Source organism: Clostridioides sp. GD02404 (assembly GCF_045898275.1).
Classification (GTDB): domain Bacteria; phylum Bacillota; class Clostridia; order Peptostreptococcales; family Peptostreptococcaceae; genus Clostridioides; species Clostridioides difficile_A.
In genome coordinates, this window is record NZ_JBJOCA010000001.1 from 173,015 (window position 1) to 230,685 (window position 57,671).

The 57,671-nt window shown below is 27.7% G+C and carries 63 protein-coding genes (1 of these 63 cut by a window edge); 43 read left to right on the forward strand and 20 right to left on the reverse strand.

Features of this window, described 5'->3' with window-relative positions:
* Positions 1 to 445, forward strand: the 3' portion of a protein-coding gene (locus Q3287_RS00740; protein ID WP_407963342.1) for an exodeoxyribonuclease III. It extends 308 nt beyond the left edge of the window; the window shows 445 of its 753 coding nt (coding positions 309-753); its start codon lies beyond the left edge, outside the window; the stop codon is at positions 443 to 445.
* Between the two features lie 90 nt (positions 446 to 535).
* Here the strand turns inward: Q3287_RS00740 and Q3287_RS00745 are convergent, their stop codons facing one another.
* Complete coding sequence (locus Q3287_RS00745; protein ID WP_054269825.1) at positions 536 to 1,312, reverse strand: 3'-5' exonuclease; 777 nt, start codon at positions 1,310 to 1,312, stop codon at positions 536 to 538.
* Between the two features lie 312 nt (positions 1,313 to 1,624).
* Between Q3287_RS00745 and Q3287_RS00750 the strand changes: the two genes are divergently transcribed.
* Complete coding sequence (locus Q3287_RS00750; protein WP_054269826.1) at positions 1,625 to 3,523, forward strand: glutamine synthetase; 1,899 nt, start codon at positions 1,625 to 1,627, stop codon at positions 3,521 to 3,523.
* A 132-nt stretch (positions 3,524 to 3,655) separates the two neighbouring features.
* Here Q3287_RS00750 and Q3287_RS00755 read toward each other — a convergent pair whose 3' ends face one another.
* Complete coding sequence (locus Q3287_RS00755; protein ID WP_054276327.1) at positions 3,656 to 4,786, reverse strand: MGDG synthase family glycosyltransferase; 1,131 nt, start codon at positions 4,784 to 4,786, stop codon at positions 3,656 to 3,658.
* A 189-nt stretch (positions 4,787 to 4,975) separates the two neighbouring features.
* On the opposite strand from Q3287_RS00755, the gene Q3287_RS00760 reads away from it, so the two are divergent.
* From Q3287_RS00760 to Q3287_RS00795, 8 genes are all read left to right on the forward strand, one after another.
* Complete coding sequence (locus Q3287_RS00760) at positions 4,976 to 5,308, forward strand: PadR family transcriptional regulator (protein ID WP_009889116.1); 333 nt, start codon at positions 4,976 to 4,978, stop codon at positions 5,306 to 5,308.
* Positions 5,295 to 6,221 (forward strand): DUF1700 domain-containing protein, encoded by a 927-nt coding sequence (locus tag Q3287_RS00765; RefSeq protein WP_054269828.1) that lies wholly within the window; start codon positions 5,295 to 5,297, stop codon positions 6,219 to 6,221. Before Q3287_RS00760 ends, Q3287_RS00765 begins: the two co-directional genes overlap by 14 nt.
* On the forward strand, positions 6,214 to 7,290 hold the full coding sequence (locus tag Q3287_RS00770; protein ID WP_054276328.1) for a DUF4097 family beta strand repeat-containing protein: 1,077 nt from the start codon (positions 6,214 to 6,216) through the stop codon (positions 7,288 to 7,290). Before Q3287_RS00765 ends, Q3287_RS00770 begins: the two co-directional genes overlap by 8 nt.
* A 101-nt stretch (positions 7,291 to 7,391) precedes the next feature.
* Complete coding sequence (locus tag Q3287_RS00775; protein WP_054269830.1) at positions 7,392 to 7,928, forward strand: hypothetical protein; 537 nt, start codon at positions 7,392 to 7,394, stop codon at positions 7,926 to 7,928.
* 123 nt (positions 7,929 to 8,051) lie between these two features.
* The gene (locus Q3287_RS00780) at positions 8,052 to 8,759 is read left to right on the forward strand and encodes a lantibiotic protection ABC transporter ATP-binding protein (RefSeq protein WP_054269831.1); all 708 of its coding nucleotides are present in this window, start codon (positions 8,052 to 8,054) and stop codon (positions 8,757 to 8,759) included.
* Between the two features lies 1 nt (position 8,760).
* The gene (locus Q3287_RS00785; RefSeq protein WP_054276330.1) at positions 8,761 to 9,477 is read left to right on the forward strand and encodes a lantibiotic immunity ABC transporter MutE/EpiE family permease subunit; all 717 of its coding nucleotides are present in this window, start codon (positions 8,761 to 8,763) and stop codon (positions 9,475 to 9,477) included.
* 1 nt (position 9,478) lies between these two features.
* Complete coding sequence (locus Q3287_RS00790; RefSeq protein ID WP_054276331.1) at positions 9,479 to 10,237, forward strand: lantibiotic immunity ABC transporter MutG family permease subunit; 759 nt, start codon at positions 9,479 to 9,481, stop codon at positions 10,235 to 10,237.
* Between the two features lie 140 nt (positions 10,238 to 10,377).
* A complete protein-coding gene (locus Q3287_RS00795) occupies positions 10,378 to 11,766 on the forward strand; it encodes a sensor histidine kinase (protein ID WP_407963407.1) in 1,389 nt (462 codons plus the stop codon).
* Positions 11,767 to 11,842: 76 nt separating this feature from the next.
* Here the strand turns inward: Q3287_RS00795 and Q3287_RS00800 are convergent, their stop codons facing one another.
* A complete protein-coding gene (locus Q3287_RS00800; RefSeq protein WP_054276333.1) occupies positions 11,843 to 12,664 on the reverse strand; it encodes a pyridoxamine kinase in 822 nt (273 codons plus the stop codon).
* A 250-nt stretch (positions 12,665 to 12,914) separates the two neighbouring features.
* On the opposite strand from Q3287_RS00800, the gene Q3287_RS00805 reads away from it, so the two are divergent.
* From Q3287_RS00805 to Q3287_RS00815, 3 genes are all read left to right on the forward strand, one after another.
* Positions 12,915 to 14,069, forward strand: coding sequence for an amidase domain-containing protein (locus Q3287_RS00805; RefSeq protein WP_407963343.1), 1,155 nt, complete (start codon positions 12,915 to 12,917; stop codon positions 14,067 to 14,069).
* A 182-nt stretch (positions 14,070 to 14,251) separates the two neighbouring features.
* A complete protein-coding gene (locus Q3287_RS00810; RefSeq protein WP_003419624.1) occupies positions 14,252 to 14,452 on the forward strand; it encodes a cold-shock protein in 201 nt (66 codons plus the stop codon).
* A 423-nt stretch (positions 14,453 to 14,875) separates the two neighbouring features.
* Positions 14,876 to 15,304 (forward strand): CBS domain-containing protein, encoded by a 429-nt coding sequence (locus Q3287_RS00815; protein ID WP_021384091.1) that lies wholly within the window; start codon positions 14,876 to 14,878, stop codon positions 15,302 to 15,304.
* Positions 15,305 to 15,448: 144 nt separating this feature from the next.
* Here the strand turns inward: Q3287_RS00815 and Q3287_RS00820 are convergent, their stop codons facing one another.
* The gene (locus Q3287_RS00820; RefSeq protein ID WP_054269837.1) at positions 15,449 to 16,204 is read right to left on the reverse strand and encodes a peptidylprolyl isomerase; all 756 of its coding nucleotides are present in this window, start codon (positions 16,202 to 16,204) and stop codon (positions 15,449 to 15,451) included.
* A 350-nt stretch (positions 16,205 to 16,554) separates the two neighbouring features.
* Here Q3287_RS00820 and Q3287_RS00825 point away from each other — a divergent pair, with 350 nt between their 5' ends.
* Positions 16,555 to 16,716: a hypothetical protein gene (locus Q3287_RS00825; RefSeq protein ID WP_407963344.1), complete on the forward strand. Its 162-nt coding sequence runs from the start codon at positions 16,555 to 16,557 to the stop codon at positions 16,714 to 16,716.
* A gap of 189 nt (positions 16,717 to 16,905) precedes the next feature.
* Here Q3287_RS00825 and Q3287_RS00830 read toward each other — a convergent pair whose 3' ends face one another.
* Positions 16,906 to 17,412 carry an ImmA/IrrE family metallo-endopeptidase gene (locus Q3287_RS00830; RefSeq protein WP_407963345.1) on the reverse strand — a complete coding sequence of 169 codons (507 nt, stop codon included), beginning with the start codon at positions 17,410 to 17,412 and terminating at the stop codon, positions 16,906 to 16,908.
* A gap of 81 nt (positions 17,413 to 17,493) precedes the next feature.
* On the reverse strand, positions 17,494 to 17,814 hold the full coding sequence (locus tag Q3287_RS00835) for an XRE family transcriptional regulator (RefSeq protein ID WP_054269840.1): 321 nt from the start codon (positions 17,812 to 17,814) through the stop codon (positions 17,494 to 17,496).
* A 170-nt stretch (positions 17,815 to 17,984) separates the two neighbouring features.
* On the opposite strand from Q3287_RS00835, the gene Q3287_RS00840 reads away from it, so the two are divergent.
* The 15 genes from Q3287_RS00840 (at position 17,985) to Q3287_RS00910 (ending at position 29,463) form a co-directional block, all read left to right on the forward strand.
* A complete protein-coding gene (locus tag Q3287_RS00840) occupies positions 17,985 to 18,176 on the forward strand; it encodes a helix-turn-helix transcriptional regulator (RefSeq protein ID WP_054269841.1) in 192 nt (63 codons plus the stop codon).
* 110 nt (positions 18,177 to 18,286) lie between these two features.
* Positions 18,287 to 18,727: a hypothetical protein gene (locus Q3287_RS00845; protein ID WP_054276336.1), complete on the forward strand. Its 441-nt coding sequence runs from the start codon at positions 18,287 to 18,289 to the stop codon at positions 18,725 to 18,727.
* A 249-nt stretch (positions 18,728 to 18,976) separates the two neighbouring features.
* Complete coding sequence (locus tag Q3287_RS00850; RefSeq protein WP_407963346.1) at positions 18,977 to 19,420, forward strand: DUF6838 family protein; 444 nt, start codon at positions 18,977 to 18,979, stop codon at positions 19,418 to 19,420.
* A gap of 4 nt (positions 19,421 to 19,424) precedes the next feature.
* Positions 19,425 to 20,489: a phage tail sheath subtilisin-like domain-containing protein gene (locus Q3287_RS00855; protein WP_407963347.1), complete on the forward strand. Its 1,065-nt coding sequence runs from the start codon at positions 19,425 to 19,427 to the stop codon at positions 20,487 to 20,489.
* Positions 20,490 to 20,502: 13 nt separating this feature from the next.
* Positions 20,503 to 20,931, forward strand: coding sequence for a phage tail tube protein (locus tag Q3287_RS00860; RefSeq protein WP_407963348.1), 429 nt, complete (start codon positions 20,503 to 20,505; stop codon positions 20,929 to 20,931).
* A 102-nt stretch (positions 20,932 to 21,033) separates the two neighbouring features.
* Positions 21,034 to 21,480: a phage tail assembly chaperone gene (locus Q3287_RS00865; RefSeq protein ID WP_407963349.1), complete on the forward strand. Its 447-nt coding sequence runs from the start codon at positions 21,034 to 21,036 to the stop codon at positions 21,478 to 21,480.
* 26 nt (positions 21,481 to 21,506) lie between these two features.
* Positions 21,507 to 21,674, forward strand: a complete 168-nt coding sequence (locus Q3287_RS00870) for a hypothetical protein (protein WP_054276339.1) — start codon at positions 21,507 to 21,509, stop codon at positions 21,672 to 21,674.
* Complete coding sequence (locus tag Q3287_RS00875; RefSeq protein WP_407963350.1) at positions 21,674 to 24,037, forward strand: hypothetical protein; 2,364 nt, start codon at positions 21,674 to 21,676, stop codon at positions 24,035 to 24,037. The genes Q3287_RS00870 and Q3287_RS00875 overlap by 1 nt, the downstream gene beginning before the upstream one ends.
* Positions 24,037 to 24,459, forward strand: coding sequence for a hypothetical protein (locus Q3287_RS00880; protein ID WP_223152542.1), 423 nt, complete (start codon positions 24,037 to 24,039; stop codon positions 24,457 to 24,459). The genes Q3287_RS00875 and Q3287_RS00880 overlap by 1 nt, the downstream gene beginning before the upstream one ends.
* 244 nt (positions 24,460 to 24,703) lie before the next feature.
* Positions 24,704 to 26,218, forward strand: coding sequence for an NlpC/P60 family protein (locus Q3287_RS00885; protein WP_223152541.1), 1,515 nt, complete (start codon positions 24,704 to 24,706; stop codon positions 26,216 to 26,218).
* Positions 26,219 to 26,232: 14 nt separating this feature from the next.
* Positions 26,233 to 26,559 (forward strand): DUF2577 domain-containing protein, encoded by a 327-nt coding sequence (locus Q3287_RS00890; protein ID WP_407963351.1) that lies wholly within the window; start codon positions 26,233 to 26,235, stop codon positions 26,557 to 26,559.
* Positions 26,559 to 26,990, forward strand: coding sequence for a DUF2634 domain-containing protein (locus Q3287_RS00895; RefSeq protein ID WP_223152539.1), 432 nt, complete (start codon positions 26,559 to 26,561; stop codon positions 26,988 to 26,990). Before Q3287_RS00890 ends, Q3287_RS00895 begins: the two co-directional genes overlap by 1 nt.
* Positions 26,983 to 28,032, forward strand: a complete 1,050-nt coding sequence (locus Q3287_RS00900; protein ID WP_223152538.1) for a baseplate J/gp47 family protein — start codon at positions 26,983 to 26,985, stop codon at positions 28,030 to 28,032. Before Q3287_RS00895 ends, Q3287_RS00900 begins: the two co-directional genes overlap by 8 nt.
* Complete coding sequence (locus Q3287_RS00905) at positions 28,032 to 28,649, forward strand: putative phage tail protein (RefSeq protein WP_223152537.1); 618 nt, start codon at positions 28,032 to 28,034, stop codon at positions 28,647 to 28,649. Before Q3287_RS00900 ends, Q3287_RS00905 begins: the two co-directional genes overlap by 1 nt.
* A 1-nt stretch (position 28,650) precedes the next feature.
* Positions 28,651 to 29,463, forward strand: a complete 813-nt coding sequence (locus Q3287_RS00910; protein ID WP_407963352.1) for a phage tail protein — start codon at positions 28,651 to 28,653, stop codon at positions 29,461 to 29,463.
* Positions 29,464 to 29,674: 211 nt separating this feature from the next.
* Here the strand turns inward: Q3287_RS00910 and Q3287_RS00915 are convergent, their stop codons facing one another.
* Positions 29,675 to 30,130, reverse strand: coding sequence for a hypothetical protein (locus tag Q3287_RS00915; RefSeq protein ID WP_021384080.1), 456 nt, complete (start codon positions 30,128 to 30,130; stop codon positions 29,675 to 29,677).
* A gap of 227 nt (positions 30,131 to 30,357) precedes the next feature.
* Positions 30,358 to 30,774, reverse strand: coding sequence for a helix-turn-helix domain-containing protein (locus Q3287_RS00920; protein WP_054269859.1), 417 nt, complete (start codon positions 30,772 to 30,774; stop codon positions 30,358 to 30,360).
* Positions 30,775 to 31,070: 296 nt separating this feature from the next.
* Between Q3287_RS00920 and Q3287_RS00925 the strand changes: the two genes are divergently transcribed.
* Positions 31,071 to 31,280 (forward strand): helix-turn-helix transcriptional regulator, encoded by a 210-nt coding sequence (locus tag Q3287_RS00925; RefSeq protein WP_003428146.1) that lies wholly within the window; start codon positions 31,071 to 31,073, stop codon positions 31,278 to 31,280.
* A gap of 31 nt (positions 31,281 to 31,311) precedes the next feature.
* The gene (locus Q3287_RS00930) at positions 31,312 to 31,521 is read left to right on the forward strand and encodes a hypothetical protein (RefSeq protein ID WP_054276352.1); all 210 of its coding nucleotides are present in this window, start codon (positions 31,312 to 31,314) and stop codon (positions 31,519 to 31,521) included.
* A 206-nt stretch (positions 31,522 to 31,727) separates the two neighbouring features.
* Here Q3287_RS00930 and Q3287_RS00935 read toward each other — a convergent pair whose 3' ends face one another.
* From Q3287_RS00935 to Q3287_RS00945, 3 genes are all read right to left on the reverse strand, one after another.
* On the reverse strand, positions 31,728 to 32,126 hold the full coding sequence (locus tag Q3287_RS00935) for a helix-turn-helix domain-containing protein (RefSeq protein ID WP_407963353.1): 399 nt from the start codon (positions 32,124 to 32,126) through the stop codon (positions 31,728 to 31,730).
* Positions 32,127 to 32,561: 435 nt separating this feature from the next.
* Positions 32,562 to 35,069, reverse strand: coding sequence for an MFS transporter (locus Q3287_RS00940; RefSeq protein ID WP_407963354.1), 2,508 nt, complete (start codon positions 35,067 to 35,069; stop codon positions 32,562 to 32,564).
* 4 nt (positions 35,070 to 35,073) lie between these two features.
* Positions 35,074 to 35,616 carry a TetR/AcrR family transcriptional regulator gene (locus Q3287_RS00945; protein WP_407963355.1) on the reverse strand — a complete coding sequence of 181 codons (543 nt, stop codon included), beginning with the start codon at positions 35,614 to 35,616 and terminating at the stop codon, positions 35,074 to 35,076.
* Positions 35,617 to 35,861: 245 nt separating this feature from the next.
* Here Q3287_RS00945 and glpK point away from each other — a divergent pair, with 245 nt between their 5' ends.
* A complete protein-coding gene (gene glpK / locus Q3287_RS00950) occupies positions 35,862 to 37,376 on the forward strand; it encodes a glycerol kinase GlpK (RefSeq protein ID WP_167640048.1) in 1,515 nt (504 codons plus the stop codon).
* Positions 37,377 to 37,490: 114 nt separating this feature from the next.
* Here glpK and Q3287_RS00955 read toward each other — a convergent pair whose 3' ends face one another.
* The gene (locus Q3287_RS00955; protein ID WP_021384134.1) at positions 37,491 to 38,120 is read right to left on the reverse strand and encodes a TrkA C-terminal domain-containing protein; all 630 of its coding nucleotides are present in this window, start codon (positions 38,118 to 38,120) and stop codon (positions 37,491 to 37,493) included.
* A gap of 584 nt (positions 38,121 to 38,704) precedes the next feature.
* Between Q3287_RS00955 and Q3287_RS00960 the strand changes: the two genes are divergently transcribed.
* Genes Q3287_RS00960 through Q3287_RS00975 form a run of 4 tightly spaced genes read left to right on the forward strand, consistent with a single transcriptional unit; the run spans position 38,705 to position 42,476 of the window.
* A complete protein-coding gene (locus Q3287_RS00960; RefSeq protein ID WP_054276356.1) occupies positions 38,705 to 39,496 on the forward strand; it encodes a LamB/YcsF family protein in 792 nt (263 codons plus the stop codon).
* Positions 39,497 to 39,524: 28 nt separating this feature from the next.
* A complete protein-coding gene (locus tag Q3287_RS00965; RefSeq protein ID WP_054276357.1) occupies positions 39,525 to 40,745 on the forward strand; it encodes an NRAMP family divalent metal transporter in 1,221 nt (406 codons plus the stop codon).
* A 19-nt stretch (positions 40,746 to 40,764) separates the two neighbouring features.
* Complete coding sequence (gene pxpB / locus Q3287_RS00970) at positions 40,765 to 41,460, forward strand: 5-oxoprolinase subunit PxpB (RefSeq protein ID WP_407963356.1); 696 nt, start codon at positions 40,765 to 40,767, stop codon at positions 41,458 to 41,460.
* 29 nt (positions 41,461 to 41,489) lie between these two features.
* Positions 41,490 to 42,476, forward strand: a complete 987-nt coding sequence (locus Q3287_RS00975) for a biotin-dependent carboxyltransferase family protein (RefSeq protein ID WP_054269868.1) — start codon at positions 41,490 to 41,492, stop codon at positions 42,474 to 42,476.
* Positions 42,477 to 42,692: 216 nt separating this feature from the next.
* Here the strand turns inward: Q3287_RS00975 and Q3287_RS00980 are convergent, their stop codons facing one another.
* The gene (locus Q3287_RS00980) at positions 42,693 to 43,259 is read right to left on the reverse strand and encodes a helix-turn-helix transcriptional regulator (protein WP_054269869.1); all 567 of its coding nucleotides are present in this window, start codon (positions 43,257 to 43,259) and stop codon (positions 42,693 to 42,695) included.
* A 336-nt stretch (positions 43,260 to 43,595) separates the two neighbouring features.
* Here Q3287_RS00980 and Q3287_RS00985 point away from each other — a divergent pair, with 336 nt between their 5' ends.
* The 3 genes from Q3287_RS00985 to Q3287_RS00995 are packed head-to-tail and all read left to right on the forward strand — an operon-like array spanning position 43,596 to position 47,951.
* Entirely contained in the window at positions 43,596 to 44,663 is a 1,068-nt protein-coding gene (locus Q3287_RS00985) for a mandelate racemase/muconate lactonizing enzyme family protein (protein ID WP_054276358.1), read from the forward strand.
* Positions 44,664 to 44,681: 18 nt separating this feature from the next.
* Entirely contained in the window at positions 44,682 to 45,842 is a 1,161-nt protein-coding gene (locus Q3287_RS00990) for a DUF819 domain-containing protein (RefSeq protein WP_407963357.1), read from the forward strand.
* A gap of 12 nt (positions 45,843 to 45,854) precedes the next feature.
* Complete coding sequence (locus tag Q3287_RS00995; protein WP_407963358.1) at positions 45,855 to 47,951, forward strand: CocE/NonD family hydrolase; 2,097 nt, start codon at positions 45,855 to 45,857, stop codon at positions 47,949 to 47,951.
* A 66-nt stretch (positions 47,952 to 48,017) separates the two neighbouring features.
* Here Q3287_RS00995 and Q3287_RS01000 read toward each other — a convergent pair whose 3' ends face one another.
* Positions 48,018 to 48,362, reverse strand: coding sequence for a RidA family protein (locus tag Q3287_RS01000; protein WP_054269873.1), 345 nt, complete (start codon positions 48,360 to 48,362; stop codon positions 48,018 to 48,020).
* A 292-nt stretch (positions 48,363 to 48,654) separates the two neighbouring features.
* Here Q3287_RS01000 and Q3287_RS01005 point away from each other — a divergent pair, with 292 nt between their 5' ends.
* Positions 48,655 to 49,545 carry a DMT family transporter gene (locus tag Q3287_RS01005; protein WP_054269874.1) on the forward strand — a complete coding sequence of 297 codons (891 nt, stop codon included), beginning with the start codon at positions 48,655 to 48,657 and terminating at the stop codon, positions 49,543 to 49,545.
* A gap of 231 nt (positions 49,546 to 49,776) precedes the next feature.
* A complete protein-coding gene (locus Q3287_RS01010) occupies positions 49,777 to 51,063 on the forward strand; it encodes a Gfo/Idh/MocA family protein (protein WP_407963359.1) in 1,287 nt (428 codons plus the stop codon).
* Between the two features lie 87 nt (positions 51,064 to 51,150).
* On the opposite strand, the gene Q3287_RS01015 is transcribed toward Q3287_RS01010, so the two are convergent.
* The 5 genes from Q3287_RS01015 to Q3287_RS01035 form a co-directional block, all read right to left on the reverse strand.
* Positions 51,151 to 51,594, reverse strand: coding sequence for a regulatory YrvL family protein (locus Q3287_RS01015; protein WP_407963360.1), 444 nt, complete (start codon positions 51,592 to 51,594; stop codon positions 51,151 to 51,153).
* 9 nt (positions 51,595 to 51,603) lie between these two features.
* Complete coding sequence (locus Q3287_RS01020; RefSeq protein ID WP_054269876.1) at positions 51,604 to 52,398, reverse strand: M55 family metallopeptidase; 795 nt, start codon at positions 52,396 to 52,398, stop codon at positions 51,604 to 51,606.
* Positions 52,399 to 52,837: 439 nt separating this feature from the next.
* Positions 52,838 to 53,200 (reverse strand): hypothetical protein, encoded by a 363-nt coding sequence (locus tag Q3287_RS01025; protein WP_054276362.1) that lies wholly within the window; start codon positions 53,198 to 53,200, stop codon positions 52,838 to 52,840.
* A gap of 87 nt (positions 53,201 to 53,287) precedes the next feature.
* Positions 53,288 to 53,764, reverse strand: coding sequence for an SAM-dependent methyltransferase (locus tag Q3287_RS01030; RefSeq protein WP_054276363.1), 477 nt, complete (start codon positions 53,762 to 53,764; stop codon positions 53,288 to 53,290).
* A 103-nt stretch (positions 53,765 to 53,867) separates the two neighbouring features.
* On the reverse strand, positions 53,868 to 55,037 hold the full coding sequence (locus Q3287_RS01035) for a M20 family metallopeptidase (RefSeq protein WP_054276364.1): 1,170 nt from the start codon (positions 55,035 to 55,037) through the stop codon (positions 53,868 to 53,870).
* A 162-nt stretch (positions 55,038 to 55,199) separates the two neighbouring features.
* Here Q3287_RS01035 and Q3287_RS01040 point away from each other — a divergent pair, with 162 nt between their 5' ends.
* Together Q3287_RS01040 and Q3287_RS01045 are read left to right on the forward strand one after the other, a co-directional pair.
* The gene (locus tag Q3287_RS01040; RefSeq protein WP_407963361.1) at positions 55,200 to 56,063 is read left to right on the forward strand and encodes an LD-carboxypeptidase; all 864 of its coding nucleotides are present in this window, start codon (positions 55,200 to 55,202) and stop codon (positions 56,061 to 56,063) included.
* A 70-nt stretch (positions 56,064 to 56,133) separates the two neighbouring features.
* Complete coding sequence (locus tag Q3287_RS01045) at positions 56,134 to 56,727, forward strand: DUF3867 domain-containing protein (protein ID WP_054269881.1); 594 nt, start codon at positions 56,134 to 56,136, stop codon at positions 56,725 to 56,727.
* Between the two features lie 252 nt (positions 56,728 to 56,979).
* Here the strand turns inward: Q3287_RS01045 and Q3287_RS01050 are convergent, their stop codons facing one another.
* Positions 56,980 to 57,615 carry an isochorismatase family protein gene (locus Q3287_RS01050; protein WP_407963362.1) on the reverse strand — a complete coding sequence of 212 codons (636 nt, stop codon included), beginning with the start codon at positions 57,613 to 57,615 and terminating at the stop codon, positions 56,980 to 56,982.
* Positions 57,616 to 57,671: the final 56 nt, after the last annotated feature.

Consider the following 57,671-nt stretch of genomic DNA (forward strand, 5'->3'; position numbering starts at 1 on the left):
TGTATATACACCAAATTCTCAATCTGAGTTGAAGAGATTAGAATATAGAACTAGATGGGAAGATGATTTTATAGACTATTTAGTTAAATTAGATAATCAGAAGCCTGTAATTGTATGTGGGGATATGAATGTTGCACATACAGAGATAGATTTAAAAAATCCTAAAAATAATATGAAAAATGCAGGTTTTACTAAGGAAGAAAGAGAAAAATTTTCTAAACTATTAAATAGTGGGTTCATAGATACATATAGATACTTTAATCCTGATAAAGAAGGTGTCTATAGTTGGTGGTCATATAGATTTAATGCAAGAAAAAATAATGCAGGATGGAGAATAGATTATTTTTGTACATCTAAGAAATTAGAAGATAGATTGATAGGTGCAAATATTCACACTGAAGTACTAGGTTCAGACCATTGTCCAGTTGAATTAGAGATAAAATAAAGATTAATAAGGATAAAAATTGGGCTGTAGATATACATTTAAATATGATTATGTTTTAATCTACATGCCTATTTTTAACCTAAGTAAATTCTATTTGTTTTTTCTTTGAGTAGCATTTTCTAATGCAAATTGATTTGTTTTTCCCATGTTATAAGCTAAGTTAATAATTCTTTTCTCATCTTTACTCAATTCACGATTTAAAATCTTCTTAAATTCATCAAATAACTTATCATAATCAACTTTCTTTTTATTAGAATATTTTATAGTTTTAGGTCTAATGCTTGTATACACATATATATCTGGCACTATACTTGGATTGTATATATTAATAAAGACCTTAGCAGTATAGTATGCATCGTTTAAAGCGTTGTGATAAGACATTTTTTCATCGAGTTGCAATAAGGAAATAGCATTTTGTAATCCAATACTTTTTCCTGCTGGGTTATTGAAATATTTAGATGCATGCTGTTGAATATTAATATAAGACTTAGGTAAGGTATTTGATGCTAGCTTATGGTAATTAATGTTCCTGTACAATTCCTTTAAATCTCCAGCTCCCCATACACATAATATAGGGTCTTGTGATGATATAAATTTTATGAACTTGTTGTAAACTTCAGGAAAAGTAGGTGAACCATTAAAATCAGAATCTTTAATATTAGTCATGCGACTAATAAAAGGGTGTATTTCTTTGTATATTGTAGGTTTCACATAGCTATTAAATGTATCTATTATATTGAATTTAGAATCCAATTTAATTGCTCCTATTTGTATGATTTCAAAAGGACACTTTTCATTGGATACAGTCTTGTTAAATTTTTTATCAAATCCTTGATTAAATTCCAAATCGAAAATTATGTATTCCATAAAGTTTATCTCCTAAATTTTTTTATTATTGCTACTATAGATTATATTATAAGTCAAATTAAATTTTTAAACAAAAATACTTTTATTTTAGTATACCCTATATTTATAAAAATGTTAAACTATTGTATGTAGAATATTTTTTCCAATAAAAAATATTGCGAACTTTTTGTACTTGATATATAATAATATAAATAAAAACACGAATAAAATACGAATATTTTGCAAGAAAAATTCATAAATGTAAGTAAAAATGAATTTTATCTTGTATTTAACAAAATAAAATTTACATAAAAATTATGGGAGAGTGAAAAAATGGATAGTCTATTATATGTAATAGAGAAAGATAAACATACTAATGAAGAAATAAGAGAAATCCTAAAAAACAATAAAAATATAAGATTTGTTTCCTTAATGGGTGTTGACTTAGGGGGAAATGCAACAGATGAAAAGATTCCTGTAGAAATATTTTTAGAAGATATAGATAAATTTTTAGAATCAGCTATACAGACTGATGGTTCGAGTGTTGAACTTTATAACATAGCGACATTAAATAATGCAAAAGTTGATTTAATGCCAGATAAAAGTTGTCATTGGTATGTAGATTACAATATGGAATATATAGACGAAGAAGTAGGTTTACCTGTTGGAACATTAAAGATACCTGCATTTTTAATACATGATAACAAAAAAGTATGTTCAAGAGGAGTGCTTCAAAAAGCAGACAAGTATTTCAAAAAATCTATGTTTGAGATATTTAGAGAATACCCACATGTATTAAATAACATAGGAATAGATTCAGTAGATGATATAGAAGAAATAATGTTAACAGCAGCTACAGAACTTGAGTTTTGGGTTAATACTCCTGAAGATAAAGCTGACTTAGAGAAATTATATGTATCACAAAGCCTAAAAGAGCAATACTGGAAAAGAACTCATGGTATCATAAGAACTTGCTTAGAGCAAAGTTTGATAATACTTCAAAAACTAGGTGTAAGCCCTGAAATGGCTCATAAAGAGGTTGGAGGGATACAAAGTTCTATTAGTATAGATGGAAGAACAAATCATGCTATGGAGCAACTAGAGGTTTCTTGGAAGTTTTCTACACCATTACAAGCAGCAGATAATGAATTATTAGTAAGAGACGTTATAGAAGATGTATTTACATCACATGGACTAGAAGTTACGTTTAAAGCAAAACCAATTCATGGAGTTGCAGGAAGTGGTGGACATACACATGTAGGAGTAAGTGCAAGACTAAAAGATGGAAGTATCAGAAATCTATTTGCCCCAAAAGATTTAAAAGAAGATTATCTAAGTGAACTAGGATATGGGGCCCTTATGGGACTTCTTTACAATTATGAAGTATTAAATCCAATTGTAACAGCTTCTAATGATGGATTTAATAGATTAGTTCCTGGATTTGAGGCACCTGTATGTATAGTTACATCTTTAGGTCATAGTTATGAGATTCCATCAAGAAATAGGTCAGTACTTGTTGGATTAATAAGAGACATGAAAAATCCAAAGACTGTAAGATTTGAATTAAGATCACCAAGTCCTTTATCTAATACATATCTAGTAATAGCAGGGTGTTATCAGACAATGTTAGATGGTATAAAAGCAGCAGCCAAGAGTGGTCTTAGTACAAAAGAACTTGAAAAAGAATTGTCTAAAAATGTAGGTGAAGAAGGATTCTATTTAGAAAAAGATAGAGCATATAGAGATGAAAATGATGTATTTGAGCATTATAGCTTAGAAGAAAGAAATGCAAGATTTGGAACTCCTCCAGCTACAGTTTATGAAAATATGAAAAATTTAGAAATATATGCTTCAAAATTAAAATCTTTAAAACAAGGTGATGTATTTACTGATAGTATAATAGAATCATTTAAGGTTGGAGCAATAGATAAGTGGCAAAAAAAATTAAAAACTAGAATAATAGAGGCTGGAATACAAAAGATAAGAAGTATTGTCAAAATACACACAAAAGAAAATATGGATGCACTTGATGAAGTGGTTTGGAATTCAATATCAGATTTGAAGTTCAACATTATGAAGGACACTTTAACTAGAGAATCTCTATTTACTAGAGTAAGAGAAGCTGTAGAAAATAAAGATTATCAGACTGCTTCAGATTTACAAATAGAATTAAAAAGAAGTATGGAAGAAATACAACAACTGTATATGCAATACAAGAAAAATATATACTAAGATAAATTAGTAACTTGATTCTAATATTATAAAGGCAATCGAGTATGCTTAGGTCATTTTGAGTAAAATCTCAAATATGAAAGCATACTTGATTGCCTTTGGTTTTATTATTTTAAGTTTTATAATAACATACTAATTGTAATGAGTATCTATTAATTCTGAGATATAATCAGCAATTTCATCTGGGTGAATGACTGTTTTAAACTCTTCTAAATTTTTCTTCATAAAGTTTATTATAGAGTCAAATTCATTTGATACTAATTTATAAAATATATTCTTAAGGTCTAAGTCATCACTATAAATCATCCCAAGTCCTTTATCTATTATAAACTTAGCATTTTCAATCTCTTGTCCGACCTTTGGCATTTTTACAAGTACTGGAGTTTGTGACTGGATAGCTTCAAATATAGTTGCTCCTCCAGGTTTAGTTAACATTAAGTCACATTCTCTTATTAGATTATACATATCATTTACAAATCCAAGTACTTTTATATTTTTTAAAGGTTTTTTATAAGTTAATGTGTCATATAATTTTTTGTTTTTGCCTGTAACTATTGTAATTTCTATAGAATCAATATGTTCTTCAATAAATTCGTCTATCCAATGCATAAAATCCTCATCTATATCGAACAGACCTCGTCCTCCTCCAAGAAGTAGTAATCTGTATTTATCATGACAGAGTTCTTTACTTTCAATTTGGAATCTCTTATCTACAGGAACACCAGTAACCTTTATAGAGTCTGGATTTATCCCCTTTTGAAAAAATCTATTTTTTATTTCAGGAGATGGAACAAAATACAAATCTGTATGCTCAAAAACCCACTCCATACTATCTACAACATCTGTTATAACTGTAAGTGTTGGTATATTTATATCAGGATTTTTTATCTTAAAATTATTTACACAAGCAGCTGCTAGTGGAAATGTAGAGATAATTAAATCTGGATTTATATCAGAAATATACTCAGAAAGTTTAGGTGTATATAATTTATGAGAGAAATCATGTCTTGAATCAAACGATTTCTTAAAATAATAATAGTAATTATATAATCCTGGAGTATATTTTGTATTGTTCTCATAAAGTTTTACCATAGGCTTATTCATCATAGGTATACTTGCATTTATAAAATTTTGTATAACAACATTGTAGTTACTATATTTTTCAATAATGCATTCTTTTACTGCTTTTGCAGCACTTATATGGCCAGCACCAAATTGAGCAGTTAAGATTAATATTGTTTTATCTTCTTTCGTTTTAGCCAATTTATCACCACTTTCATAAAATATATCTGATTAGAGTATTATACATTTATAGAAGAATTTAATCAACAATAATATTTAAAAATAACTATTGTGTAAGACATAGTACTGTGTTATTATGAAAATATAAGAAGTTTTAACATAGTACCTTGTAAAACACAATACTGTGTATTTAAAGAAAGGATGGAGTATATGAACACACAATTTAGAAAGGGTGTTTTAGAAATTTGTGTACTTGCACTAATATCTAAAAAGGATATGTATGGATATGAAATAGTACATAATATCTCTAAAGTAATAGATGTAAATGAAGGAACAATATATCCTATTCTAAGAAGACTTACAAAAGATTTGTATTTCGAAACATATATACTAGAATCTAATGAAGGTCCTGCTAGAAAATACTATAGAATAACTTCACTAGGAAAAGAAAATTTATCCAATCTAATGGAAGAGTGGAGAGAATTTGTAAAGGCTGTTGAGATTTTAATAAGTGAAGATGAGGGAGGTAATGAACTTGAATAAAACTGAGTTTCTTGAAATTTTAAAGGATTATCTAAAAAAAGATTTTTCTGAGAGCGAAGTTAATGATATATTGAGAGATTATGAAGAGTATTTTGTAGATGGTCTTATAGAAGGAAAGAGTGATATGGAGATAATAGCATCACTTGGTTCACCAAAATCTATAGCAAGAGAACTTATCTTACAGACTAAAGAAAAAGATACTGAAGAAGAAAAAATAATAAATACAGATGTTTTAAACGATAAATTTAGTAAATTTAAGTCAGATATGAAAAAGGGTTATTCTATCTTAAAAGATGAGGCTAAAGAAAAATACAATAAATCAAAGGAAAATATAAATGATAAGCTTACACCAAGCATAGAAGAAGGTGTTGGAGGTTTATCTAGGCAAGTTATAAAGGTATTATTAGTAGTATTATCTTTATTCTTAATTATTCCAGCATTTGCATTCGTATGTGCAATTATATCTGTCGCTATTGGATTAATATGTACATTGATTGCTTTTGTTATATCAATTCCATTTGTGATTAAGTTTATAACAATGGTTCCAGATATTACGATGTTTTGTATATTTGCGATTATAGCATTTGTAGGACTTGAAATACTTGCATGGCAAATTTTACTGTTTGTTATAAAATTAGGGAAACAGTTGCTAGGTAGCTATATAAATTGGATAAAGAGAAAAAATATTTATATAAATGCAAATGAAAAAATGGAAAAAAGAAATAAAGATATTTTAAGAGATGAAGACTTGAATAAAGATATTAATGAAGATTTATATAGTAATGACTATTATAATACAAAAGAAGAAAGTATTAAAAAAACTGATGATTATGATGATAGTATAAACTTTGAGGCAATGTATAAGGATTTTGAAGATTTAGATGATAAGAAAGGAGAAGATAAACATGAATAAGAAACTTGCCATATTTGCTGCAGTATTATTGGTAATAGGCATAATTGGAACGACATGGTCAGGTATTTTAGTTATGCCAAGCTTAATAAACTTTGGGCTAGAAAAGGAAGCTGAATTTAAAAAAGAAAATAAACTTTATCAAGAAAAAGTAAATATTGACAAGTTAGATGTATCTGTTGACAATATAAATATTACGATAAAGAAACATGCAAGTGAAGATGTGCGTGTAACAACAAAAGGAAATAATGAGTTTTACAAGTATAATGTTACTTTAAAAGATAAAACTTTAGTGGTAAAAGGTGAAAGAAAATATGAAAATCAGCTTAAAAGGATTAAAAATTTCGACCAATTACTAAATACATCTATAGATAATATGTTTTCACATGATTATAGAGAACTTGTAATATATGTACCAAATAATGTAGACGTAAATGTATCAAGTGTAAGTTCATATTTATTGGTATATGATAATGTAGCTTCAAATAATATAACATATAAGACTTCTTATGGAAGCTTTGGAAGAGTTATAACAGAAAATAATGTAAATAAATTAGAGACTTTGAATTTAATATCTAATAGTAATATTGACTTATCAACAAAGTCAATTTTAGGTGTTAAAAATGTAAATATAGAATCAGAATCATTAGATATATCTTCAGAATATGAAGATGTGTTTATAAATAATGTAGAAGATTATATACCTGAAAATGTAAATATAAATGAAAAAATAAGTAGAAATTCACATTATGATAATGAATTTAATTTAGATTCTAATTTGCCAATTGCTAAGCATCTGAATATAGAAGTTCCAAATTCTAAGGTAAGTCTTAATTTACCAGTAGATAAGTATAAATTTAATTGTGATATAAAGGCAAAAGAAGTAATAGAAGAATTTAATAATGATGAAGAGTATAGTAGCGATGAAGAATATAGTAATGATTCGTCTGACTATGAACATAGTAATAAGTATAAAAATATTAGAGAAATAAAAGGGCTTTTGAATAAAAATATGTCGAATTTAGAACAAGAATATACTATAAAAATAAATTCAAATCGATTAGAACTGTAAATAATTTACTACAATAATTGATAAATTGGCTTAAAAGTATAAAAATATAATCTATACTATGGTATAATAAGTATCGAAAGAGAATTAGGAGAGGGATACTTATGAATAAAATAGCAGTAAGTTTTTTAATAATTGCTACTACTTTATCGAGTACAGCATGTATGGATTATAGCATCAGTACAGTTGAATTGGTTGATTCTAATGAGTCAGCGGTTGTAAAGAAGGATGAGAGTGTCGAAGAAGAAGCAACTAGTAAAATAATTAATCCTAAGACTACTACTAAAATACCCATAGAGATAATTTCAAAAGATGATAAAATAGTAAAATACTTACAAATTGATGTAGAAAGTACACTTAAAGATAAGTTACAATTAATCTTAGATACATTATCAAATGAATATTTTAATGGTTTAGATATGGAAGTAGAAGTTAAGGAAAAAGACAGACTCGTTAGAATAAGTTTAATAGAACCAGATAAAAAAAGTAGGGTTTCTTGGAAAGACGATTATTTAAATGAACAAAATATAAAATATACTATAAACAATATTATCAAAAATGTCATCCAAGAAGATGATGATAGTATCTGGATTGAAGAAGTAGAAATATACTATAATGGAAAATTAATAGAGTTAATATAAAAAATGATGTGTTTAAAAAAACACATCATTTTTTTTATTAATTTTTAATCCTTATAAAATCCTTATATTTATGATTTAGAATGATTCTTGTAAACAAGTTCGATAAAAGAAAGGATGAAAATTATGAGTAATTATATTTTAGAGTTAAGGGGAGTTACTAAAAAGTTTAAGAATGAGGTTGCAGTTGATAATATTTCAATAAAAATTAGACCTAATTCTATTTATGGATTATTAGGACCAAATGGAGCAGGAAAGTCTACTTTATTAAAAATGATAACTGGGATTTTAAATGCGACTTCAGGAAAAATAATGTTTGAGGGACATAAATGGACTAGAAAAGACCTAGCATATATTGGTTCTCTTATTGAGTCTCCTGCTATATATGAAAATTTAACAGCAAGAGAAAATTTAAAAGTTCATACTACTTTATTAGGTCTACCAGATTCTCGTATTGAAGAAGTCTTAAAAATTGTTGATTTAAGAGATACTTTTAAAAAGCGTTCAGGTCAATTTTCTCTAGGGATGAAGCAACGTCTTGGCATTGCTATTGCATTATTAAATCACCCAAAACTTTTAATCTTAGATGAGCCTACAAATGGTCTTGACCCTATTGGTATTGAAGAGCTTAGAGAATTGATTCGTTCTTTTCCAAAGGAAGGAATTACAGTTATTTTATCAAGCCATATTTTATCTGAAGTTGAGCAAATTGTAGATGAAATAGGGATAATTTCTAATGGAGTAATAGGTTATCAAGGAAAGATATCAAAAGAAGAAAACTTAGAAGAGCTTTTTATGAAAGTAGTAGCTGAAAATAGAAAGAGAGGAAATTAATATGGAAAAATTCGTTAGAGTGGAATTTCAAAAGATGAAGGGAACTTTTGGCATGAAGTTGATATGGATAGTTCCAGTATTTGGTATACTTTTTTGTGGACTAGGTGGAGGGCAAAATGCTGCTTTCAACTGGTGGTATATGACATTTCTTCCAGGACTATTAACCTTAATATGTTCATTAATAGTATTAAAAGATGAAAAAAATAAATACCGTGGTATTTTACCATTACCAATTGAGATGAAAGATATTTGGACTGGAAAAATGATTTATTGTATTATTTGTTGTTTTATAGCATCAATTATTTCTGCAATAGGTGTAGTTTTTATTGGAATAATCTATAAAGAAACTATTTCAATAGGTCAAAATATTATTGCAACTATATTAATTGTTTTACTATTTATGTGGCAGATTCCTCTTTGTATGTTTTTAGCTTCAAAATTTGGGATTTTTGTTACAGTTTTAATAAATATGTTTTTTACTATTGTTGGAGTTTCTGTTTTTTCGACTACAGGAATATGGTATTTATTTCCGCATTCCATTCCTTCAAGATTAATGGCTGTTGTATTGCATATTCTACCAAATGGGCTTCCTGTACCAGAGGGAAGTGAATTTTTAAATAATGTTGTCATTTTACCAGGAATATTAATATCTGTTATTTTATTTGCATTATTTGCTTTAGTTACAAGGGCTTGGTTTAATAATAGAGAGGTGAAGTAATATGAGACAAGTAATAAGAATACTTTGTTCTGATTTAATAAAATTAAAACGAAATTTTATAATACTAATGCACTTTGGTATTGCTTTAATAGGGATGGGATTATTTTTATGGTATTATAAGGTTTCAGGAGCTGATAATATACTCAAGATAGTAGCATATTTACAAGTTATAGCAATAGCTTTTCCTTTATTATCAGGTGTTGTGTGTTCAATGTTCGTTGAACAAGAATATTATGCAGGAAATTATAAACATATGTTAACATCATCTAATCCAAAATATCTCACACTTCTAAGTAAATATATAATCTTAGTATGTCTTGGTTTTGTAGCTACATTAGTGTCTGTGTTAGGTTTTAAATTTGGTATATCTGAGGATTACTTTGCATCAAACTTTTATATGATTTCAATACTAATTTTAATTGGGTGTAATTTATTCGAATATATATTACATTTATTCTTAAGTTTAAGGTTCGGAAAAGGAGCATCCATTGGAGTGGGTATAGCTGAAATGTTACTTTCAGCATTATTATTAACTGGACTTGGTTCTGGTGTTTGGCAGTATTTTCCTTGTGCATGGGGTGTTAGATTTATAACTATTTGGTCATCTTTTTCAAGTTCTAAAACGGTTGAATATATAAAAGTTGAATCAATTAAAGCATATCAATCAACAGGTTTAATGTGTGGCTTTGTAACAATTTTAGCATTTGTAATTTTATGTATTTGGTTTTCTAAATGGGAAGGCAAAAAGTCAGAAGAATAAAATAAAAATTGACTGTTTATTTAGATTATATTATTATGTTAAAAGATAACTTAGCAATGAAAATATATAAAATAATCAAATAAAAAACTGGTTAGGTATTAATTATGAATTAATTAAACTATTTGGAGGATATGGTAAAAGTGCTTGTAGGTAGAAAATCTAACAACAAAAAAGTCGAAAAACTAAGAACTATTTTTATAAAATATTTATCTTTATTCTTTATTATGACAATTTCATTTGCACTTCTTTTAATCTTATCATTTTCTGTATTATTATCATCAGGTGTAATATTACCAGCTAATTATGCAGAAAAACAATTTAATAAATATAAAGAGAAGATTATCTCAAGTGAAAAAGTAACTGAAGATATAATTCCAAATTTATATGAGTATGGGGTCTATACTTCAGATGGAAATTTGATTTCAGGCACCTTTAATAAAAAAGAATCAAAAGAAATATGGAATTTAATGAGCAATATTGAAAAAAAGAATGAATATACTGAAACTTATATAAAGTTTTTTAAAAAAGATGAAGTTTTTATAATAAAATATAAACTAGTAACAGAATTTGTTTCTCCAACTTTAAGGACATATTTACCAAGGCCAGAAATATTAGGAATGATTATTTTTAGTATAATATTTCTTATTGAAATTATTATACTATCAAAATTATTTGGCAAAAAATTAAATGCTGAAATGGAACTTTTAAAAAATACTACAGAAAAAATAGAACAGCAGGATTTAGATTTTGTTGTAGAATCTAGTAAAATTTGTGAAATCAATAATGTTCTTTTTTCTATGGATAAAATGAAGTCAGCTTTAAAAGATTCTTTAGAAAAACAGTGGATGTTAGAAGAAAATCGTAAGGAACAGATATCTGCATTAGCACATGATATAAAAACACCATTGACTATTATACATGGAAATACTGATTTATTAATTGAAATAAATGAAAATCCAGAGTTATCAGAGTACATGGAATACATAGCAAAAGGTGTCACCCAAATAGAAAAATATATTAATACACTAATAGACATATCAAAAACAGAGGCTGGTTATGTATTAAATAAAGAAGTAATTAATGTAAGTGAATTTATAGAAGATGTCTTGATTCAAATAGAAGCATTAGCTCGTACACAAAACTTAGATGTTGAGTTTTCTAAACAAGATAATTTGCCTGAAAGTATAACTATAGATAAAGAATTGTTATTTAGAGCCATTATGAATATAATTTCAAATGCTATAGATTATTCACCAAGCCAGAGCAAACTATACATAAGTGTATCACTAAGTAATAAATACTTAAAATTTGTGGTTACAGATTGTGGAAGTGGTTTTTCTAAAGCAGATTTGTCAAAAGCTACAGAACAATTTTATACAGGAGATTTAAGTAGAAACTCTAAATCTCATTATGGCATGGGTCTTTATATTGTAAATAATATTGTACAAAAACATAATGGGATTTTAAATATTGAAAACTCTATAAAAACTGGAGGCGCTATGGTAACAATTGAAATACCAATGATTTAATAAATAATATCCATTTTGTAAATACCTAGATTTTGTGGTCTATAGGTATTTATAAAATGGATAATTTTTTAAAAATTTATATACTAGTTAAATCTGATAAAAAGTTTTCAAACATAACTCCATCATTTCTATCAGTGTCAAATTGAGATGTATAATTTATAGTTTTATATATGAAATCTGTTGCTGTATTAACAGCCACTCCTAAGTCGTGTTTATTTACTAACATACCACAAAGGATAGATGTGAATATGTCTCCTGTTCCACTATAAGAGCAGTTATTGTACTTAACTGATGTAAAAAATACATGGTCATTATCTCTATCATAGGCTAAATTTAATATATTATCATCTTCTAATATACCAGTAATAACAACCTTGCTAGGTCCTAAATCAGATACAGCTTTTGCAATATGTATAAGTTCTTCTCTATTATAGTCACTTTTTGTATAGTCATTTCCAGTTAAAAAACAAGCTTCTGTTAAATTAGGCGTAGTTAAATCTGAATGTTTAACTAATTCTTTGATTTCTTGTCTCATTTCTTCTGTAAAGATTGGATACATTACTCCATTATCACCCATAACAGGGTCAACTACGATAAAAGCATTAGGATAATCATTTATAAAATTAGCCACTATTTCGATCTGGTGTTTTGAACCTAAAAAACCACTATATATACTGTCAAAGTTGACTTTTAAATTTTTCCAAACAGTTGAATATCTTACCATTTCATCAGTACAATCTAAAAAAGTAAATTCAGGATAACCAGTTTGACTTGAAAGTATAGCTGTTGGAAATGGACAACATTGAACCTTTAATGCTGAAAGTATAGGTATAGCAACTGATAATGAACATTTTCCTATTCCAGATAAGTCATTAATTGCTGCGACTTTTTTTTGCATAAAAAACCCTCCATTAGTATGTATTAATTATAATGATGCCAAAATATTTATATACATATATATTACTATAAAAAAAAGAAAAAAGTTGATTATAAAATAAAAAATTGTAAAAAAAACAGTGTATCGATACAATTAATTTTTAATATTGGACATAATAGAATAGAGAATTATTAAATATGAAAATTATTATATGTGACAGAATATTCTTTGTAATTTCATTTGTAAGGTGTACTATTTGGGAGGTGTAGCTTTGAAAATACTGAAAAATAAGAATAAGTACATCAAAGGTATAATGGCATTTGTATTTTTGTCTTTAGCTACTACAGCAGGTGTATTTCTAGTTAATGATTTAAGTATTAAAAATATGGAAGAAAAAGTCATAGAATCTGCAACTGTTGAAGGTGATGATGTAAAAGACCAATATAAACTATTGCTTGAAAACTTATTTGATTACAGAAATAAGGCAATATTAGAGAAAAATGAAAATATTTTAAAAGGTCTTTATGAGACAGATAAAAAGTTTGGTCTTTGGGCTTATGAAAATGAAGTAAAGAAGATGAAGTATTTAGAGAATTGGTCCAGTAAACAAGGTGTAAAATTTAAGGACATAAAAACAAAGGTTAAGGTTAAAAAGATAAAGGAAAAAGAAAAAGACCTATATGGTATAATCTGCTCTGTATCGACTGAGTATAAATATTCATATGAAAATCAAAAGGACAAAGAAAATGTCTTTAGAATAGGTACATATCATTATCTAAATGTAAAAATTATGGATAATCAATATGTCATAACTAAAGAGTGGTATACAGATCCTTTTGCAGATTCTTTAAATTTAGAAAACATAAAGTCTGATGATATAAGAAACTATATTGGTCAACAAAATGGTGTAGAGTTACAACTTACAGATGAGCAAAAAAAGGCTATAGATTATGCACACAAATACTGTGGAGCAGCAGCTGATGAGGAACATGGTATGAAATTTAATCCAAACTATAGAGACTATAATCCAGAAGGTGGAGATTGCGCGAATTTTGCATCACAGATAATGTTTGAAAGTGGAAGGTTTAAGAAGAACTCAATTTGGAATTATAGTGAAAGAGCAGGTACAAAAGCATGGGTAAATGCACAAGCCTTTAAAAATTATTCTCTTTATAGTGGAAGAGGTTCATTAATAGCAAAAGGCTCCTATGAAGAAGTTTATAAACAGGCTTATAATCTACGTCCAGGGGATTTTGTCGGATATGAGAAAAAAGGCAGAATAACACATGTTTCAACAGTAACAGGATTAGATTCAAGAGGATATCCTTTGGTAACATGTCATAATACTGATAGAATGCTGGTTCCATGGGATTTAGGTTGGAGTGATAAGTCCATAAGATTCCATATAATAAAAATAAATTATTAAAAATCTATAAAGAAAAATAAAGTATAAAAGAGAATAATGGCTTAATATTATAAAGTAAAAAAAATGATTATTAATGTATAAAAATAATAATAATTGACAAACATAGCTATATATGATAGAGTAGTACTAAGGTTACAGAAAAGAGTAGCTAAATAATTGTGTTTTTTTAGGAGGATTTATTAATGAAAACTGGTGTAGTTAAATGGTTTAACAATGAAAAAGGATTTGGATTTATATCTGTAGAAGGTGAAGGAGATGTTTTCGTACATTTCTCAGCTATAACTGGAGACGGATACAAAACATTAGAAGAAGGACAAAGTGTTGAATTCGAAGTAGTAGATGGAGCTAAAGGTCCTCAAGCTGCTAACGTAGTTAGATTATAATTAAAAATTCATATATATTAGTGTTCTAGTAATATGAGAGATAAGCCGCTAATCATTTAGCGGTTTTTTCATTTTTTGTAAATAAAATAAATTGCAAAATAAATTAAATTTATTAAAATAAAAGCATTAATAATAAGATAAATATGTTAAAATTGATATTGTAGAGTAAATTTATTATGGCTAAGTTTAAGTCAATTGATTTTTAGTTAATTTTGCTAAAAAGAGAATAAGTGATACTGATAGACCATATAAAAATATTAATAAAGCATAAACAAGATTAAAATGACCAAAGGAAAAACGCTTGTTACAGCGTATAGTATTTAAGAATACTTAGAAAATAAGAAAGGAGAAAGTTACTGCAAAAAAGTAACATTATAAATATTCAATAATATTTATAAGTTTTCAGTAACGGTGGGTAGTGTAATGAACATATTATTCTTTCTAACACCAAAAAGTGAAGTGGCATATATATATGAAGACTACACTATAAGGCAAGCCCTAGAAAAAATGGAATATCACAAATACTCTGCAATTCCAATAATAAGTAAGGATGGTAAATACATTGGGACTATAACAGAAGGTGATTTTTTATGGACATTAAAAAACGACTTAAATCTGGACTTAAAAGGATTGGAAGATGTTCCTGTGACAGATATTAATAGAAAAATGGATAATTCTCCTGTTTCCATCAATGCAGATATAGAAGATTTAGTTATAAAATCTTTAAATCAAAATTTTATTCCTGTTATAGATGACCAAGATACATTTATTGGGATAATAAAAAGAAGAGATGTTATAGGTTATTGTTATGAGATAATACGAGGATATAAAAATCTAGCTAATGATAATTAAAAATCTTATTGAAATTTTTTAAGCTAAGTTCTTTATAATAAAAGAATAAAAATCTGAAATTAAAAATTAAAATTTTAATATAAGAAGCTGTCTTTTACAATAAAAATTGTGAAAAGACAGCTTTTTTTATACGCCGTTTTACGATTAATCGTTGTATTTTACAAGGTTTCCATATTTAGCATTAAGAGCATTTATTTTATTTCCATAAACCTCATTTTGCTTTTGGTATAATAAACTTTTTTCAACTTCAGCTTTAGCTTCATCAAATGAAGATTCTGTGCTTTCTTGAAGGTCTTCTAATTTTATTATGTGATATCCAAATTGAGTCTTAACTGGCTCACTTACTTCACCTTTAGCCATAGAGAATACAGCTTCTTCAAATTCAGGAACCATTTGTCCTCTACCGAATGTTCCTAAATCACCACCCATGTCTTTAGATGGACAAGAAGAATGTTTAACAGCTGCATCTTCAAAAGATATTTCTTCTGATTTTATTTGAGCAAGTATTTCTTTAGCTTTTTCATCACTATCTACTAATATATGTTTAGCAGTTGCACTTTCTGGCTTAGAGAAAGAACTCTTGTTAGCTTCGAAAAATTCTACTTTTTCATCTTCTGTCACATTAACACTAGATAAAACTTTATTTATAGCAAATTGCTTTAATACATTTTCTTCTATCTTTTTCATTTCTGACTTGAATATTTCTTCTTCATTTAATTTTTCGTCTTTAGCATCTAATAAGAATAATTCTTGGTTTACTAAATCATTCAATAAGTGCTTTTTACCTTCTTCAGTTTTAAATTGCATAGCTTGATAAGGGTCTAATGATTTTAATGCATTTTCAATATCAATATTAGTTATTTCTTTTTCTCCAACTGTTGCTAAAACTTTTTTTTCCATAATAGTTAACTCCTTTATAGTGTATTTCATTATTAATATAAAAACTACCATCTTAAATAATATCAGAAAACAATGTAGATGTCTAACATTTAAAGTCATATTAAGTCAAATAGAATTAAATTTAGTAGAACAAAGTTATTACAATCAATAAAAGTGAGCTCATAATACCTACTACACCCTCTTCATGTTTAAACTTAAGTGTTTTTACCATTGAGTAATAAAAATATATACCAGTAAAAATTATCTTTAAATATAGGAAAGATAAACTCTTTGGATATATTAAAAAGCTAAAAAGAGTAAATATAAAAGCAAGTAGAGTACTTATCCTGTAAAAGAAATCTATTTGTGTAATGTCTTTATATTTTATCATAAACACTGAATATAAAATGATGAAACCAATTGCGACAATTGCATATACAGTAAATAATATGTTTTCAATAGTTCCATTTGAAATTACTATCCACTTATACCACATAATTGGCCAAAAAAATAATGCTAAGAACTTAAAATAATTATCAAACAACTTTTCTTTATACATTCATCAAACAACCTTTCTTAACAAAAGCATATATTTGTTTTTAGAATTTTAAATAATGTAATACCATTATTATATATTAATATTGAATTTATAGAAACCAAAATTTGTTAAAATAAATATATAGATTTTACTGTTAGATTAATTGAAATTGCTATTATTTTTATTATGAAATTGGATCAAATATGTAGAAATATGGCAAGTTGGTTAATATTAGATATTTATTGCTTCCAAGTGATAAAGACTGTTTTTTTAATGATAGGAATTCCAATCTTTTTTGAAAAAAATTAATATCTACATTAAGTATATCTGCCATTTCGTAAACGCAAGTGATGCCAGAATTAATTATGTTTATTATATCTTCCTCAGTAATTAAGAATTCACAGGCCCATTTTAAGGCCTTATTTTCACATTTATCTATAATGATTTTTGTATAATAATCGTTATAAGAAGATACATAGTATCCAAAGCTAGTGAAATGATGACCAAGCTCCTCAGCTAAGATAGATGTAAGTTTTTTTGTATTTTGTTTTAAATTACTGAGTAATGATATGATTTTCATACCATGTTTATTTATATAGAGCCCTTCTAAATCACCTGCAATATAAGTGGTATAATGAATTATTATCTCTTCTTGAGACGCTAATTCAAAGAGCTTATCCAAATTATTCATAAAAATCCCCCTAAAATAGAATGTATGTTTGCTTTAAAATTATATTAAAAGAGCAGAAAAATAGACTGCTCATCATGTGGTTTATTTTTTTTTATATTTATTTAGTAAAAATTCTATATACTCATTAAGTTGTTCTTGTGCTTCTTCAGGTAATTCTTCATGTGGATTTTTTCTATGTGCAGCTACTGTATCAATATTTTCCTTAACTAAGGTTCTTCCAAGAAGGTAATCAACTGACACATTAAACACATCAGCTAATTTATTTAAAATATGTTCATCAGGAAATCTGTTTTCTGTTTCATAGTATCCTAAGACTCTCTGAGAAACTCCTACTTTTTCGCCAAGTTCTCTTTGAGTCAATCCAAATTCCTTTCTAAGTTCTCGTAATCTTTTGGCAAACATTATAACACCACCTTATGTATAGATTATAACAAATTGTTCTAAAAAATAAAACTATGAAAGCATAAAAAGAATGTTTTTTTCTAAAATCTATTGATAAAGAACAAATAATTCTATATAATGTGAATATGGAAGAACAAAATATTCTTAATAGTGATGGAGGTATGAAGATTATGTTTAAAAACAATTTGAAATATTATAGAAAATGTAAAGGTATGACACAAATTCAACTTGCTAAAAAGGCAGGAATTACAAATGACTATATATCTCAAATAGAAAGAGGTATAAAAAATCCTGGACTTCTTATGGCTAAGAAAATTTCTAATATTTTAGAACAAAATATAGATGAAGTTTTTTTTATATAGTTATAGAACAAAATGTTCTTGAATGTTATAAGATTAGTAAAAAAGATATACAGTAAAGGGATTATTGCAAATTAGAAGTTAATAATAAGCTTATAAAAAGGAGAAATACTATGGAAAACAAAAAAGAGATATTATTTAAAGAAACAGATGAAAGATTACATAATTATAAATATTTGGATATAAAGATAAAGAACATTAATTTGGATATAAAAAGATGTGAGAATGAATACTCTGGATGTGGAGCAATGGTGTATAAAGAAAAGACTAGTGCTACGTATAATATAAGTTCTTCTGTTGAAAATGAAGTTGTAAAAAAAGAAGAGAGATTAAGAAAGTTAAAGATGGAAAAAGAAGATATAGAAATAGAAAAAGAAAAGATAGAAAATGCTCTAACATGCCTAAATGATATGGAAACGGAATTTTTTAATCTTTTTTACAATAGTAAGACAAAAAATAATATGACGTATATTTCTATGAAATTACATTTAGATAGAACCTCTTGTTATAACTTAAAGAAAAAGATGATATTTAAATTGAACGAGATATTATAAAAAAATAGGACAAATCTTCAACACTTTATATACACCATTACAACAATAGACTATAAAATATGTGAGATAATGTTATTGTGAAAGAAATCCATATTGAAGGAGGTGATGAGTTGAAAAGAATGATATTACCTAAAAATATAGAAGATACTTGATAAGAATAAATGAGATGTGTATTTAAAAATGACTTATATCATTTATAGTAAGATTATCAGATTAAGCAAAAATATTTAGTGATAGAGTGGTGATTGTTTGCTTAAATACAAAGAAGTAATAGAAACAATTATTGAGACTCTCAAAAAAAACTTTACTGAAAGTGTTTTTATTGATGATGAAAGTGTGCAAGGCTCAGAAGGGTCTTGTTTTTTTGTAAGTATACTGTCCGTTATTTGTACACCTATAATGTTAAATACAAATAACAAAGATATTGTTATCTCTATAAAATACTTACCAAAACCACAATCAAACAGTATTAGAATGTATGAAGTCTCAGACGAATTAAATAAGCTATTCAACAGAAATATAAAGATAACAGACAGAAAATTAAATATAACAAAACTAGAACAAAGTATCAAAAAAGAGGAGTCAATATACACGTTGAACTTTTCAATTACATTAAACTATCTTGATAGTGTATATGAAGAAGAAGTAGTATATGAAAATATGGAAGAAATCAATTTGAATTTAGGAGAGTGATAGTATGGCTATAGGATTACCAAGTATCAATATATCATTTAAGGAGTTAGCTACAACTGTTAAAGAACGTTCAGCTAGAGGAATAATTGCAATGGTGCTTAAAGACACTAAAGCACTAGGTTTTAATGAGATACATGAAAAAGAGGATATACCAGCTGATTTATCTGCTGAAAATAAAGAATATATAAATTTGGCTTTGATGGGAAATGTTAATACTCCAAATAAGTTATTAGCTTATGTAATAGATGGAGAGGCAGATATTCAAACTGCATTAGATTTTTTAGAGACTAAGGAATTTAATTATCTATGTATGCCTAAGGCAGTAGAAGTTGATAAGACTGCTATAAAAAATTGGATAATTAAACTTAGAGATACAGATAAGGTTAAAGTTAAGGCAGTATTAGGAAAAGTTGTAGGAAATCATGAAGGTATAATTAATTTTACTACAGAAGATGTACTAGTTGGAGACAAGAAATATAGTGTTGATGAGTTTACAAGTAGAGTGGCAGGTATTATAGCAGGGACACCTTTAAGTCAATCAGTAACTTATACTAAGCTTAGCGATGTAGTTGATATACCTAAGATGACTAAAGTTGATGCAGAATCAAAGGTTAATAAAGGAGAGCTTATACTTATTAAGGAAGCAGGGGCTATAAGAATTGCTAGAGGAGTAAATTCTTTAACTGAGTTAACAGAAGAAAAAGGAGAAATGTTCCAAAAGATAAAAATAGTTGATACTTTAGATATTATAAATAATGATATTAAGAAAGTAATAATAGATGATTATATAGGTAGAGTTCCTAATAGTTATGATAATAAATGCATACTAATAGTGGCAATAAAAGAATACCTAGAAGAATTGGAAAAGGAAGAATTAATAGAAGTTGGTTCACTTGTAGATATAGACATAGAATCACAAAAACAGTATTTGAAATCTAAAAATATAGATATATCTAATATGAAAGAACAAGAAATAAGAGAGGCAAATACAGGTTCAAAAGTGTTCTTAACAGCAAAAATAAAGATGTTAGATGCTATGGAAGATATAGATCTATCAATAGAGATATAGGAGGATTATTAATATGGCAAATATGGAAGCTAGAAATGTAATGAGTGGTACTTGGGGAGAACTTTGGCTTGATGGAGATAAAGTAGCAGAAGTAAAGAAGTTTCAAGCAAAGATGGAATTTACAAAGGAAGACATTATAATAGCAGGTCAAATGGGTACTGATACAAAGTATATGGGATACAAAGGAAAAGGTTCAATAACTTTATATCATGTTAGCTCAAGAATGCACAAATTAATTGGAGAAAAGATAAAGAGAGGTTTTGAACCTAGATTTGTTGCTATATCTAAATTAAATGATCCAGATTCTTATGGGGCAGAAAGAATAGCAGTAAAGAATATAGCCTTTGATGATTTAACTTTAGCTGATTGGGAAGTTGGAGTAAAAGGAGAGATAGAAGCTCCTTTTACATTTACTGAATATGATTTTCTTGATATGATTTAGTTTTAAATTGATAATTACTAAGTAAAGATAAGTGGCAAATATACAATTAATAGGTACATGTATTTAGTTAATAAAAATTGATTGATAAAGGAGTAAATAATAATGAGTGAAAATGGATTACAAAAGAATATAAATATAGTAGACTTACTTTTAAATGCGGATACAGAAAGTTTAGAAAGACCAAGTACAATAGTTGAACTTAAGAGATTATCTAATGTTTTTGGTCAAGAATTTAAGGTAATGTGTAGAGCTTTAACAATAAGTAAGGATGAGGAAATACAAAATACTTGTCTTAAAATTGATGAAAATATGAAAACAGATATAGATTTACCAGAGATGCAAATGCTTACAGTAATAGAAGGTATTTGTGATTTGGATGGAAAACTTCTATTTAAAAACAAGGAGTTAATGGATAAATTTAAGGCTCCAACTCCAAAAGAATTGGCAAGAAAATTACTGCTACCAGGTGAAATTACTAACTTATATAGAATACTTCAAGATATTATGGGTTATGGTAAAAATGCAGTTATAGAAGAGGTAAAAAACTAATAGGGACGGATACCAAAACTACAATAATGTATTATTATTGGAAGAAAAAAGGTATTAGACCGTCCCTTTTTTATGCAATGGATAAAGGCGAATTAAAGCTTATTGAAGCTTTTTTCGCCTTGGAAATTGAGGAAGAAGTTGAAAAAATGAAACATGGATATGGAGTTTGTCCTTTGACAGGAGGTGATATATAGTGGGGAATGTAAAAGAAGAAGGTATAAATATGTATCTTACAGACAATTACACACCAAAAATGAATCAAATTATATCAGTAACTGATAATTTTAGGAGAGCAACTGTGGCTGTTTCGCTTTCAACTAATGTAATGGCTAATAGTATAAATAATTCTGTTGGAAGTGCAAGTAGTAGAGTAAACAGTTTAAATTCTTCTTTAAGAAAAGTTCAGGCTACTGCTAGTAGTGTAAGTTCTACTATTACAAAATTAAGTTCTAGTATTAATGCTGTTTCAGGAGCTATTGGGAGTTTAAACGGTAGTATTATGAGATTAGCAGTAACTATAGCTATGATTATTAATTATTTTAGTAAATTGATTCAAAAGAAAAATGAGTTGAACTCAAATCTTATAATTATATTAATATTTAAAGCTAAAAGTGATGAAATAGAAAAAACTAAAAATAAAGTACTTGGGATTTTAAAAAAGATTAGTGGAAAGGTATGGCAGATTGTAATAAAAGCAAAAGATGCAGCTAAGAGCAAGATCAGTGGAATCTTTGAAAGATTAAAACAAATGACTAAAAAACCCTGGAAAGGAACTGTTAATCTTAAAGATATGGCAAGTAGTGCTATGAACAGAATTTTACCTAAGTTAATTTTATTTAAAAGTTCCCTTTGGAGAGGTGTAATAGCTATAAAAGATATGGCAAGTGGCATTATAAGTAAGATATTTCCTAAATTAAGATTGTTTGCAAGTAAGGTATGGACAGGAGCAATAGCTGTAAAGGATATGGCGAGTAGTATACTTGGTTCAATAAAAGGGAAGATATCAGATTTGACAAATGGAGCTACCATAGGTGTTGCTGTGAAAAAAGGCATTGATTTAGTTGGTCAAGAGCAAAATCAGAAGGTTATTCTAGAAAGTGTAATGAAAAGAAATACTGGAAAAACGAGTAAAAAAGATGTTGATACTTACTATGATAGTTTATTAGGAATAGCAAATGAAACACCTTTCGACCCTAAAGATGTTGTTTCAATGGGAACTAAAGCTAAAATGATTAGTAATATTATTGATGGAAAAAAAGCGGAAGATATAACTAAGGCTATGGTAAATGTTAGAGCTCTAAATATGGATACAAGCAGTGAACAAGATGTATCAGCAGCTTTCTTAAGTGCAGCAAAGGGAAATATGGAATCACTTAATACTTTGGTAGGAGAAAATTATAAAAATTTTGATGAAGCATTGAAAGGTATAAGTAAGAAACAAGAGGGATTAGCTAAAAAAATGAGTCAAACAATACCTGGTTTAATATCTAGTGCACAAACTAACATAGACACAGCTTTGAAAAATATGATAAAACCCTTCGAACCAATTTTAAGAGCTGGGCTAAATAAAATTAATGATTTTATATTAGCTGCATCAAATAAACTGGGTAATTTTTCTGGAAAAGTAGCTAATGTGATGAATGGGAATAAAAATATTGGTCCAACTTCTTTTGAGAATGAATCTGCTAGAATGATTGGAAATGCGCCAAGAGCAATACTTAGTGCAGGACAAATGTTTACGGAGAATATTGATTTTTCATCAATATTAAACTCACTATTTCCAGTAGTGACAACTGTTAATAATTTATTAGACAGTATAAATAATAAATCACCAATTGCACAAGGATTAATGAGTATTTTTGGTACAATAGTAACTACAGCATTTCAATTAATTGGGCCTGTAGTTGAGGCCGTTAGCCCAATAATTACGAGAATTTTCACTTTTTTGGGAGAACATGCTCCACAAATAAATTATTTTATAGAGACATTAGGCAATGTATGGAAAACTGTTTGGGAGACTTTAGGACCAATTTTAGATGAAGTATGGAAGTTTCTAGAACCACTTTTAGATAGTTTTATTGATGCTCTTGAAAATTTATGCGATCTTATAAATAATATCTGTGATTTATGGAAAAAGATGGTGAAATTTATAAAAGAAAATCCAGTTACAGCTAATATAGGAGATTTTGTTGAGAAAAGAAGAGAGAATTATGAGAAGAATGGTATGGATAGTGGTTTAGCACATGATTCTGGGACAAATCCAACTCTTACAAAATGGGCAAATAAATTTAATAATTTATTCAACAAGAAGAAAAAAAATAACGCATTTGGATTAAACTATGTTCCTTATAATGATTATCAAACTAGACTTCATGAAGGAGAAATGGTTCTAACTAAACAAGAAGCAAATCAATACAGAAGTGGACAAAATGGTGGAAACATAAGTATAGCCAAATTAGCTGATACAATAGTAATTAGGGAAGAAGCTGATATTGAAAAAGTAACATCAAAATTAGTTGCAAGTATACAAATGGCACAATTAGGGGGTGTTTTATAATGGAAATGTGGCTTAGACAAGCTGAAGATAGATTTAGATTTCCAGTTATACCATCATCAATAAGCATAAATGGAAAAGCAACTATAAACTCATCAAATATACTTAAAGTTGGAGAAATAGCAACATTTGGAGGCGTAGCTCTTCGAAGTATCAATATAGCTAGCTTTTTTCCAAATAAAGAATATTCTTTTTGTAATTACAAAGGATTTCCTTCTCCTTATGATTGTGTAAACAAAATTCAAAGATGGATGAATGAAGGTTTAATATTGAGGTTTACAGTTACAGAAACAAATATAAATATGGAAGTAATAATAGAGGGCTTTAGTTATGAAGAAAAAGATGGAACAAGAGATGTATACTTTTCATTAGATTTAAAAGAGTATAAAAGATTACAAATACCTAGAGCAAATCCAAAAAAATAATATGATTGTTATAAAAAATTACTAAATAATCAAATAAAAAGGTGGGTGATTTTTTATTATAAAGATTTGGGTTCACATAAAAAATGGAAATATATACGATATAAGTAATATAGTAAATTCTGTCTCTTGGTCTGGGGATTATAAATCTCCATCAAGAACATTAGAATTTTCTATAGTACAATCAGCCTCTGATATTAACTTTCAACAAATCGATATTCCAATAGCTAGTACAGTTTGCTTTTATGTGGATGAAAAAGAACTTTTTAGAGGTATGATAATTAATAGGTCTAAAGATTCAAGTAGCGTCAATATTAATTTTACTGCTAAAGATATGGGTTTTTTACTCTTACAAAGTGAAGTGTCATACAATTTTAAAGATAAGTTAGTAGAAGATATTGCAAAGCAAGTATTTATAGACAATAAACTTGCAATTGGAAATATACCAAAGACTAATGTGAAATATACTAAAATGTTTATATCAGTAAATGGATATGATACTATAATGAGTGCTTACACAGAAGCAAGTAAGGCTACAAAGAAAAAGTATATGATAGAGGCTAATCTTGACAAATTTAATGTTATTGAGAAAGGTACTGTTACATTAAATATTACTTTTGAAGAAGGATTTAATCTCATTAATACGACTTTTTCTGAAAGTATGGAAAATGTAAAGAATAAAGTATTGGTAGTTGACCAATATGGTAACAAAGTTAGTGAGAAAGTTAATGATTCGTTATTTAAAGAAGTAAATGTGATAATGCAAAAAGTAATACAACAACAAGAAAATAGTACAACAGATATAGAAAGTGAATTTAAAGAGATTGAAAGAACTTGTTCTCTAAAGGGATATGGAGATACAAGTTGTATAACTGGTAGAGGTGTAAAGGTAAAAGATTCATACACAAAATTAGTAGGATTATTTTATATAGATACAGATAAACATACATGGCAAAATGGAGATTATCAGATTGAACTAGAGCTTAATTTTCAAAATATAATGGACGAAAAATCTGTAGGACAAGATGAACAAAAAGAGACTATTGATGAAAGTGGAGATGGTCTTATGAACGGTAATGAGGTTAAAGCTTTATTTACTGCATATTATCCTGCAAATAATTCTATGGAAGGTGGACTTTATGATGCACAAGGAAACAGGCTCGACCCTAAAAAAAATACTTGTGCAGCACCAAAGAGCATAAAATTTGGAACAAAGATACAAGTAAAAGGAACAGGTACATCCAGAGATGGAAAAGTATATACTGTTACAGATAGAGGAGGAGCTATAAATATAAAAGATGGAGTGTATCATTTTGATATATTGATGGCTAGTAGTAAAGAATGCAATTCTTGGGGTAAAAAAAATGGTAAAGCGGTTATAGGAGATGGAACTTATTCCATTAATGCATCAGGAAAAGCTAAAGCAGTTATAGATGAAGCCATGAAGCATAAAGGAAAAGCTTATAAATGGGGAGCTACAGGACCAAATAGATTTGATTGTTCTGGACTTATGGTATACTGTTTTAATAAAGTAGGAGTTAAATTGCCGAGAACCTCTAAAGAACAATCTAGACATGGAAAAGATGTAAGTAAAAATAGTTTAAAACCATCAGATTTGGTATTTTTTGGTGAAGAAGTGCACCATGTTGGTATGTATATAGGAAATGGAGAATTTATACATGCACCAAGTACTGGAGATGTAGTAAAGATAAGTAAACTAAGTAAGAGAAAAGATTTTCATAATGCAAAACGTGTTTTGTAGGAAGGAGTGATATAGTGGCAAATCCAATCAATGAATTTATTGGAATAATGAGAGAAGAAGGGAAATTTCACAATGAACCTTCTTTTTTTATTGGTGTAATAATAAATAAATTACCTGATTTAAAAGTATCAATGAACAATATAACCTTAGATAAAGATAATTTACTTATAGATAATTGGTTGCTTGATAGAGCTACAGAAAGTTTTACAACAACACAATCTAATAACCATACTCATGAATTGAAGGAATCTCTTACTAATAAACTAGATAAAGGCGATACAGTTATCATGTTTAAAGTAGGAGAAAAATTTGCAATACTAAGTAAGTTGGTGAGTTTATAATGTCTAGCACAATATTTCCTTTTATAGGTGTTCCAGAAGACTATGAAATTCCTAAAAAAGAGGAATTAGGATTATTTCGTGAAGTAGCATGGGATTTTGAAAAAGATGAACCAATAGTTGAAAATGGAGATTTTAAAATTATTGAAGAAAATGAGGCCATAAAAGTCTGGGTGTATAAGTGTATAAAAACAAATAAAAATGAACATGAAATTTACTCAAATGATTATGGAACAGAATTGACTGATTTAATAGGACAAAAATATAGTAAGGGTCTCACAGAAAGTGAAGCATCTAGGTATATAAAAGAAGCCTTATTAATGAATCCATATATCTTACAAGTAGATGTAGTAAGTACTAATTTTAAAAAAGATATATTGAGTGCATATATAAAAATATCCACTATCTATGGGGAGGTGGAAATGAATGTATAGTGATCAAACTTACGATACAATAAAAAATAGAACCCTTAAAAATATAAATTTAGATGTGTATAAAGGAGAAGGTTCTTTTCTAAATGATATGGTTTCTGGAAATACACTTGAACTTTCTAAAATGTATGTTGAACTTTCTAATATACATAAAATAGCTTTTATTGAAGATACTTATGACCAATTATTAGATAAAAGAGTGAATGAATTTGGTGTGTATAGAAAATTAGGAACTGAAGCTACTGGAGAAGTAGAGTTTACAGGTGAAAATGGTGTAGAAATATCAAATGGAACAATTATATCATATAAAGATTTACTATTTGTTGTAATAAAGGATGTTGTAATTGGTGGTGAAGAGGGAAATATAAGTCCAGTTCAAGCACTAGAAATTGGAACTAGATATAATATACCATCTGATTGTGAATTTAAGTTAAATGAGACCATATTTGGAATTGAAAAGATAACAAATATAAATAAATTTTCGGGTGGTACAGAAATTGAAACTGATGAAGAGCTGAGAGAAAGATTTTTTAGAGTACAAAAAAATCAAGCTACAAGTGGAAATAAAGCACATTATGAAGAATGGGCTTTAGAGGTTGATGGTGTATATAATGCAAAAGTATATCCAAGATGGGATGGAGCAGGTACTGTTAAGGTTTTATTATTTGGTCAAAATAATCAAGCTGTTGAAGAAGAAATAATAACTAAGTGTAGAGAACATATTGAGGAAGAAATGCCAATAGGGGCTACGCTAACAGTAACTACTCCAGTACCACTTGATATAAGTATAAGTGCATCTATGGAATTAGAAAATGGATATACTTTGGATATGGTAAAAAATAGTTTTATAGAAAGCATAAATCAATATTTTAGAAATGTAACAAGAGAAATTGTATATACAAAAATTATGGGTATTCTAATAAGCACTTCTGGAGTACATGATTTAAGTAATTTACTTGTAAACAATTCAACAGATAATATAGTTATTGAAGATGATAAAATTCCTAGTGTTACAACTTTAAATTTTAGTGAGGTGGAGGTTTAATGAAATTAATTGATAAACTGCCATCATTTTATAAAAATTATACAGTTGAAGCAATACAAGATTCTTATGATAATGAATTATCTTCATTAAAAGAAAATATAGATGATACTATAAATCAAATGTTTGTAGATACATCCACATGGGGTCTTGATATGTGGGAGAATATACTCTGTATTCAAAATAATGAAGACTTAAATTATGAGACTAGAAGAAGTAATATAAAAGCTAAAATGAGAAGTTTAGGAACCACTAAAGTAAAGGTTATAAAAAACATTTGTGAAGCGTATACAAAGACTAATGTTGAAGTAAAAGTACTCAGCAATGAATTTATATTTATACTAGAATTTATAGTTAATAATTGTAGTTATAATTCTATTGTAGAGTTGGATAAAGTACTAGAAAATGTAAAGCCATGCCATTTAGAACATAGGTTTAAAATGATTTTGTTGAATAAGAATGAATTATTTTGTGGCACTGCTATAAATACAGGAGAAACGGTTACTGTATATCCATGGACACCATCAAATATAGAAATATTTGGAGAGATAACTATTACTACAGGAAATGATAGAAGTATGGAAAAAGTAATCTTATATCCTAAACAGGAGGCGATATAAATTGGCAGAACAAAAATACTATACACTTTTGACCAAAGCAGGTAAAGCATCTATTGCAAATGCAACTGCTCTTGGTAAAAAAGTAGATTTAGTGAAATTACAACTTGGAGATGGTGGAGGAAGTGAGTATAATCCAACAGAAGAACAAACATCTCTTAAAAAAGTTGTTTGGGAAGGAAATATAAGCAATGTAAAAATAGACGATGAAAACTCTAATTGGATAGTGATAGAAACTGTAATACCAGGCAGTATTGGTGGGTTTATGATAAGAGAAGTTGGTATATTTGACTCAGAGGATAAGCTTATAGCTATATCTAAGTATCCAGAAACGTATAAACCAACTGCTGATTCTGGAAGTGTAAAAGATTTAATTATAAGAATAATCTTGGTAGTTTCTAATACTTCAAGTGTAAATTTGAAAGTTGATCCAACTGTTATTTTAGCAACTTTAAAAGATATACAAGAATTAGATAAAAAAATAGAAGCGACTAAAATAGGCTTAACAAGTGATATAGAAATAGTTAAAACAGAGTTAAATACTAAAATTAGTAATACTAAGACAGAACTTACTAGTAAAATAGGAGATACAACTCTACTTAATACAACAAATAAAACAAGTCTTGTAAATGCAGTCAACGAGGTAAAAGAAGGTCTTGATAGCATAGAAACAACAGCAGAGAAAACAAGTTATGATAATACAGTAAGTAAACTTGCTGCCACAAATGTTCAAGGAGCTATAGACGAGTTATGTACTAGTGTAAATACAGCTAGAGTCAGTTTGATTAATGATATAAAAGATATGTTACCTATATAAATAAGAGTACATTAATTGATATAAAAGACTATAAAAATGAGATAGCAACTAAGATATAATCAATCAAATCAATAAAAAACTAAATAAAGCTGTACAAATTAGAATTGAACAAATTAAAACTAAATAGGGTATTGGAGATAATAGAATACTAAAAGTAAAAAATAAACAAAACATAAAGAGGTAGCATTATGCTACCTCTTTTTTTATTAACTTATTGTCTATTAACCAAAATAGCTATTTTAGCATCTGGATTATAACTTATTTGAACCATTTGATTTTTCTTAATATGTTCAAGGTCCTCACCACCATAAGCTATTTGTAACTTAACTGGTAACTTACCTTGTTTTATAATAGCAACATACTCTTTTTTACCTTTTTTCTCTAAACTAATCAAATTGCCAACATAAGGTTTGAAGTTCTGATACTTTTTACTAGAATTTCTTATGTAGAAGAAAGCACCAACAGCAATAACTAAATTTATGCCAAGTGTAACCCAAGAATTAATTTTAAGCATAGCTCCAGCGATTATTATCACGAACATTAAAACGATAGGTAATATAGCTTTCTTAAGAAGCAATTTACCCATTATTTCATTAGCCTTTTTCTCAGGGCCACTCATAGTTTTTGATCTAGCAAATGATTGCGCGAATTTGTCTCTTAAGCCCATTTTATCCTCCTAATTTTAATAAATATTTAGTTATAATAACGAGATATTACTTGAAACTAAAAATTTACCACATTTATATTATGTTTGACTTTTGTATAAATAATTACATTCAAGTAAAGCAAAATATACTAATTATTTTATCATAAAACTATAAAAAAGAAAATAAATGAAATAAAAATATTAGAACTAAGAAATGATGTAAAATCGTATCAAAAGCAACATAAAAATTATTTATCTATTTTCTCATCCTTATTTTTATTATATTCAGTTTCTTTCAAATCTTTCTCTTTTTCATATTCATGAAGTTTTAATTCAATCATACCTTCTATTTTGGCCTTATCATAATCACTTAACTTTCTAAAATTATTTAAAAGATTTATTTCATTAGAGTTTATACTATTAAGTGGATAATTTGAGGATAAATCACAAATTAAATCTGGCTCTTGTGAAGAAGTTCCATTTAATAGCCAGTCCACTGAAACATTAAATATCTCAGCTATAGATTTTAATATTTCATAATTTGGCTTTCTAATATTTCTCTCAAATTTACTTAAGTTATCACAGTCTAACATTTCTTCTAATTCATATTGTTTAAGATTTTTTGTTTTTCTTAAATAAACAATTCTTTCTCCTAAAGTATTCATAAACACTCTCCATTCAATTAATGTCAAAAAGACTTTCTAAAATGTAAATAGCTGCAAAATAAAGGTCAAAATGACATGAAAAACATTGACTTAAGGTCAAAATGACTTTATAATTAATTTAATGATACGAAATTACATCCTAATTTTAGCATAAAGTAATCAAAAAATCTTATTTAGTATCAAATAAATTTATGTACTTAATATTTGTATATATCAAAAAAATATACTAAATATAGGAAGGTGTGTAAACTAAAAAACAAAAGGAAGTATAAATCACTTAGAAAGGAACTTGATAAATGGATGCTCGAAAAAAATGGATACCTTTTTTAGGAGTACAAGTTAAACAAAGACTTATTGAATTAAATATGACTCAAAGAGAATTAGCAAAGAAAATAGGTGTTAATGAAAACTATTTGTCAGCCATTCTAAATGGCAGAAGGACAGGTAAAAAGTATAAATCATCAATTTATCAATTGCTTAATATAGAATATTCAGAAGATGATTAGCAAATAGTATGTGAAGTAGGTGAGTATTCTTATGTGTAAATCAGATTTGGATGGAGTAATAGAGTGCTGTAGAGCGATTGACGATTTTATTACGGCTCTCAATGGTATAAAAAGTTTAAATATGGAAAGATTAGATATCTTAACTATATACTCTAGTACATGCTCAAGCCTTCTTAAAGAGGGTAATTACAAAGGATGCACAATTGTATATAAAAAGATGCTAGAAGAGTTGAAAACATGAATAATACATTTCTTGGGAACATAAATAATATATAGGAATGTACAACACTGTTCAAAATACATAAACTAAAATATGGATAGGTAATCTAAATATTATTGAAATTAGATTATGCTTATTTTTAAATAACTTAATATCCATATTTTAGTAGTCTGTTACAAAAAAAGAAAGTTAATAGATGATGTAAAATCGTATCAAATTATGTATGTTTAAACCATTTTATCTTCATTAGTATTAGAGGAATGCTTTTTTAAGTCTTTATATTCAGACATCTTAAGTTCAAGTATTCCTTCTATTTTTATTTTATCACGCTCATTTAATTGTCTGTATAGATTTAATATCTTTATCTCATCATCAGTAACATGTAGGTAATCTTCCTTATTTTCTTTTACACTATTGTTAGAGTTTACTTTTTCTTTGCCATATAGAAGCCAGTCAGTAGTAACATCAAAATAATCAGCTATTGACATTAATATATCACAATTAGGTTTTCTATCTCCAGTTTCATACTTACCTAAATTTTCAAACTTTAAAATATTCATAAGTTTACGCTGAGTAAGTTTTTTGGAATTTCTTAAATAAGCAATTCTTTTTCCTAAAGTATCCACAAAATACACTCCTTTCTTTTTATTGTCAAGGTCAAAACGACATTTAAAATAAAGATATCAAAATTTATATGTAAAAAACTAACAAAATAAAGTCTAATTGACATTTTGCTTAAATTAATATGCTCATACTATGATTTTAACATATTATAGTTGAAAAGATGTGGTTTATTTTGATTTGTATATATTTTTTGATAGACGTAATTAGGTATGAAAGGTGAAAGAGTTAAGAATAGGGTTTGTAAATTAATCTATAAATTTGGTTTGATAAACTAATGTTATTTTTTAACTGATTATAAAAATGACAAACAGTAAAAGAGAAATAGTATTATATTGTAGTTTATGTTAATCAATTATAAAAAAATTTATGAATTTAACATTTAAGACAACATATTTAAGATATAAGATAAATCTACAATATAATACTATAACATTCTTTTATCTAGTTTTATTTTCTTTATAGAATAACAATATTACGAATGCAAGTAAATTTATACAGAATACTGTTATATACATCTGTTTAAACCCTGAGTTTAGAGTAGATTGAAGTGTATTCTCTATTTTTGTTCTATTGTTTTCTATAGAATTTATATAATCTAATTTTGATTTATCAAAAGCATTTGGTATTTCAGTTTTTACTTCTTGTGTCTTTGCTAAAACTGATTGAAGTGATTTTTTTTGTTGCTCCATAGTGCCAAGGCCTTTTTCCATGTCTTTCTTTTTATTTATAGAATCATTTAACTTACCTTGAAGTTTCTTTTTTTGACTTTCCATTGTTTTGAGTTTTTTATTCAATTGTTTCTTTTGAGTTTTACTTTTCTGTAGCTTTGTGTTTAATTCAGCTCTTGCTTTTTTTAATTGTTGTATTTGAGCATTTAAACTTTCTTTTTTTTCGTTTAAATCTGGTTTATTTTCACCCGAATTATTATTTTTATTTTCTGTAGAATTATTTTTATTGTTGTCAGGATTAGAATTACTAGTATTATTTTGTTCTTGGTCATTTGAGCTATTTTCGTTATTAGTAGGAGTATTTTCTTGTGGTATAGTAGGTATTTTATTGTAAGCAATTGTCAATTCATTTATGGCTTTATCTTGCTTTACAAGACCTTGTTCCATACCTTTAATACCTTTATTAACACCATCAATGCCTTTTTTTATACCATCTATTCCTTGATTAATGCCAGACCTAGCTTTTATCATATTGTCAATACCTGTTTGAATTCCTTTAATACCACTATTTAGTTTATCTTCACCTTCTTCGATACCATTTATTCCACTTTGTGTTCCATCTATTCCTTTTTGTACATTTGTCTGGATTTTATTAATTACAGATGGAACTTTTTCATCAAACATGGTTGTTGATATTTCCTTTGTGATATTGGTAATGTTGGTTGTATCTGCTGACTGAACCTTATCCAACAAGTATTTTGGTAGTTTTCCACCTGTCATATCCATGTTGATATTTGATGTATCATCCATATTTGGTATAGAAACATTTTTTAAATTCTTTGCCATTTCAGGGTCTGACTTTAAATCATCTATCATATTTTCAAGTTCTTCAAGTTGAACTATTTTAGGTGTTGATGGTTTTCCAACTAAGTCCATAATATTATCTTGTACAGATAACCCTGCATGTGCTATAAAGCCAATCATTATAGCTGGAGAAATTGAAGTTCCAATTGAGCGTATCAGAGACAATGTAGCAAGTGCTGAGTTAGATTCTTCTAATCTTGTATTTGATAACATCATATAGTTTAGAGGAGTTCCCATAGTAAATCCCATACCTAAGCCCATAAACATTAGACTTATACATACACTAAATACTGTATTTGTTTTTAGTGCAATTAATACCAGATAAAGAGACCCTATCATGGATACAGAAAATCCTAGTAATAGTATTTTCTTTGCACCAAACTTATCAATAAGTCTCCCGCTTAAAGGAGCAGCGACACCTGCAAATAATCCCAATATAGCAACAAAATATCCACCAGAACCAGCATTTATCTTTAATGCATTTTCAGCATATTGTGGAACAAATACCATACCCATCATTCCAATACCAACAATTAAAGATAAAATAAGAACTATCAGTATTCTTGGATTTAAAAAATATTCAAAATTTAAAATAGGGTCTTTAGCCTTATTTTCAATAAATATAAAAATAGGTATAAGTATAATAAATGCCAATAAGTAAGGATAAACTGATATATCTTGCATAGAATTTGTAAAGTTAAAAAAGTCTATATTCATAAGACCATACAATAATGATACAATTATACATATCAACATTAATGTACCAAGTTTATCTATTTTTTCTGTAGATGTAGACTTATTATTTTTAATACACAAAATTCCACCAATAAGTATGATTAAGCAAATCGGAAGATTTACAAAAAATAGCCATTTCCAATTTTGAGTTCCAAATATACTTAGAATTGTGCTACCAATACTTGAACCTAAAATATTGGCAATACCATACGTTGCTCCAACTAAACCTAAAGCCATACCTCTTTTATTCTCTGGGAAGGTAGTTCCAAACTCTGCTGTAGCAATAGGCATAATTCCGCCACCACCAATTGCCTGAATAACACGACCAATTAGTAAAATATTGAAATTGGAAAATAGTGATGATAATCCACATATTAATGAACCACTACCAAATAGAAATATGCTAACTAAATACACATATTTTCTTCCTATTTTATCTGCTAATTTTCCAGAAATAGGGATTACAGATGCATATGTTAATGTATATATGGTAATCATCCAAATTCCTGTCTTTTCATTTACTCCAAGACTATTTTGTATAATCGTTCTTGCTGGTGATACTATTCCTGTATCAATAGCTCCCATAAATATACCTAAGAGATAAAGTATAAGTACTAAAAATATTTTTGGATTACTATCCTTGTTCTGAATACTAGTATTAGAATTCAAGGCAAACACCACCTTAATGTATTAATTTTTCAATATAGGGTTTTAAATCTTTAAATTCTATATGAGTATATGTTGAGTATGAAAAAAACATTTTAATAATTATATTGCATACTAATGTATCATTATTAAAAAACTTTTCTTTTTCTAAAGCCTCATATACTTTATTTGAAAGCTGCTCATGAAAATCATCTTTATGTTTTTTCATTTCAAAAAATCTTTTAGTCTCAAAAGTGTTTAAAAAATCATTGTATTGAATATTATGAACCTTGTTTATAAAATCTCTTATTTCTGTAAAAATAATATCTAATTTTTTAATATAATCTTCAGTATTTTTGTTGGAGTATTCAATTCGCCTTATCAATAAATCCCATTCCGATTTTGTTATGTATTCTATTATTTCTTGTTTTGAATCAAAATAATTATATACTGTGCCTGCACTTATACCACATCTTTGAGCTATTTTCCTTATACTAATATTGGAGTAGTCTTCTTCTAGAATCATGTCTCGAGCTACTTTTAGTATATCTTCTTTTACATTTTCTAAAATCTTTGGCATATTACCACCTCTTTTATCAAAATTATTATGAACACTGTTTATTATAAACCTTTAAAATTTATTAATCAATATGTAAGCTATAATGTATAATATTATTATATAGATATGATATAAAATAAGTGTCTTATTAGAAGTATCTAATTTATTAAATTTATACTTAAGTATGATTATTTACTTAAATATGTAATATTAGATTTTTCTTTTTAATAAATTAAATATTATTATGTGATAAGGAGAATACTGTGATGGAAAAGAAGTATGTAATGGCACTAGACCAAGGAACAACTAGTTCAAGAGCTATACTATTTAATAAAAAGGGTGAAATAGTAAAAATCGCACAAAAAGAATTCAAACAAATTTACCCAAAAGCTGGGTGGGTAGAACATGACCCTATGGAAATATGGGGTTCACAAAGTGGAGTAATGAGAGAAGTTATAGAAACAGCAGGAATAAGACCAGAAGAAATTGCTTCAATAGGAATAACTAATCAAAGAGAGACTACAATTGTTTGGAGTAGGTATACTGGGAAACCGATTTATAATGCGATAGTATGGCAGTGTAGGAGAACATCAGAAATATGTGATGAGCTTAAACATAAAGGGTTAGAAGAACTAATAAAAGAAAAAACTGGTCTTTTAATAGATGCATACTTTTCAGCAACAAAAGTAAAGTGGATATTAGATAATGTAGAAGGTGCTAGAGAAAAAGCAGAACAAGGAGAGTTGTTATTTGGGACTATAGACACATGGTTAATATGGAATTTGACACGTGGAAAAGTACATGTAACAGATTACTCAAATGCATCTAGAACGATGATGTACAATATAAATAGTTTAGAATGGGATAAAGATATACTAAGAGAGTTAGATATACCAATAAGCATGTTACCATCAGTAAAACCTTCTAGTTATGTCTATGGCCATACAGATGAACGTATGCTATCAGGAGCTAAAATACCTATTGCTGGATGTGCAGGAGACCAACAAGCAGCATTATTTGGTCAAAACTGTGTTGAAGAAGGTACTGCAAAAAATACTTATGGAACAGGTTGCTTCCTACTTATGAATACAGGTAGTAAGATAGTAAAATCTAAACATGGACTGCTTACAACAATTGCTTGGGGTGTTGATGGAAAAGTGACATATGCACTAGAAGGAAGTATATTCATAGGAGGTGCATCTATTCAATGGCTTAGAGATGAATTAAAGATAATTGAATCTGCGAAAGATAGTGAAATGTATGCAAATAGAGTAGAGGATACTAATGGTGTATATGTAGTACCAGCATTTACAGGTCTTGGAGCTCCATATTGGGATATGTATGCTAGAGGGTCAATCTTAGGTCTTACAAGAGGTGCAAAAAAAGAACATATAATAAGAGCTACATTGGAATCGATTGCTTATCAAACAAAAGATGTCTTAGAAGCAATGCAAAATGATTCAAAATTGAAATTAAAGTCACTAAAAGTTGATGGTGGAGCAAGTAATAATAATTTTTTAATGCAATTTCAGTCAGACATATTAAATGTAGATATAGATAGACCTAAAATAGTAGAAACAACAGCTTTAGGGGCAGCATATTTGGCAGGATTATCTGTTGGTTTCTATATTGGAAGTAATGAAATCCCATCAAAATGGTCAGTAGAAAAAGAATTTAATCCAAATATGAATGAAGATAAGAGAAATAAATTATATAAAGGTTGGAAGAAGGCTGTATCAAGAGCTTTAAGTTGGGAAAAAGAAGATGAAGTAGATATTTAAAAAGTAGTCAAAAACAAAATTTATTTGAACTTAAAAAGAGCTTTATGTAAAATATGAAGCTCTTTTTTTATTGTTTACTTACACTTTTTATACAATCATACTAAATTGTATGATTTATTTTTCACTTTCATATAAGAACATTGGTATAGAGTTGTAAATATGTTTGTCTCCAACAACTAAGAGAATATCTCCATCTAAAAACTCGATATACGGTCCAGGAGATATTATAAGTTCCTCACCTCTTTTAATTGCAACTATTGTAGCACCTGTGTTTTGCCAAAATTTAGTTTGAGCGGCTGTTTGTCCAACATACTTACATTTAGAATTTATTGTGAACTGAACGGGCACTAAAGGATTTATTATTTCAAGTCTGTTAGAATAATCTAAAATTTTATTTATAGTATCCAATATTTCATTCTCTAAATTAGATTTAGTATCTATTAAATTATAAAGAGTTGATTTATATGATGATATATTTGTAATATCCCTGTATTTTTTTATAAAAGAAGAAGCTTTGTCTGGAGATAATACAATAACACCTTTACCCTTTATGCTTTTAACAACACCAATATCTTCTAAAATTTTAACAGCTCTTCTTATAGTTTCTGGAGATACGTTGTATTTACCAGCCAAAACAGAACGTCCAAATAATACTGAATCCTCTTGTATTTCACCTGTATATATTTTATTTGCAATATCCAAAGCTATTTTTTGGTATATTGGCATCGTATAATTTTTATCCATTGTTTTTCCCCCAATACAAAATTTATGTTAAAAAATATATAATCTTAATAATACTATTGTATAATTTATAGGTTTGTATGTCTACAATATGTACAAATATTGTCTTTGTTTTAAAATAATATTTTAACATGTATTTAGTATACATGATTTTATTACACGTAAAACTCTATAAAGATTTACTTAAGAAAATATAAAGATATTTTATTTACAAAAAACGATAATTATATAGATGAAATAAACAAATGAATGAAGAAAAATACTTCTGTCTTGCATACAAAGTGATTAAAATTGAAAAATACTTTAAAAATGAAAGTCAAATACCTTTTTTTAGGTAAAAATGATTAATTATTAACTAAAAAATGGAAAAAACATTTTTTGAAAAAGAAATACAAATGAATGTAGAATTAAAATAATTGCAAAAATATTCCTCAAATGGTAAAATTATATTATGAAATGCAACGAAATAGTTGCAAAATTAAAATTGAATAAAAGTAATAAAATATTTCATGCAATATATAAAATAAACAAAATTTAAAAAATAAAACTACTTATTCTATCAAAATGCTAGTGAGGGGGGTCATAAATTGTATAAAGTAGATTTAAATAGTGATTTAGGCGAAAGTTTTGGAGCATATAAGGTTGGTTTAGATGAAGAAGTTTTAAAATATATTTCATCAGCTAATATAGCTTGTGGGTTTCATGCAGGTGACCCTAATCATATGGATAAAACAGTAAAGTTAGCTAAAGAAAATGGCGTGAAAATAGGGGCACACCCAGGTTTTCTAGATTTAATGGGATTTGGAAGACGTGAGATGAAAATAACTAAGCAAGAAGCTAAAGATTATACAAAATACCAATTAGGAGCTTTAATGGCTTTTGCAAGTTCAAATGGATGTAACATACAACATGTAAAACCACATGGAGCCTTATACAATATGGCAGCTAAAGATAAAGATTTAGCTATGGGTATTTGTGAGGCTATATATGAAGTAAACAAAGATATCATACTTTTAGGATTATACAATAGTGAAATGATAAATTCTGCTAAAGAGATTGGGCTTAGGTATGCAAATGAAGTATTTGCAGATAGAGCTTATGATAATAATGGATTTTTAGTTCCAAGAAGTGTAGAGGGTGCAGTTATACATGATACAGAATGTGCAATAGATAGAGTTATTAAGATGGTAAAAGAAGGAACTGTAGAAACTTTAACAGGTGAAGTTATACATATCAAAGCTGACTCTATATGTGTTCATGGGGATAATCCAAAGGCAATAGAGTTTGTTAAAGAGATAAGAAAACGCTTTGAATTAGAAAATATAGAAGTTTGTCCATTAGAAGATATGGAAGCTTGTTCATTAGAGAACATGGTTTAAGACTGATAATATGAGGGGGAGATAAAATATGAGTACAAAAAATATTACTGATAAAACGAAAAATAAAAAAGATGTTGGGGCACTTATAGGAGCTGCTTTTATAATGGCAACATCAGCAATTGGACCTGGTTTTTTAACTCAGACAGCACAATTTACTCAAGATTTTGGGCCGAGTTTTTCGTTTGTAATCTTAATTACAACAATTCTTTTTATAGGAGCTCAAGTAAATGTATGGAGAGTAATTGGTGTATCAGGTCTTAGAGGTCAAGATATAGCAAATAAAATAGTGCCTGGATTAGGTTATCTAGTTGCTTTTTTAGTAGCCCTTGGAGGATTAGCTTTTAACATAGGAAATGTTGGTGGAGCTGCACTTGGTATGAATGTAATGTTTAATATGAATATGACACTTGGAACTGTATTAAGTGGATTGATAGCAATATTTGTATTTATGTCAAAAAATTCAAATTCTTTAGTAGATAAGATAACTAAGTTTTTAGCATTAGGTATGATAATTATAGTTGGATATGTAGCAATATCAAATCATCCTCCTGTTGGAGAAGCAGTTTTTAAAATGGTAAAACCAGAGAATCCAAAAGGGCTTATATTCCCAATAATAACTCTACTTGGAGGAAGTGTTGGAGGTTATATAACTTTTGCTGGAGGACATAGACTAATAGATGGTGGAATAACAGGAGAAGAAAATATAAAAGAAATAACTAAGTCTTCTCTTTTAGGAATACTAGTTGCAACAATGATGAGGGTTCTTCTATTTTTAGCAATATTAGCAGTAGTTTCAAAAGGTCTTCAACTTGACCCAGAAAATCCAGCTGCTTCAGCTTTTAAATTTAGTGCAGGGGCAATAGGATACAAATTCTTTGGACTTGTATTATGGTCTGCTGCAATTACATCAGTTATAGGCGCTGCTTATACATCAGTTTCTTTCTTAAAAACATTAAATCCTTTTATAGATAAGTATGAAAAGTATTTTATAATAGCCTTTATAGCAATATCAACACTTATAATGGCATTTATAGGAAAACCAGCAACTTTATTAATTTTAGCAGGTTCTTTAAACGGATTAATACTTCCAATCACATTAGGAATAATGCTTATAGCATCTAAAAGAAAAGATATTGTTGGAGATTACAAACATCCTACATGGCTTTTAATATTTGGAGTAATAGTAGTATTAATATCTGCCTATACAGGAATAACTTCTCTTAGTAGTCTAGGTACTTTATTTGCTTAATTTAGAAGAGGTGACATTTATGAAAACTAGATACTTGCTATCAGGAGATAAAGCAGTAGTTGCTGAGTTTGGAAATGAGATATCAGAAGATATAAATAAAAAAGTAATTTCATTTATGAGGGCAATAGAGATATCAAATCTTAAAGGGATTGTCACAGAAATGGTGCCAACATATAGGTCACTTATGATAAGTTATAATCCTCTAAAAATAGATTTTGATAGTTTAATTGAGCGTTTAAAAAAAATAGAAAATAATTTAGAAAGTATAGAATTACCAAAACCTAAAATACATGAGATTCCAGTATGTTATGATAAGGTTTTTGGTATAGATATTGAAAATGTTGCAAGTCATAATAATCTTACTGTGGATGATGTTATAAAAATACACACAAGTAGAGATTACTTGATATATATGTTGGGATTTACTCCTGGTTTTCCGTATCTAGGAGGTATGGATGAAAGAATAGCTACACCTAGACTAGAGGTGCCAAGAACTGAAATTTATGGTGGAAGTGTTGGTATAGCGGGTTCTCAGACAGGTGTATATCCTATCGATAGTCCTGGAGGATGGCAAATAATTGGTAGGACACCTTTAAAATTATATGATGAAAATAGAGAAGAACAAATTTTACTTAGAGCTGGAGATTTTATAAAATTTGTTCCAATAACATTAGATGAATTTATAGAAATTGAAAAAAATAATTTGAGTATTTAAATATCGTTATAGTACAGGGAGTGGTATATATGGGATTCAAAGTTGAATTAGGAGGTTTCCAAACATTAATACAAGACAGAGGTAGAGTTGGATATGGACAATATGGTGTATCTGGTTGTGGGGCAATGGATGAGTATGCACATAGAGTGGGAAATATATTAGTTGGAAATTCTGAAGATGAAGCTTCTTTAGAAGTTTTAATGTTGGGCCCTACAATTACATTTGATGAATATACACAAATAGCAGTAACTGGGGGAGATTTAGGCGCTAGAATAAATGGAAAAGAAATTCAAAACTGGAGGTCATATCAAATAAACCCTGGCGATGTATTATCATTTAGAGGTGTAAAATCAGGAGCTAGAGCATATGTATCAATAGCTGGTGGAATAGATGTCCCACTTGCAATGGGTAGTAAATCGACTTATACAAGAGCTAAAATTGGTGGTTTTGAAGGTAGAGCACTTAAAAAAGGTGATTATATAAATACTTTCATTCAGGAAAAAGATTTTACAATAAATAAAAAATTAAATTCAAAATATATTCCAAACTATAGTTCAGAAATAGTCTTAAGAATTGTAAAAGGACCTCAATTTGATGCTTTTTCTAAAGATGAAGTAGAAAAGTTTTTATCAAATGAATACAAAGTTACAAATGAAATAGATAGAATGGGTTGTAGACTGGATGGAGAGAGTATAAAACACCTTAATGGAGCAGATATTATATCTGATGGTATTTCTTATGGAGCCATACAAGTACCTGGACATGGAAAACCTATTATAATGCTATCTGATAGACAGACTAGTGGTGGCTATACTAAAATAGGAAATGTCATAAGTGTAGATTTGTATAAGTTGGCACAAGCAAAGCCAAATGATGTAGTAAAATTTGAATTTGTAGATATATATGAAGCACATAGATTGCTGAGGGAACAAGAAGAAAAGATTCAAGATATTTACAAGAGTATGAAAAATATAAGAGTTGTAAAAGCAAAAGTGTTAAATGATATAGCAGTTTAATTTAACCTTAATAAACATAACTCTTATTATAAATTAAAATGTAATTTACAAATAGCTATTTACTATTTACCATAATCAAGATGGTTTAGTTAGTCAAATAGCTATTTTTTGGTTTAAATAAATATTATAGATTTAAATAAATACTTCAATTTGAAAATAAAAGTAGTATTTAAATATTTTAAAGTGTATATAAAAAGTATGTATTTTATATAGTGTTTATTTAGATTTTATTGGCCAAATTGGAGGAGAAATAACACCATATCCACGAGCTATTGTATCTTTACTAGGATTGATGATTTTATGAGGTATGTTGGCTTTTATAAATGTTGAATCCCCTGTATTCAATCTTATTATTTTTTCTCCCATACAAATATCAACCATACCACTTGTTACTACCATGATTTCTTCTGATGCGTGATATATACAATCTTTAGCATCCTCACTTTCTGGTTTAAGTTCAAACTCTACAAGTAAACTTGAAGGAGTAAATTCAGATGTTGGCATTGGAGATACTATCTCATAAAACATTTCACTTCTTGGAAATTTCATCATAACTCTATCTTCTTTTCTAATGACTAAATCATCAGTATTATTATCATCCATAAACATATATAAAGGAGTATCTAAAACTTCAGCAATTTTTCTCAATGAAGACAATGATGGTTCAATAGCATCTCTTTCTATCTGAGAGATATAACTTATAGATAAATCTGTCAATTTGGAAACATCACTTAATGTTTTTTTCTTGCTTTTTCTTATATTTCTCATCTTTTCACCTAACATAAGAACCTCCAATTAATAAAATTAATATAAATATTCGATAAAAACAAAGTAATTATAGCATAACATAGAATTAGTGGCAATAAGAATAAATAGAATATTTTGATAATTAGAATTCAATTAAATGTAAATAAAAATTTATAAAAATCAATTATTGTTGAATTAATATAATAAAAAAGAATTTAGCATAGAAATATTAATTAAAAGAAGATTATTGAAGAATATTTTAGAAAATAGTAAATTTTCAGTAAATTATCTTGACATATGCATTGAAGTAATAATATAATTTGAAGTATAAAATTTAAAAAATTAAATTATAACTTCAAAAAGGAGGGTAATATGAAGATAACAGATATAAAATTTGAAAAACTGAGAATTAGATTAAAAAAACCTGTGGTAGTTTCATTTGGAGTAATTGAATATGGGGAAAGTATAATTTTAAAAATTGAAACTGATGAAGGATATTATGGATTTGGTGAAGCAGCTCCTCTTGCAGCAGTAACAGGTGAAGTTTTGGATAATGTACTTTCAATATTACTTATGTTTAAAAAAGAGCTGATAGGAAAAGACCCACTGGATATTGAAATGATACATACAATCATGGATGGAATTATAATAGGTAACACTTCTGCAAAAGCAGCTATTGATATAGCTTTATATGATATCAAAGGAAAACTCATGAATGCACCTCTTCATAAAGTTCTTGGAGGGTTTGATAATAAAGTTCAAACAGATATTACTATAAGTATAGATAAACCAGAAAAAATGGCAAAAGAAGCTTTAGAAAAAGTTAAAGAAGGCTTTAGGATATTGAAGCTTAAAGCAGGGATAAACCCTGAAGATGATATTGAAGCTGTGAGATTAATTAGAGAAGCTGTTGGAGAAAGCATAAGAATTAGAATTGATGCAAATCAGGGGTGGAACGTAAATAGTAGTATAAATACTATCAAAAAATTAGAAGAATTTGGTGTTGATGCAATTGAACAAGCACTTCCATATTGGGATTTAGATGGAACTGCTTACATAAGAAGTAAGAGTAATATAAAAATTATGATGGATGAATCACTACATTCACCAATAGATGCTATTAAAGCTATAAAAAAGGATGCAGTTGATACATTTAATATTAAGTTGATGAAATCAGGAGGAATATACCCTGCTATAAAAATTAATAACATAGCCGAGTCAAGTGGGGTAAATTGTATGTTAGGATGCATGCTTGAAACGAGAATTGGTATAACAGCAGCAGCAAATTTAATTGCATCTAAAAAAAATATAACAGAAGCTGACCTTGATAGTTTTATGTTTTGTGAAGAAATAAATGGTATCTCTGGAGGATTTGTGATGGATGGAGATATTATGAATCTTGTCAATAAACCAGGCTTAGGAATAGAAGTAAACTTATGATAAAATTGGAGGTTAAATATGAATACATTTTTTTCAAGTACAGGAAGTATACTTGCTATAATGACATCAATGATTGCATTGGGTTTTTACTTACAAAGATATAAAGCTATTAAGAGTTTAGGACCAGCACTTACAATAATCATAATGGGAATAATACTTTCAAACTTAAAAGTAGTTCCAGTAAGTACTGAGTTATATGGAACTATTTCTACATATGCCATTCCAGTCTCTATGACTATAATGTTGATGAGTGTTGATTTAAAAGAAATGACAAAGTTATCAAAAGAGCCTTTGATTGCAATCTTTGTAGCTGTATTAACTGTAAGCATAATGGCATTTTTATTTGGACTTGTATTTGCAGAAAAAATATCAGAAGGTTGGAAAGTTGCTGGAATGTTTGTAGGTACATATACTGGAGGAAGTGCTAATCTTACAGCCATTGGGACAGGTCTTAATGTAAGTCGACAGACTCTTGCAGCAGCAAATGCAGCAGATTATGTAATTGGAGTACCAACATTAATATTCATGTTTGCTCTACCAGCTATACTAAAGAATTCAAAGAAGTTTAAAAAACTTTGGCCATATCATGTAGAAGAATCAGAATTAGAGGATGAGCAGAATGAAGAATTTATGGAGTCAAAAGAGTGGAGTATTAAAGATATTGCTTGGATGTTAGCCATAGGTTTTGTGGTTACAGAGGTCGCAACAATTCTTTCTGGATATTTCAATTCAAGTTTTAGTAGTGCAGCAAGAATTCTTTTAGTTACAACTATTTCAATTATAATTGCTCAGTTAAAGCCAGTAAAAAAACTAAAAGGGAATTTAGATTTAGGATTATTTGTTGCATTATTCTTTTTATGTACTATAGGTTTTTCAGTAGATATAAAAGAGTTTTTAGGTTCAACTTTCACCATAACGCTTTACTGTTTTAGCATAATTTTTGCTTCATTTGTTTTCCATCTATGTATAACTAGACTTTTAAAAATAAAGTATCAATATGTAATACTTTCTATAGTAGGAGCAATTGCTGATGGACCAACTTCAGCTTTAGTAGCTGCATCTGCAAAATGGAATTCACTTGTAAGTGTGGCAGTGGTCATGGGAGTAATTGGTGGAGTGTTAGGAAATTATGCAGGTATATCAGTGGCATATGCTATAAAAATGTCTTTGGGATTATAGGAGGTGATTTAATTGCTAAAATTTAGGCTATATATATCTGGACTATATAGTGGAAATGTAGTTTTTGATAATGAGTTATTAATTGAAAAGTTGAATCCTTTTACAAATAAAATCGAAAGTTTAAAAGTAATAAGTAAAGAAGAAAATGTATACTATTTAAATCTTACAAAAATGGATTTAAACTCTTTATTTTATAACTTTGATGTATACACTAGTAGTTTAGTAAATACAGATAAAAGCATCATTATAAATAAGTTAGGAGAGACATATTCTAGGCTTAATGAATACATATGGGTTCAAAGAAATAAAAAATTTCCATTAGATATAATTATTGTGGATAATAAAATAGTTGGTTTCATATGCCTATCTAGGGAAACTTGTACTATATTAGTTATGGATGGATATGAAGATTATACTGTATTAAAAGAATGGAATAAAACTCATAAAAATGAAAAGATATATTCTATAAAATTTGGTGGAAATTATATGGTTGATATGAAAGATGGAATAAAACTTTCTACAGATGTGTATCTTCCTAACTTTATAGATTCTACTAAAAAAGCACCAACAATTCTTATGAGAACTCCATATGGAAAAGAAAATGATAAAGAAATATACTATAAATATGTACAAAGAGGATATGTTGTTGTCATACAAGATGTTAGAGGAAGAAATGAATCAGAAGGTGATTGGGAGCCGATGATTCATGAAAGGGAAGATGGAGATAGTACTATAAACTGGATAGTATCACAGAAATGGTCAAATGGCATGGTTGGCATGTTAGGGGCATCTTATCTTGGTTATGTTCAATGGGCAGCTGCATCTTCAAGTAATAAACATCTTAAAGCTTTAGTTAGTATAGTAACCTCAGGAAGTCCTTTTATTGACATACCAAGAAAAGGAGGAGCCTTCGTATCTGGTATGCTTGCATGGGCATTTATGGTATCAAGAAATAAAGTTGATAGAAGTAAAATGGTAAGAGATGATTGGGATGATATTTTAAACATACGACCAATACAGAATATACCTGTTAAAGCTCTTGGGTATAGGATTAAGTTCCTAGAAGAATGGCTAAAAAGAGTAGAAAAAGATGAGTATTGGGATATGATGGATTGGCATTCACAAAAAGGTAAAATAAATGTACCTGCATTGGTTGTATCTGGATGGTATGATGATAATGGTATGGGGACTACAGAAGCTTTAGATGTGATAAAAGGTTATGAAAAAGGGAAGAGAAAGGCTATCTTAGGTCCATGGATGCATAACTCAAATACTTTAAGAGATATAAATGGTATTTCTTTAGGAAATAATTCATTGAGATATGATTTGGATTATAATTATCTGCTATGGTTCGATAAATACTTAAAAGGTATAGAAAACAATATAGATAAGACTGCTCCAGTAGAGTATTATTCTGTTGGTTCTAATAGGTGGAAGACAGAAACAAATTGGCCAATAAGAAACAAAATAGATAAGCCTTTATATCTAATAAGTGATGGGAATGCTAACACATCTTTAGGAAATGGAAGATTAGTATTTGATAGTGCTTTAGAAGAAAAGTGTGATAAGTATATATATAATCCTAAAGACCCATCAATACAACTAATTGATATGTCAGAAAATGAAGTTGGTGTTCCAAATAACTATAGGGATTTAGAAAAAAGAAGTGACATGTTGTGTTATACATCAGATGCTTTTAGTGAAGAATTTACTATAACAGGTGATATAAAGTTAGAGTTCTTTGCATCAAGTTCTGCCAAAGATACTGACTGGGTTATAAAAATCATGGATGTAGATTTAGATGGGAATTCAATTAAATTAGCTGATGGTATACTTGGTGCTAGATTTAGAAATGGTTTTTATAAGTCGGAGTTTATGGAAGAAGGAGAGATTTACAAGTTCTCAATTATAACTTCAAAAATATCAAACACATTTAAAGTTGGTCATAAAATTAGACTAGATATAACATCTAGTGCTAAAAACTTTATTTTTCAAAATAGCAACACTGTAGAAGGTTATAATAGTATTGAATATATAGAAGCAAAAAATATCATTTATCATGGAGGTAAATATCCATCCAGATTGATATTGCCTGTAGAAAATAATTAAATTGATATGGATAAAATAGTAAGGAGATATAATATCAATATTATATCTCCTTGTTAGTTAAATTAATTATTTTGTAGCTGCTACAACGCTCATTTCAACTAATAAATGCTCTCTAGCAAGTCTAGCTTCAACACAAGCTCTAGCAGGTTCAAATCCTTTTTCAACCCAAGCATCCCAAACAGAGTTCATAGCTTCAAAGTCTTTCATATCTCTTAAATAAATAGTAACAGATAATAAATGTTGTTTATCTGAGTCATATTTGTTTAATAAATCTTCTATTTTAGCTAAAACTTCAGTAGTTTGTTCAATTACTCCACCTTCAGCATGAGTTTGTCCACATAAGTAAACTGTGTTGTTATGAACTACAGCTCTACTCATTCTTCCAGTTCCTTCATATCTTTTTATTTCCATGTTTTAAATACCTCCATAATTAAAAAATCTATTAAAAATCTAAATAATAAATTAAAAAAAGTCTATACTATATAAAATTATATTATATATTGTAATAATAATCTATAAAAACATACAACTTTTTAATTATAATTATTATTGTTATTAATTGAAAAGCTTTATTAGTTACTTGACATAATTTATACTTTTAATTATAGTATAAATTGGAATATTTAGATAATTATTATTTAATCTATTAGTAGAAGTCTTTAATTAATATGACTTTATATATTTATATAGAAAAGAGGTAAGTATGAGTAGTACAATCAAATCAAATCGAATAAAGGGCATAATGTTCATAATATTATCAGCTCTTGGTTTTGCAATGATGTCTGCATTTGTAAAACTAGCAGGGGATTTACCAAGTTTTCAAAAAGTGTTCTTTAGAAACTTGGTATCAGCCATAATAGCATTTTGGCTTATCATAAAACATAGAGGTAGTCTAACTGGTAAAAAGGAAAATTTAAAAGTGCTTTTATATAGGTCAATATTTGGAACTTTAGGAGTTATATTTAATTACTATGCAATTGACAGATTGATGCTTTCAGATGCTAACATGTTAAATAAAATGAGTCCCTTTCTTGTAGTTATATTTTGTGCAATTGCTCTAAAAGAGAAAATAAATGTAAAACAGATAGGAGCTATTATAATTGCATTTATAGGGGCTTTATTCATAATAAAACCAACATTTAGTGTAGAAGTGATTCCATATCTAGGAGGAATTGCTGGAGCTATATTTGCAGCAATGGCATATACATGTTTAAGGGTTCTTGGAGATAGAGAAGATTATTATACAATTGTATTTTTCTTTTCAGTATTTTCGTTGATTACTGTAGGGCCAATTGCTTTTGCAGTATATGAACCAATGACTCCTATGCAACTTATATATTTATTACTAGGAGGCGTATTTGCAAGTTTAGGTCAATTTGGGATAACTCTAGCATATAAGTATGCACCTGCTAAGGAAATTTCTATATTTGACTATAGTAATATAATTTTTTCAGCAATTTTAAGTATCTTCTTGTTCAATGTTTATCCAGATATGCTAAGTGTTGTTGGATATTTAATAGTATTTTCAGCAGCATTTTATATGTTTTTATATAATAAGAAGTTAGATAAATTAGACAAAGAAAATAGAAGATAATAAAGCAATAAGATAGATAAAAATTGTGTTTAGAGTCTGTATTTAATACTTAAGATTTTGTATTAACATTAAATAAATATATAGATTGAAAATATTTAACATATTGGTATAAAACAGCAGTTAAAATTGAAAAGTTATAACTGCTGTTTCTTTTATTAAAAATATCCAAATGTATGTAAAAATAGACTATAATAGAGTAGTATAAATAATATAAAGGGGATAAATTAAAGTATGGAAAAGGTGAAAATTGCTGTAATTGGAGCAGGTAATAGAGGAACATATGCATATGCTCCATATATTTATGAAAATTCTGATGTATGTGAAATAGTTGCTGTAGCTGAACCTAAAAAAGGAAGAAGAGAATTATTTACACAAAAATATAATTTAGATAGCAAAAACGTATTTGAAACTTTAGAAGATTTTTTTGAACAAGATAAAATGGCAGATGCAGTCATAATAGCTACAAATGATGATAGACATTATGATGTAGCAAAACTAGCTTTTGAAAAAGGCTATCACATATTATTAGAAAAGCCAATGTCTAACAGTCTAGATGGTTTGGTGCATATAAATGATTTATGTGATAAGTATAAAGATAAGATTTTTATGATTTGTCATGTACTTAGATATTCTCCATTTTATAATAAATTAAAAGAAATTGCAGAAAGTAAGAAATTAGGAGAACTGGTTAGTATACAGTACAATGAAAATATAGGATATTGGCATTTTGCACATAGTTTTACTAGAGGAAATTGGAGAAATAGTAATGAAACAAGTCCTTTAATTTTAGCTAAGAGTTGTCATGATATGGACATCTTATTATATTTAGTAGGTAGTAGATGTAAAAAAATATCTGCATTTGGAAGTTTGAAGCATCTTAACAACCAACATGCTAGTGGAGAAATGGCACAGAACTGTCTTCGATGTTTAGTTGAAAAAAAATGTCCATATTCAGCCAAGAAAATTTATCTAGAAAAAGATAGAAGCATAAACAGAGCTGTTCATATAAATCCGACAGAAGAAAATATTTTAAAAATACTTGAGACTAGCCCATATGGAAGATGTGTCTATAGATGTGATAATAATGTTGTAGATAATATGGTAAATATATTGCAGTTTGAAAATGGAGTGACAGCTACTTTTAATTTATGTGCATTTACTAAAGAAAGCGGAAGAACTATAAAGCTAATGTTTAGCCATGGTGAAGTTGGCGGAGACTTAAATAAAAATGAGATAAGAATTAAAGAATTTGGAAAAAATGAAGAAATAGTTATAAAACCATCAAATAAACAGAATATGGTAGAGGAATATGACAGAAATCTTATTTCTGAGTTTGTTAAATTAGTTTCAAATAAAGAATTAGAAAAGAGTAGAGTCGCAGCGAAAGAGGCTATACAAAGTCATGTAATGGCATTTGCAGCTGAATATTCAAGAGTGAGTGATGAAGTAGTATATATAGAAGATTTTTTTGATAATGCGAAACAAATGACTAAAGAGATAGAAGAAACTATATTTTAATTAAGAAAACTTGTTAAATAAAATAAAGATAGATTATATAATAGATACACTAATGTATGTGTTCTATCAAAAAATCTATCTTTTTTATTAGGACTTTTTCTTATCTCTATCAAAAAAATCTATACATTCGGATAAAAGATAAGAGAGTAAAGCGAATAAGATTTCTGTACTTAAAGGAATCGTTATTGAATCCATAAATGTATCAATTATGTTCATAGCTAGAAAAGTTAGTATAAAATCAATTATAAATTCGCAAAATTTATATAATGAGTAAGGTAATTTGTTTACATATCTAAATATATCTAAAATAGTAGTGCATAAAAAATCAATTGGGGTAGTTATACAAAAATATATTAAAAAGAAAATTAGTACAGACCCAAGAGATTTATATTCAAAACCTAAGAATGATAAGAAGCCAATTCCTATAACCGTGAAAATACAAAAAGTTATACCAAAAAAAACAGCAAAAAATAAAAATACAGAAATAAATTCGCCTAAAGGAATTCTTCTTTTATTACTTATCTTAATCAACTCCTTAATTTATATAAATAATAACATTCTTAAAAATTCATAATAGTCTTCTGTTTCAAATAATATTGTTTGAGAATCTATTTTTTTCATATTTGGATAAAAAGAAGCTTTAAAAGCCTTGTAATGTTCTCTAAACTTTATTTCTATCTTGAATTTATCAGGTAATTTTATTAAGTGTCTAGATAAATCTCCAGATAAAGCTTTTTTAACACCTTTTTCTATTTCTTTTAGTGCTAGATTTGGATGTATTGAAATTGAACCATTTCCAATTCCTTTTGATACAGGTATAGTAACTATATTTGGGTTTAGTTTTTTTGCACTCTCACAAAGCATTTCATCTCCACTTAAAAATGCTACAGGAACATTATAATATGCAGCAATATAAGCATTTATAGTAAATTCAGACGCTATTTCATCATTTATTTTAAAATAGTCGTAATCAATATCCATGGTATGAGAAAGTGGATTACCATTACAAGTAGCTCCAGAATGATAACCAGTAAATATACATGCATCAAAGCTTTCATCAATTCCAGCCATCATAACTAGTGGGTCTTTAGTCCATCCTCTAAGTATTTTTACATTTTCAGGTAAAATGTCTGGATTAATATTTCTACCACTATCATGTGCATCTTTAACAAGTATTTCATACATGCCAGATTGAGTAGCTCCATTACATGCAGCTGCTATTTCTTTGCTCATTTGTGTTCTGTAGTGATGTGAAAATTCGCATTCAAGTTTTGTCTCATCCCAATTTACAATACCACAAGTACCTTCTATATCAGCACTTAAATATAATTTCATAATATAGACCCCCTTATATTTATTATTAATGATAATAACAGATAACAGAAAAATATAATCAATAAAGGTCATAAAAATATTATGTCTTACTATTAATTATTATTAAATCTGTAACTGGAAAATTACTGAACTAGTATTAAAAATATAATACTAAGTACATCTATTTGTATAATTTTTTTATGTATAATATTTATATAAGATTGTAACATATAAGTGGTTACATTTACTAGTTTAACATAGTTAAGTATCATTTTTAAGTTAAATTGTTTATAGAAACTATTATATAGATTTGTAATTAATTAGTTAGAGAAGGCAAAAAGTAGAAAGTTATAAGAAATAAAAGTAAAAAAATAGAGAGTTATAAGAAATAAGCTGATAATTAATGTACAAAAGTGTACTTTATAGTTGCTAAATAACTCTCAAAAAGAAATGTATTATTTTAATTGTATTTTTTATTTTTAATAAAGAAAACAATAATTATTGATAAAATAGGATTTATTGAAAATCCAAATAATGTCCAGAAACTACTATTAAGGTTTTTCTTTGTAGAAATTTTATTACATGCTATTAGGATTATTATATAAATGATACAATTTAATATTCTAAATATATGTGGTATAAAATTTTGAGCAAGTGCAAATAAAGTAAATGCGTAAAATAAGCCTATGAAAGCAAAGAAAAAGTAGTTTAAATTTTTGAATTTTGGAAGTTGTTTTTTGTTATCATTAATTGACATGATAACACCAAGAACCATAGCTATCCATCCAAATAAATTTGCTGCTTGTAGACTAAATATTGTCATGTATTTTCTCCTTTATATTTATTTATATTTAAGTATACAAGATAATTTACTAATATTAAAGCAAATAAAAGGAAGAATTATATAGTTTTAAAATTCAAATTCATTTTCCCAATCAAATTCTCCTGACTTTTCTACGCTTTTAGGCCAATGATTGCACCATTTAGGAACTGATGGATTTTCAATTCTATCAACACTTGGAGTATATGGTTTTAAGTCAATAACAGGGCTATTGTCATTAGCATCAATATATGGGATTTTTATTATACCATTTTCATGGTCTATATTAATAATTTGTACAGTAGTTAATGCTATTGGATTAGGTCTAATAGGTGACCTTGTTGCAAATATTCCCATAATATCTGGCGCATTTTTATATGGTTTTGGAGTTTCTAAAATATTTCTTAATTCGGTATTATCAAATCCATCTGCCCACCAAAGTACATTTAAGTGAGCAAAGTCATCAAGTTCTTTTAGTGCGGGTATATATTTTTTATCCAATTCAATAAAGATTTCTTCACCTTGAACACGTATTTTTCCTATAGGATTTACTGATATTTGTTTCATAATATTACCTCCAATTATTTGGTTTGTCATTTGTAATTTTAGAATAGTACCTAACACCATGTGAGAGTCAATATAAAAAATTATTAGATATAAATATTAATAATTAAAAAGCTAATATATTTTTTACATGAAGCATGACACCAGTAACAAGGCAATCTTCATCAATGTCAAAGGTAGATGTATGTAGAGGAGAGGTAATATTTTTTTTGCTATTTGCACAACCAAGATGGTAAAAAGCTCCTTCACAGTGCCTTAAAAAATATGAAAAGTCTTCAGCTCCAAGAGTGGGTGTATCTTTAATGATAATATTTTCTTTTCCAAACAAATCTATAGCATTTTGTTTAACATAATCTACAAGAGGATTTGAATTTATAAGTGCTGGATAACCCTCCTCAATTTCAACAGAAATACTTCCTCCAAATGTTTTACAAGTAAAATCGCAAATTTCTTTAATTCGTTTTTTTGAAAAGTTTCTAGTTTCTTGAGTTAAAGTTCTTAAAGTTCCTTTTATAATAACTTTATCACAAACTATATTTTCTTTGATTCCGCCTTCAATTTTTCCTAGAGAAATAACCACAGAATCGGTAGGGTTTGTATTTCGACTGACTATTGTTTGTAGAGCAGTTATGATATGAGCAGATATAACTATAGCATCAATACCCTGGTGTGGATAAGCCCCATGGCACTTTGAGCCATTTACAGTCAATCGAAGTGTATCAGTGGAGGCATTCAAAGTGTTATATTTTAATTCAATTAAATTTTTATCGATATTGGGATTTACATGAAGGCCAAATATATATTTAACATCTGGATTTTTCAGACAACCATCTTCTATCATAAGTTTAGCACCACCAATGGTTTCTTCAGCAGGTTGAAAAAAGAGTTTTACATTTACATTTAGATAATCCTTTAATTTAAATAGTATATTACAAGTGCCAAGTAAAATAGCAGTATGTGCATCATGACCACATGCATGCATTTTACCAAGATTGATGGATTTATAAGAATAATTGAGTTCTTCTATTATAGGTAATGCATCTATATCGGCCCTTATTGCAACTGTTTCAAAATTTGGATTTACATTTATATATGCAGTTATTCCTGTATGATTTTTATACTCAATATAATTTATACCTATTTCATTTAAATATTTAATGATTTTTTTCTTAGTTTGAAACTCTTCTAATCCAAGTTCTGGAGTTTTATGTAAATCTCTCCTGATATTTATAACCCAATCATTTATTTCATTACAAAGAGCTTTTATATTAAGCATAAAACACATCCTAACTATATTAAAAATTTATTTTTCTTCATTAATTATATTATTTAATGTAAATCATTATTCTGTATCAAGTACAAATAAAATATCTTATAATTATAGTAGATAGATTTAGCATGAGGAAAAATATATCATTTTAGAATAAGAGGTGTTTAAATGTTAGGAATAATTGCGCCATCTGGGCCATTGAGAAATACAAGTTTAGAAGAAATAAAGTCTAATTTAGAGAAGTATGGTTATGAAGTTAAATTTTCCGAAAGTTGTAGCTTAAATTATAAAGGGTATTTAGCTGGTAATGATGATGTCAGAGCAAGAGATATAGAAGAGATGTTTTTAGACAAAAATGTAGATATGATTATGTGTTTAAGAGGAGGTTATGGAACAACAAGGATATTGGACAAAATAAATTATGATATAATAAAACAAAATCCAAAACCATTTATAGGTTTTTCTGATATAACAGGTTTAAGCTTAGCTTTCTATAAAAATTGTGGTCTCTTACCATATCATGGCATAATGGCAGCAAATGTAGCCAAATGGGATGAGTTTACCTATAAATCTCTAATAAATGCTTTAGAATTTAAAGATGAACTCTATTTAGAAAACCCAAAAGAAGAAAAGATTTACACGGTATGTGAAGGTAAAGCAGAGGGAATAATAATGGGAGGAAATTTATCCTTAATAATTGCGACAATGGGAACTAAGTATGAAATAGATGCAAAAGATAAAATTTTATTTATTGAGGAGATTGGAGAATCTCAATATAAACTAGACAGAATGTTAACTCAACTATATTCTTCAGGAAAACTTGAGGAATGTAATGGTATAATTTTTGGAGATTTCAAAGATTGTATTGAAGAAAAAGAGTTGATAGAATTATTAGAAGAATTTGCAAAGAAGGTAAATAAGCCAGCTATATATAATCTTCAGTCTGGACATTGCATCCCAATGGTAACTATTCCTTTAGGCAGAATGTGTGAATTAAATGCTACAGAAAAAATGATTAAATTAAAAAAATAGTGTGTATATAAATATAATGGAAATATGGTATAATCTTATACAAGTAAAAATTTAGCTAGGAGGATGAAGAATGTCTGATGATAGAATAATAGACTTTAACGAACTAAAGAACAAAGTTAAAGATTCTGATGTAGATAAATTTGAGCAATATATATATAACTTATATTTTTCTGTTATGGATGGAAAAATGTCTATGGCTGAGTTTTCAAGAAAAATATTTGATTATATGAGAGATAACAACATATCTCAAGAAAAGTTTATGAAGATACAAAAGCAATTTATGGAGAGATATGGTATGGACACTGAAGAAGTAGAAAAACAACTTAGAAACTTTGGAATCGACCCTTCTACAGCAGGTTTTATGAGTGATAATACTTCAAGTAAAGTATCTACAGAAGATTTAGAATCGTTTAAGAAGAGTGCAGGTTTTTATGAGAAATATGGTGAAAAAATTCAGCCAAAAAGTTGTATAACAACATTCATAAAAAATGACTTGAATGATATTAATGTAATAATAGACCAAGAAAAAATAATGCTTTGTAGTGATAAAAAAATAAATCTTATGGACTCAGAATTAAATGAGTTTTTATTAGAATATAAGAATATGTTCAACAAAAAGATAAAAGTAGTTATGTGTGAGACTACAAACAAGTATGATTATTAAAAAGTAAATTTAACTATTGAAGCAATATTATTTAGTTATATAACTTAAAAATAAAAATCGCAATTTATATTTCTTACAAAAATATGTAAGGAATATGTAAATTGCGATTTTTTATATTGCATAAGCTAGTCGTAGCAAATAATATTTATAAGTAATGATGTCTTTGTTAAAACTGTATTCTTATATTAAAGTTTTTATTGAAAATATCTCATTTATTAATTACATAATATACTGTATAAAATAATTGGGTTATTAATGTATTTCTTTTAATACTTTGATACCATTTTGAATCATACTATTAAAGAATACTAAGTTTAAAAGTTCTGCAGAGTGAACATTTGGGATATCATAAGTATCTACCAAATTCATAGGTACAACTATATTTTTTTCAATATTATATTGATTAAAATAGGCTTTTAGAGTTATTGCAAATTGATATATACATATATCTGTACAATCACCAACTATAATTATGTTGTCTATATCATCAAAATCTAAACGTTCTAATGCAAAAAATCCATTAGTAGAATTTTTAGGAAGAATTAGTAGATTATTTATTGATTTAAGCTCATCAACCAATTCACTTTCTATATCATTTTCCAAACAGTGAACAGGATAACTCAAAAGCTCTATAGACTTAGAAGTATGGGAGTCAGTAAATGCTATTATTCGATTTAATTTATTTGCTATTTTTTTTGTAAATGCTTCAATTGGTTTTATTAAAGACTCTACTCTAGGAGAGTATAAAGCTCCTTGTTTTGCAAAACCATTATTGACATCAATTATAAATAAAGCAGTTTTACTCAAATCATAATTTTCTATTTTTTCTATTGGTAGATTATCTAAATTATTTTTTAAAGCTTCAAGTTCATTTAATAAGTTATCCATAGCTATACCTCCGAGATAAATTTAATAAAATTGTACATATTAATTATATAAAAGTC

Excerpts from the sequence above, each read along its gene's own strand:
- Q3287_RS00745 (WP_054269825.1), bottom strand. The coding sequence starts at position 1,312 with ATGGAATACATAATTTTCGATTTGGAATTTAATCAAGGATTTGATAAA.
- Q3287_RS00750 (WP_054269826.1), top strand. The coding sequence starts at position 1,625 with ATGGATAGTCTATTATATGTAATAGAGAAAGATAAACATACTAATGAA.
- Q3287_RS00760 (WP_009889116.1), top strand. The coding sequence starts at position 4,976 with ATGAACACACAATTTAGAAAGGGTGTTTTAGAAATTTGTGTACTTGCA.
- Q3287_RS00765 (WP_054269828.1), top strand. The coding sequence starts at position 5,295 with ATGAACTTGAATAAAACTGAGTTTCTTGAAATTTTAAAGGATTATCTA.
- Q3287_RS00770 (WP_054276328.1), top strand. The coding sequence starts at position 6,214 with ATGAATAAGAAACTTGCCATATTTGCTGCAGTATTATTGGTAATAGGC.
- Q3287_RS00775 (WP_054269830.1), top strand. The coding sequence starts at position 7,392 with ATGAATAAAATAGCAGTAAGTTTTTTAATAATTGCTACTACTTTATCG.
- Q3287_RS00780 (WP_054269831.1), top strand. The coding sequence starts at position 8,052 with ATGAGTAATTATATTTTAGAGTTAAGGGGAGTTACTAAAAAGTTTAAG.
- Q3287_RS00785 (WP_054276330.1), top strand. The coding sequence starts at position 8,761 with ATGGAAAAATTCGTTAGAGTGGAATTTCAAAAGATGAAGGGAACTTTT.
- Q3287_RS00790 (WP_054276331.1), top strand. The coding sequence starts at position 9,479 with ATGAGACAAGTAATAAGAATACTTTGTTCTGATTTAATAAAATTAAAA.
- Q3287_RS00800 (WP_054276333.1), bottom strand. The coding sequence starts at position 12,664 with ATGCAAAAAAAAGTCGCAGCAATTAATGACTTATCTGGAATAGGAAAA.
- Q3287_RS00810 (WP_003419624.1), top strand. The coding sequence starts at position 14,252 with ATGAAAACTGGTGTAGTTAAATGGTTTAACAATGAAAAAGGATTTGGA.
- Q3287_RS00815 (WP_021384091.1), top strand. The coding sequence starts at position 14,876 with ATGAACATATTATTCTTTCTAACACCAAAAAGTGAAGTGGCATATATA.
- Q3287_RS00820 (WP_054269837.1), bottom strand. The coding sequence starts at position 16,204 with ATGGAAAAAAAAGTTTTAGCAACAGTTGGAGAAAAAGAAATAACTAAT.
- Q3287_RS00825 (WP_407963344.1), top strand. The coding sequence starts at position 16,555 with ATGTCTTTATATTTTATCATAAACACTGAATATAAAATGATGAAACCA.
- Q3287_RS00830 (WP_407963345.1), bottom strand. The coding sequence starts at position 17,412 with ATGAATAATTTGGATAAGCTCTTTGAATTAGCGTCTCAAGAAGAGATA.
- Q3287_RS00835 (WP_054269840.1), bottom strand. The coding sequence starts at position 17,814 with ATGTTTGCCAAAAGATTACGAGAACTTAGAAAGGAATTTGGATTGACT.
- Q3287_RS00840 (WP_054269841.1), top strand. The coding sequence starts at position 17,985 with ATGTTTAAAAACAATTTGAAATATTATAGAAAATGTAAAGGTATGACA.
- Q3287_RS00845 (WP_054276336.1), top strand. The coding sequence starts at position 18,287 with ATGGAAAACAAAAAAGAGATATTATTTAAAGAAACAGATGAAAGATTA.
- Q3287_RS00855 (WP_407963347.1), top strand. The coding sequence starts at position 19,425 with ATGGCTATAGGATTACCAAGTATCAATATATCATTTAAGGAGTTAGCT.
- Q3287_RS00860 (WP_407963348.1), top strand. The coding sequence starts at position 20,503 with ATGGCAAATATGGAAGCTAGAAATGTAATGAGTGGTACTTGGGGAGAA.
- Q3287_RS00865 (WP_407963349.1), top strand. The coding sequence starts at position 21,034 with ATGAGTGAAAATGGATTACAAAAGAATATAAATATAGTAGACTTACTT.
- Q3287_RS00870 (WP_054276339.1), top strand. The coding sequence starts at position 21,507 with ATGTATTATTATTGGAAGAAAAAAGGTATTAGACCGTCCCTTTTTTAT.
- Q3287_RS00880 (WP_223152542.1), top strand. The coding sequence starts at position 24,037 with ATGGAAATGTGGCTTAGACAAGCTGAAGATAGATTTAGATTTCCAGTT.
- Q3287_RS00895 (WP_223152539.1), top strand. The coding sequence starts at position 26,559 with ATGTCTAGCACAATATTTCCTTTTATAGGTGTTCCAGAAGACTATGAA.
- Q3287_RS00900 (WP_223152538.1), top strand. The coding sequence starts at position 26,983 with ATGTATAGTGATCAAACTTACGATACAATAAAAAATAGAACCCTTAAA.
- Q3287_RS00905 (WP_223152537.1), top strand. The coding sequence starts at position 28,032 with ATGAAATTAATTGATAAACTGCCATCATTTTATAAAAATTATACAGTT.
- Q3287_RS00915 (WP_021384080.1), bottom strand. The coding sequence starts at position 30,130 with ATGGGCTTAAGAGACAAATTCGCGCAATCATTTGCTAGATCAAAAACT.
- Q3287_RS00920 (WP_054269859.1), bottom strand. The coding sequence starts at position 30,774 with ATGAATACTTTAGGAGAAAGAATTGTTTATTTAAGAAAAACAAAAAAT.
- Q3287_RS00925 (WP_003428146.1), top strand. The coding sequence starts at position 31,071 with ATGGATGCTCGAAAAAAATGGATACCTTTTTTAGGAGTACAAGTTAAA.
- Q3287_RS00930 (WP_054276352.1), top strand. The coding sequence starts at position 31,312 with ATGTGTAAATCAGATTTGGATGGAGTAATAGAGTGCTGTAGAGCGATT.
- Q3287_RS00945 (WP_407963355.1), bottom strand. The coding sequence starts at position 35,616 with ATGCCAAAGATTTTAGAAAATGTAAAAGAAGATATACTAAAAGTAGCT.
- glpK (WP_167640048.1), top strand. The coding sequence starts at position 35,862 with ATGGAAAAGAAGTATGTAATGGCACTAGACCAAGGAACAACTAGTTCA.
- Q3287_RS00955 (WP_021384134.1), bottom strand. The coding sequence starts at position 38,120 with ATGGATAAAAATTATACGATGCCAATATACCAAAAAATAGCTTTGGAT.
- Q3287_RS00965 (WP_054276357.1), top strand. The coding sequence starts at position 39,525 with ATGAGTACAAAAAATATTACTGATAAAACGAAAAATAAAAAAGATGTT.
- pxpB (WP_407963356.1), top strand. The coding sequence starts at position 40,765 with ATGAAAACTAGATACTTGCTATCAGGAGATAAAGCAGTAGTTGCTGAG.
- Q3287_RS00975 (WP_054269868.1), top strand. The coding sequence starts at position 41,490 with ATGGGATTCAAAGTTGAATTAGGAGGTTTCCAAACATTAATACAAGAC.
- Q3287_RS00980 (WP_054269869.1), bottom strand. The coding sequence starts at position 43,259 with ATGTTAGGTGAAAAGATGAGAAATATAAGAAAAAGCAAGAAAAAAACA.
- Q3287_RS00985 (WP_054276358.1), top strand. The coding sequence starts at position 43,596 with ATGAAGATAACAGATATAAAATTTGAAAAACTGAGAATTAGATTAAAA.
- Q3287_RS00990 (WP_407963357.1), top strand. The coding sequence starts at position 44,682 with ATGAATACATTTTTTTCAAGTACAGGAAGTATACTTGCTATAATGACA.
- Q3287_RS01000 (WP_054269873.1), bottom strand. The coding sequence starts at position 48,362 with ATGGAAATAAAAAGATATGAAGGAACTGGAAGAATGAGTAGAGCTGTA.
- Q3287_RS01005 (WP_054269874.1), top strand. The coding sequence starts at position 48,655 with ATGAGTAGTACAATCAAATCAAATCGAATAAAGGGCATAATGTTCATA.
- Q3287_RS01010 (WP_407963359.1), top strand. The coding sequence starts at position 49,777 with ATGGAAAAGGTGAAAATTGCTGTAATTGGAGCAGGTAATAGAGGAACA.
- Q3287_RS01020 (WP_054269876.1), bottom strand. The coding sequence starts at position 52,398 with ATGAAATTATATTTAAGTGCTGATATAGAAGGTACTTGTGGTATTGTA.
- Q3287_RS01025 (WP_054276362.1), bottom strand. The coding sequence starts at position 53,200 with ATGACAATATTTAGTCTACAAGCAGCAAATTTATTTGGATGGATAGCT.
- Q3287_RS01030 (WP_054276363.1), bottom strand. The coding sequence starts at position 53,764 with ATGAAACAAATATCAGTAAATCCTATAGGAAAAATACGTGTTCAAGGT.
- Q3287_RS01035 (WP_054276364.1), bottom strand. The coding sequence starts at position 55,037 with ATGCTTAATATAAAAGCTCTTTGTAATGAAATAAATGATTGGGTTATA.
- Q3287_RS01040 (WP_407963361.1), top strand. The coding sequence starts at position 55,200 with ATGTTAGGAATAATTGCGCCATCTGGGCCATTGAGAAATACAAGTTTA.
- Q3287_RS01045 (WP_054269881.1), top strand. The coding sequence starts at position 56,134 with ATGTCTGATGATAGAATAATAGACTTTAACGAACTAAAGAACAAAGTT.
- Q3287_RS01050 (WP_407963362.1), bottom strand. The coding sequence starts at position 57,615 with ATGGATAACTTATTAAATGAACTTGAAGCTTTAAAAAATAATTTAGAT.